We start from the raw sequence: 57,671 nt of genomic DNA, 5'->3' as shown, positions 1-57,671 counted from the left end.
GTGCTCCTTGAGTCCGAAAATTATTCCGCTGAACGACGATTTCACGTTGCCGACGGATGCATTCTGTGAGCCGAACGGCGGCGCCGTGATCCCAAATCCAAATGCACCGACCGGTCGTGGTCTGCCGATTGAATCGATCCAGCACATTTTGGAAGCAAACAAAGATCAAGTGGTCATCATTGATGAAGCCTATATTGATTTTGGCGGTACCACGGTTGTTCCGCTCATTAATGATTATCCGAACCTCCTCGTTGTTCGGACACTGTCAAAGTATTCCTCGCTTGCCGGCATTCGCGTCGGTTTTGCTCTAGGACAAAAGGATCTGATCAACGGACTTAATACTGTAAAGAATTCGTTTAACTCCTATACGATCGATCGGCTCGCGATGGCAGGTGCCATTGCTGCAATTGATGATGACACCTATTATCGCGACATGGCTCAAAAGATTATTGCAACACGTGAACACACGATCAAACGGCTGCAAGCAATCGGCTTCCGTATCGTTCCCTCACAATCCAACTTTATCTTTGCCAGCCATAAAATAGTAGCCGCGGAAGTCATCTTCCACGCAATGCGTGAACATGGCGTCCTGGTGCGCTACTTCAATCAACCGCGCATTTCCAATTATTTGCGAATCACAATCGGCACCGAAGAAGAAATGGACAAGCTTGTCGAAGCTTTAGAAGATATTTTATAAGAAAAAAGAAAAGCAAACACGGGCTGGGATATTCCAGTCCGTGTTTTTGTTTAACCAGGTGCGCATGACTCAAAATCATGTTCTGACGGGAGGGCTGTTTCCCCATGATCACCTGTGTAATAAGCCTCGTTAACTAAGAAATGTCAGTACTCTATGTGAATCATGGCCTTGGATCTTCTGTTGTACTGGGTGATATAGCTACTTTAGAAAAATAGTAAATTTCTATGATTCTACGATTCGTCCAAAAGACTGGAGCAGTAGCATGTTTTTAATAACTACATTCGCTTTCCACCAATTTTCACTTATTGCAAATTCCTTAATATAATTATTCCAGTTCCATGTTATATTCCAAATACCTTCCGCGTTTCTCGTGTTTATAATATAATCTAGTTCTTTATCTAGAATGTCTTCGTTACCCTTATAGAAAGAACTTTCAGGTGATTTGATAAACACGGAGGGGCTACAACCATAATCGTTCCAGCTATTTACGTCTTTTTTTATCAAATCGGTTATCTGTCGACTTAGCACATCGACCAAATTGGAATAGTCAAATTGATTTTCTAGATTCGCTTTGTCGATATAACGAAGCATATGGGTCACACACAAAAGTGGGTGCATTTCTAGTTGTGGGTTTTGCAAAAAAGAGTTTGACAGCTCTTGTGCAATGTTACCCCCCCTTAAATAAAGGTTGCTGCCCTTGCTCGCATATTCTAGAATAAATCCAGCAATAATAGCAGTCGGGTTATACTCTTTTCGGCTCACACGATCTGAATCCGTGTGCCACCATGGAGCGTGCGGGTAGTCGTTATTCGACAAAACGGTATTTTCCCACTTGCCGTCCTTAAAATCAGTTCCACGTTCTAAATACTTCAGTATTCCATTAATTAATGGATGATTACGATCATCAAAATTAATCTCTCTAAGAATTTCCATAGCCGTGGATGTCTGAATTGGTGTTGAATTGGGATTCCATGAATCAGCCTCCAATGCATGACCAAACCCACCATCCTGATTTTGATATACAGATAAACTATTTAGGACATCTTCTTGAGTACCATCTTCAAAATGATACTTCCATCTCGCTAGATCCAGAGGGCGAGCATTGCGGTACATCCAATTTCGAATAATAGCAAAATCAAACGTTGATAAGTTCATATTAGATTTCACACCCACTACTATTTTTATAATTACAGATTCTCTTAATTTCATTAAATAGAATAAAACTCCACGATACAAGTGAATATTTCGACATTTTATTGTCACTCCGCTTCTCATATATCGTTGGCTTTTCTTTTTCAATTTGAGGATAATTCACAAACATCCTCGCACAGGATATATGTTTCTCTTTGCACATCAATCAATTGCATTGAAAATCCTTTTTAATCGTTCCTAGTGTTTCACTTAATCGATCGTCACCACAGGAAAAATATACATTTCCATATTCAGCATAATACGGATGCAAAAACATTAAGGGTAAACCACGCTGTTACAAACTATGTTGCTCTGAGATGTAATATATTGCCTTTTAGCAAACATTTATTGATAAACGATAAAAAGAGAGGTAAAATCAAATGGCAAATAAAAGTGTGAGGTGCTTTTTATGAAACGAGAAACCCTCTTTCTCAAGTGTTCCGTTTTTCTTATGGGGTTGCCTATTCTTGCTTTATGTATCTTTGTATTGCCTAAGATCACTGCATTCTTTGCAGAATTAAATCCAAAGTTGGCTTATTTGCAATATCCCTTTTTAATCGGGTTATACGCAACAGCTATCATATTTTTCGTCGCACTGTTCCAGACGTTAAGACTTTTAAGGTATATTGACAACAACGAGGCATTTTCGGAACTGTCTGTAGCTTCGTTAAAGATTATCAAACGCTGTGCTGTGATTATTGGTGCCCTCTATGTGGTGTTTATGCCACTTATCTATCTGATGGCAGATGCAGACGATTCACCTGGGATGATCATCATCGGGCTAATCATCATTTTCGGCTGCATGGTGGTTGCAGTCTTTGCCGCTGTTCTTCAAAAGCTTTTAAAAAACGCCATCGATATAAAATCAGAAAATGACTTAACGATCTGAGGTGAATCACATGGCGATTATCATTCATTTGGATGTCATGCTGGCAAAAAGAAAAATGAGTGTCACCGAGCTCTCTGAAAAAGTCGGCGTGACCATGGCTAATCTTTCAATATTAAAGAACGGAAAGGCAAAAGCCATTCGTTTTTCAACTTTGGAAGGAATCTGTAAGGCTTTAGACTGTCAGCCCGGAGATATTTTGGAATACAAAAATGAGGACTAATAAGTTCATTCTAAAAAATAGACTTGAGATCATTGACCAGTAATGAGGCGTTTATACTTCTTGAGGTCGAAATTAAAAATACAAATAAGGCAGAAATTTTTATTTCTGCCTTATTTGTATGCATAAACGTACATGATTCACTATTTTGTTAAAGCAGCAGAAAACCTTGCAATTGCTGCTCATAAAGGTAACAAGGAGAAACATGAAAAATACCCCAATTAAAAAAATTCACATTACCCCTTGGTCACTCATCACGTTCGTTGCTGCTGTGGTAGCGTCTCGCAGAATCGCATACGCCTGATCACAGTTCTCTTTGGTTGCAATGAGTGGCGGGATCAATCGAATGACACGGTCTCCGATGAGGGTGACGAGCATTTTCCGATCAAAGCATTCGTGTTTCACATCGTGACCGATTGGTGAGTCAAATTCAATACCGATCATCAGACCCTTGCCTCTCACTTCCTTTACATGAGGGAGCGTCTTTAATTTTTCTACCAAATAACGCCCAACCGCTTCGGCGTTGCCCGCGAGATCCCGATCCAATAGTTCTTTAATTTCAGCGTAAGCCGCCGCGCAACAAACCGGGTTCCCGCCGAAGGTCGTTCCGTGCGATCCCATCGAGAAAGCCTTTGATACTTCCTCGGAAGCACAGATCGCGGAGATTGGCATGCCGCCGCCCATCGCTTTCGCCATCGAAACAATGTCTGGTTTGACGCCATAGTCCATATAGGCCATCGTTTTCCCGCTCCGACACCATCCGCACTGCACTTCATCAAACAAAAGCAGCAGTCCTTTTTCCTTGCATAACGCAACGATTCCGTCCATGAATTCTTGAGTCGCAGGTGTCACACCGCCTTCACCCTGAATAGGTTCAAGCATAATCGCAATGGTATCCTTCGTAACTTTTGCTCGAAAATCATCAACATTATTAAATTCGGCATAACTGAAACCGGGAACGACCGGCTTGAATCCGATCTGGCAGGCATTATCCGGCTGACCGGTCGCGGACATCGCCCCGTAGGTTCTGCCATGGAAGCTTCCTATTGCTGTAATGATGTGATACTTGTTTGGGCCATAGTTTTCGACACCGTATTTGCGCGCCATCTTGATCATCGCTTCATTTGCTTCGGTCCCTGTACTCTGAAAGAAAATCTTATCCATCTGCAAGGTTTGACAAACTAATTCGGCGAGCAGAGCTTGAGGAACAGTATAAGGATAGTTGAATGTATGCATGATATCGCCAACCTGATCACGAACAGCAGCGACGACTTTCTCATTGCAGTTTCCCGCGCTGTTGACCGCAATACCGCCGTAGAAATCCAAATAAGCTTCGCCGTTTTCATCATACAGGTACATCCCTTTGGCACTCTGCGCGATGAAATCATACCGCTCATAGGTTTCGATCATATATTTTTTTGTCAGTGCCTTAATTTCTTCAGGCGTCTTTTGCACATCGGATAGTTTCATGATACCTCTCCTTCTTTCTCCAAATTAAACTCAATTGTTTTCATACATTCTGTCGGTATTCATAAGGCAAGGTTTTCATTTGCCCAAATGTCGTCATTTCCTCGACCTGAACCAATGTATCTTTTAAAATAGCAGTTTGCATCGCGATATTATTAGGTTCTCCGGCATTGGATCCAATCGGAACATGGGGAGCAGTGATACGCGGTGCCCCTTGCTGCTTGGCAATCGGCGGAAGCGCCGCGATGATGATTGTCGAGATACCAACTGCTTCGACCGCGCGTTGCACTATCGTTGCAGAACGATGACAGGTGCCGCAGCCTCCCGTAAACACCGCGATGTCCACGCCTTCTCTTTTTAAAATTTGGGCAATAGCAGGACCGGTTTCCTCTTTAAATTTATTCACATTGCCGCCTCCGCCCATAAATCCAAACAGAACCGGTGCAACTTTGCCGATAAAGCCCTCACGTTCGAGTTCATGGAGCCGGTCGATGGGAAACATCGAATTGATATCCTTATTCACATCGCTGTTATCAAATCCGCCATGACTGACCATCAATTCGGAAGCAGGCGTATCGGATGGGATTTCGCGAAACGAGTAATCACCGGAGAGAATGAATCGTTTCTGTGATTTCAAATGCACACCGCCTGCCGTGCAAAAGGCAACCGTGCATTCACTCAAAGGTTTGTCTAACGACGACCACACCGGTGAAGGCGTAATCGGAACATAGATTTCAGATTTAAGCCCTCTTACTGTTGTCAATGACATTGTTATGTCCCCCTTAAAAATTGATTTCGTTGTTGACAAGATTGCCTTAGATACTCAGACAACCTGAATATAACTGAGGTAAACTTGGATCGTTTGGCCCACTTGCAACGCATGATCCGAGATGACCGATCTTAAGGGCACTTGAATAATTCCCATGCGCCCTTTCAAGGTGACTTTGACATCACGTTCAGTGACTTCGAGAATGGTTCCCGGTAAAAGCTTAGGTGTCAATTCATAATCCATGCTGCTCGCACATCCTTGTCCGTTTATGGAATCAATTGCTCGTTTGCGTCGATAACTTCCTGAGACCATTTGCGGTTTGCCGATTCAATCGGAATACCGGCCATTTTCGTTTTCAACATAACCAACGCTCGCTCAGCGTCCGATGGGCAAATGGTACTGTCGGCAAGAATTTCATTTTCAAAGCCTTCCGGGTCCTTATTGAGTTCAACCATTGCATCCATGTATTTATTGCCAACAACCAATTGTCCTTGATAAGCACAGAAGGAGACACCGACAACATGGATACCGCGACGGCCAATTTGTTCAATATTCTCCGCAAAGTCAATGTGGTTATTGCCGAAGCCTTCTGTCGTGACGATGGCACCCTCGACGTCGAGGGCTTCAGCAAGTGCGCCGAGACGAGCGGAGACATAGGATTTTTCGTCATTCACTTGCGGACTGCCAATAAAGACAACGCCTGCTAGATCAATCTCATCATCTTCAGCCATCAGATTGACGAGTGGTTCACGGAAATAGTGACGAGTGACTTCTTTGGTCGCCGGTCCGATGCAGGTCAACGCATGAATACCGCCGTCACGGACCTCATTCGGTGAAAGCACAACAGGTACATTTCCAAGATCAACATTGCGCCGTCCGCCGATGACTCCTGCAGGTTCGTTAGGCAGAAGCACATTATCGTGCATCGCGCCCTGCCCCATAATTTCCTTAACAAGAATGACACGTGGCTTGCCGGACTTTTTCCAATCACGGAATATTTTCTGATCGGCTGAAGCATCAGCCGAAACTTCTTTTAAGACATCACGAATTTCTTGAATAATGTAGTCACAAGCTTTGTGTGCCGCATATGGCCCCCGACGTTCCATTCCGGTATTTTCTTGAACCGTCACATTGACGCGAATCATAATATCTTCAAGATCCGGGCTGCCCGGACGACCAAAACGGATTTTTTCATCCAGATAGCCTTCGCAGGAACCGAATTCATGCACCTGGATACCTTTTTCATCAACACCGGTCAGAACAACGACAACACCGTTCATCACATTGGTTATGCCCTCGCCAAGAATTCCCTCAACCTTTGTTCCAATCGGAATGACGTCCATAATCGTATTGGAGTAGACATGACGATCTTCAGGGCGAATAATGTCCAATTCGACATTTTTGACTAAAGGATCTGCTTTTAGGGATTCCTTACATAACGCTTCACGAATGGTCAGAACCTTATCTTTAAATGTAGTTTCTTCTCCCACGCACACCTGTTCAACCGGATATGCTCTCTGTGTTAAAGTACGGATGACTTTATCCTCCGCCTTTTTACTAGGGGCTGTTGCAAAGGGCAAGGCGTTAACGTTGAGTCCTGTGGGCAATTCAATTTGTCCGACAAGTTTATCGATGTTGAATCGGATGACCTGTGTTTCACGAGTTGGATCTTCATCTGTGAATGTGGACGTCGTTATTTTTTGCGATTCCGATTCATTTTTTGGATTTTCCAAAAAATGACTGACCAATTCTGGAGTGAGCGGTGTCATGGAATCCGCATCCTGCTCCAGAGTCGCACCCAATACCTGACCAATCGTGAGGGCATGCTCCGGAAACGTCAGAAGGCCGGATTCTTCCAGATCAGGAAAAATAGATGGATCTTCCAAATCGGAAGCGGAGATCACCGTACCTTTTGTTCTTAAACAACAGAGGACTGCGGGATCATTCTGATGCTGTTTGGCTGTTTCAAAAGTAATAGACATGTGCATTCTCCTTTATAGATAAAATGAACTTCATTTTTGCAATTTGCGAATCAGATGTAAATTCATGGCACGCATCGCATTGTCCGTGACATGATGCACCGGGATGTGTAACTTCGGTGCTAGTGACATCACCGTATTGCTGCAATCGCTGCAGTTACCGATGAGCAGCGCTCCGGCACCGGCTTTTCTCAGTCGAAGCACACGATCTGCCTGGCCGGGACAGACACCCGGATTCCGGCATTTCAGCGATCCGCGCGCATAAACGGCATGCTTGCATGTCTCGACTCCGGCAACCTCTGCGCCCATTTTTTTCGCCAACTCCCGCATGCGTGCTTCACTAGCACCGCATGCGCAAACTAATAAGCCGAGGGGAGCTTTTGCCTGAAGAAAGGGCATCGTCACGATAATGCCTCCGGTCGTTTTCGTGACCACATCGTCCGGTGTGACACTATGTCCCATGAATGGACCGTCCATAATGATTTCGCCGTAGTCGCCGTCGATACCGCCGGCAGCTTCAATCAGATCACCGACACACGTGCCAATCGGTACATCCATGAAAACTTGAGCCTTTGGTCCGCCGCGCAGCCTGCCGGCAACTGTAATATTTTTTGAGAGAGCAGGACGTCCGAGTTCCACAGCCTGGGTAACGCGCGACAGGGTTTCCGTATTGATGATGATTGTATTCACCGTGATCGCGCGCGCTTCAGGAGGAAGAAGAACGCCAAGAGTGTCACGAATTAATGCACGTTCTTCGCCAATCGGATACAGATCACGCAACGGGAACACGGTAATACGCTCATCACGAATCACCTTTTCTATTTGAGCTATGGCTTGTCGGTGTTTCGCTTTAATCGCAATGATGCCGCTTGCCGCGCCGACCGCTTCCATGGCGTAGAGCAGCCCACGGTAAACCTCATCAGGATTTGCCTCAATTTGCTTAACATTGTGGTTCAGAATCGGTTCGCATTCCGCAGCGTTCGCAATCACTGTCCCGCCGTTAATCTCCTGATTTAGCTTAATTCCGGTAGGAAATCCTGCACCGCCCATACCGACAATCCCGGCAGAACGGATGCGTTCCCTAAGATCTCCGGGTGGAAGCGGCTTAAATACATCATGCTCCGGCTTTTCCCCACGGATAACGATATTCTCTGAATCGACTTTAATCACCGTGCCTGAAACACTTGCATGCAGATCAGCTCCTCTGCCGTCAACAAGCGCGATGCGTTCACCTCGCTCGACCCAATCTCCCTCTTGCACGCAGGGAATATCTGGTTTTCCAATGTGTTGTTTTAGAAGAAGCTTATAGTCCCGATTCAACGCGGTCGCTCCTTCCCTGTGTCTCTTGCAAACTAAAACCAAATTCAAAGGGATCTTCATGATCAAAAAGGAGTTTATTTTCACCCGTCAAATAAGCCCTACCGGTGATTTCCGGAATAATCGCTGCATAGCTTCCGACCATTGTGCTTCTCACTGCCCGACCAATAAATTTTGTGCCTGTGATACTCTCGCTGACAAAGGATTCACCGAGCCTCAATTTTTCCCTTGCGCAGAGCGAGGCAATTTTGGCACTTGTTCCCGTGCCGCATGGTGAACGATCCACCTGATTGTCACCGAAAACAACAATATTTCTCATTGTCTTCGTTTCCTGATCCGTTTGAAAAAATTCAACCAGGTCAACAGAATGGATATCCTCAAGGATTGGATGGACAGCTTGAACCTGACGATTAACTGCTGCACGGACAGCAGCCCCGGTCTCTATAAATTGACTTAAACAGCTCTGATCCATTGGAATGCCAATCTTTTGCGTATCAACGAGAGCAAAAAAATTACCACCAAATGCAATGTCCAACTTGATCGTTCCCCATCCAGGTATCGTAATTTCCGCATCTTTTTGAAACAGGAAAGAGGGAACATTGACAATTGTCGTCTCCTTCACTTTGCCGCGCTCCACCTTAACTTTCGTGTGAATCAGGCCTGCCGGTGACTCAAGCACAACATGTGTATAGGGTTCAGTGACGGGAACAAGTCCTCGAGCGACTGCAACGGTTGCGACACCGATCGAACCATGTCCGCACATATTAAGATAGCCGCCGCTGTCCATGAACACGACTCCAAGATCCGCTTCTTTGCGCGTTGGTTTCATGAGAATAGCTCCGAACATATTACGATGCCCACGGGGTTCATCAATGATGGCTCGGCGAAGATGATCAAAGTTTTTCTGCAAATTTCTTTTCTTTTCCATCATGGATTCACCGTCCACCTCGGGAAAACCGCTCACAATAATTCGGGTCGGTTCGCCCAAAGTGTGAGAATCAATAGCGAACAGGCTTTTGCAGCACTCCATCTGATCGGCTCCTTTCCTGTTAGAATCACAAGTTGCCAAGTGTTAAAAAAACATGGTTATATTACTCTAAGCAAGAAACGTGCCAAATGAAAAAGCCCAGAAAGTGAACTGAATTGTATAAATAATAGGAAAATAACGTTCCGATTTTGATACATGTTTCAAAATCGGAACACTTTTTTGTAATGTTTTATAACATAAAACTATAAAAGAACAAATAAGGAAGAACTTTTCGTAAGAAAAAATGACAGTGAACATTTATAAATACAAAAAGGGCACAAATAACCTGACATCAGGTTCCTTGTGCCTTTACTTCTAAAAAATAATCCTATGATCCAATGATTATGAAATTCCAAGCTGATGCATTTTATTATAAAGCGTTGTTCTTGAGATTCCTAGAATCTCTGCAGCTTTGTTTTTATTTTCATGGGTATGTTCCAATGCCTTCATGATCGCTTTTTGCTGACATTCCTTCATCGTGTGATCCAGTGAACGAATCGGCTGATCCTCAAATAGCAGACTTTGTTTGCTCGACCTAATTCCTTGTCCAGATTCACGAAAAGATGCAGGAAGATCGTTGACGTTCAACGTCTCACCTCTTGAAAAAACAACGAGCCGCTCGATAATATTTCGCAATTCTCTAATGTTGCCTGGCCAAGAATAATCGATCAGTGCCATCATGGTTTCTTTAGGAATTCGAGTGCACGGACGTCGATATTTCTCCGCAAATTCATAGAGAAACTGATGACTTAATTCAATGATATCCTCGTTCCTCTCTCTTAACGGAGGAATGGTAATGGTGATAATATTCAATCGGTAATACAGATCTTCTCTGAATTTACCTCGATGAACAAGTTCTTTTAAGTTTTTATTAGTTGCCGCAATAATGGAACAATCCGCATGTTTGAGCTTGGTTCCGCCTACTGAATAATAGGTTCCTTCCTGAAGAACCCTAAGAAGCTTTACCTGCATCTCAAGCGGAAGCTCGGCAATTTCATCTAAAAAAAGTGTTCCATCCTTCGCGAGTTCAAATTTCCCCTTACTTCCAAGAGGATTTGCACCGGAAAACGCGCCTTTCTCGTATCCGAAAAGCTCACTCTCAAACAAAGCTTCCGGAATCGCGCCGCAGTTAATCGGAATAAAAGGAGCTGCTCCGAATGTTCGCAAATCATGAAGCGCATTTGCGAATAATTCCTTCCCAACCCCTGATTCGCCAAGAAGCAGCACTTTTGCCTTCGCTGCACCTACTTGTTTGATCTTATCAATCGTATTTTGTATCGCTCCGCTCGAACCCTTAATACATCGAAACGGATCCACAGAACGATCCATCTGCGAGACTTGTTTCTGCAAATGATTGATGGTCTCTTCTGCATTCGTCAATTTTTTATTCAGCTGAGCCTGATAGGTCACATCTTGTTCACAGGAAACAGCACCAATGATTTCACCATTTAATTTCACCGGATTGGAATTAATGAGCACAAACAAATCTTCTCTTGGTTGATGCTGTTTATGATAAAACCGTTTGCCTGTATTAAGAATTTTAAGATTATCAAGCCGATTTTCAGGAAAAAACTGAGTCATCGGTTTGCCCAGAATTTCTCCCTTTTTAATCGAATACAATCGCTCCGCGCCGCTTGTCCAAACCACCGTATCCATATTTCTGTCAATCACTGAAATCGTACTGTCAGTAGTCTCCAGAATCGTATCATAATAGGCTTTAAGATATGTATAGGCTAGTAAAAATTGAGAGGCCAGTTCACTTGTTTTCAAATAACCGATCACTGCATCATTCTGCATTACGACCAGATAATCGCAGTACTTTATTTTCTCCCCAAGAGTCGTCCACGAATCATCCATATGAATACAGTCAGCATGGCATTCCGTTAGCTCATTGATAGGAATACGATATTTTTGAGCCATTGAATAATTGCGGTGAGACAACACGAGAAACTGTGACGATTGTTGGTGTACAATAACAGCACTGAATTGTTGACTGTGTGCAGACTCATTCCACCGTTCCTCTGTTGTCACGACAAAATCCGTACGAAGCAAATCGTTCAAATCGGGCAGCAGATGTTTCACTGATCTTCCTCCTCATATCCTCCCAAGCAGCGGTTCAATACGAATACTTTACCACAAATTTAAGCATAAAAATTCGTTATTGTCTAATTATTCCGAACCAAATGCAGCAAAGCAAGCTAGTGCCCTGATTTAATCAAAGCGCAAATCGTTCTAAGTTACTATTCGATTTGGATACCAGCCGCCAGGCTCAGACATAATGAGAATGAGAAATACCACCACCGTCTTATCCTAGTAAGACAGCTGTCAATCGAAAACGAATGCGGAAGTATGCATTATAAATGATGTGAAATCCAATTGTGAATCAAATTACTGTTGAAGATAAGTTAATGAAGAAAGATAAAATACGAGGTATAGAGATGCATTCACAAGATTGAAAGGATTTGTTCACTTGCAGAAGGAAAAATGCTGTATTATATGCCGATTTTCTTTTTGATCTTCTGAACTTCTTTACGGGTTTCCCAATATTCGTCATGAACCATTTTAATCTGGTCGGACAAATCCTCACCCATCTCATCAATTCGCCGATTCGTTTTTTTCAGTTCACGTTTAATATCTGTGATGTCTTGCTTCATCTCAACAATATCTTGTTTTATTTCAACAATATCTTGCTTCATCTCAACGATGTCTTGTTTCATCTCGTTCATTTCAACGCGCATGCCTTTGACGTTCGCGTCAACTTCTTTAATCGCCTGCATGATCATGCTCAATTCCTCAGCCATAATTCAGCACCTCCTTTAGCACTATCATAACAGCTGCTAAACGAATCCTGCAAGAACGTAGTCAGACCTTCTTACAAGATTTTAAAAGAGGCTCTGCCACGTCTATTTGAAGAACATAGCTCTATACAAAAAGAAGAGGCAAACCAATTGGGGCGCCTCACAAATCATATCAATTCAATTTTCTTCTTACCGTTTTAATAAATTTGTTCGTATACAATGTATAGTTGCATGCTTTTGGGTTTAAATCAGAGTTCATTCGAATAATCCTCGGTTTGGTCTTGTCACTGCTGAGTCCATGTGATTTAGCTACACAAATCCGGCCGTCAACCGAGCTAATGGTCATGTAAAACGGATTGTGTTCGCGAACCTTATGAAGATAATGATCAACCGCCTCATCCACATCTGTTGTCACAAAGTAAATATGCTCGGTATGGCCGAAGTTCCGGTCTGTTTGCAATTCAATAAAATTAAAGCGTGGAATTTCCGTCACTTGCAAGTTGCAACACCTCTCCCTTACCTTATTCTTCAGAAAGAGAAATGATTCCTGCATATGACTTCATAGACGAAAAATCCCCAACCTGAACCGCGAAATACTTCATTTTTTTCCTCACCGCTTGCACCAATGCTGACAGATCTGTAAGATTGCATGCTGGAACTGTCAGATGCCTCCGCACGAGACCTTGTATACTAAATGCATCAGGAAAAATAATCAGTGAGGAGCAATCATGATGTTGTTACAAGTCAATCACTTACAAAAGATATTCCAAACACGGTTTAGTAAAGAAAAGACCATCGCCTTACAAGACGTGACCTTTAGTGTCGAGGACGGTGAGTACATCGCCATTATGGGTGAGAGCGGTTCGGGGAAAACAACGCTTTTGAACACTTTGGCTACACTAGATAAACCGACATCAGGTTCCGTTATTCTGAATGGTCAGGATGTAACCAAAATTAAAGAAAACAAGCTGGCAGAATTTCGCCGCGCGCATTTGGGCTTTATTTTTCAGGATTTCAACTTGCTTGACACGCTGTCGGTTCGCGACAACATTTTCTTACCACTTGTCCTTGGCCGCCAAAGAGTTCGCGTGATGGAGCAACGTTTAGAAAAGCTGGCACCTAAATTAAACATTACTGATCTGCTGAACAAACAGCCTTTTGAATTATCCGGCGGTCAGAAACAGCGCGTCGCAATCGCCCGCGCCTTGATCACCGAGCCGGAACTTGTTCTGGCCGATGAACCGACTGCGGCGCTTGACTTCAAGAACAGTGAAGGTCTGCTCGCTCTGCTTGAAGAGATCAATGATACAGGACAAACGATTCTGATGGTTACGCACTCTGCGATTGCGGCAAGTCATGCAAAACGCGTGTTGTTTATTAAAGACGGCCGCATTTTTCATCAGCTCTACCGCGCAAATCGAGAAGCATCTAAATTCATGCAAGAAATCAGCATGACGATGACGAATCTTCTTGGGACCGAGGTGAGATAAATTGTTTTACCTGAAATTAGCCAGTCGCAATATTCGTCAATCCATGAGCAATTTCCTTCCCTTTGGTCTTTCAAGTGTTGTGATGTTTCTCATGAATCTGATGATCGCAACGATTTTGTTCAGTCCGAGTTTGAAAAAGCTGCCAAGCTGGGGAAATTTCGCAATGCTGCTGTGTCTCGGTTTGATCGTCCTGACCATCTTTGCGACTATCTTTATGATTTACAGTTATCGATTTTTACTTAAAAGACGAACGAAGGAATTTGGCCTTTACAATATTCTTGGTCTGAAAAAACGGCAGATTGTTCGAATTTCCATTCTGGAACTCTTGATGATGTTCGTTGCGACTGTGGTTGCCGGAACCATTTTAGGCATTATTCTTGCCAAGTTTCTCTATCTTTTCCTCATTCAACTCGTTGGTGAACATTATTTTGACCTGCAGTGGAGTCCGCTTGCGGTTTTGGTCGTTACTGTGGCTTTTGCATGTATCTATCTGCTGCTGATGATCATCAGCAGCTTCTCAATCCATCGTCAATCAAGTCTGGAGCTCCTTCACAATGCGAGCAAAGGAGAAAAAGAACCGAAATCACGCGGTATTTTGGCCTTGCTTGGAATCATTTTCTTAGCGATCGGTTATTACCTTGCCGTAACCGTAACCTCTCCGCTCGATGCATTAACGAAATTCTTTATTGCCGTGCTGTTTGTCATTTTCGGTACGCTCCTATTCTACATGAGCTTTACCATCTGGCTGTTGAAACGCCAGAAAAGAAATAAAAACTATTACTATCAGCCAAAGCATTTTATCACCGTTTCAAGTATGCTTTACCGCATGAAACAGAACGCGGTGGGACTGGCGAATATAACGATTTTAGTCACGATGACGTTCGTCACCTTGGCAACAACAGTCGGTCTCTACTCCAGTATCAACGGCTTTTTGAATGACTATTTTGTTCGCAACACGATCATTAATGTCAATACAACGCAGCAGCGAAGCAACACGCTCGTTGACCAAGTCGCCGAAAAAAACGGAATAACACTGAACAATAAAATTGTCTATGAAATGTCGAACAGTATGATCGGAGCGATGAATCATGGCAAGTTTGAGAACAAACAAAAGCTTTCAAGTCTGACGGCTGTTAACTTCATGACCGCAGACACTTATGAACAGCTAACCGGGAACAAGGTCCATCTGCTCGGCAATCAAGCAATTGTTTTCCCGGCCGTCGGCAGCTTCAATGAAAATCAGGTGAAGTTCGGGGACCATACATTTAATATTAAAGAAAAAATTAGCGAAATCCGTAACTTTCCATCGATTAGCATGACGGCATCAAACTGGTTGATTCTGATTGTGAATTCGAAGGAACAAATTCAACCGGTCTTAGACGCTGCATCCAAGGCAGTTGGCGGTCATAACACATTAGGCTTTGAGACAACCATTAGTGCGGATCTGACAACAAAGGATGCGAAGAAACTCAGACTGGCATTATCTCAATACCTCGCAGATGGAGATAAGCCCATTCAACGGATTGACAAAGAAAAAGAACAGGCGATAAGCGGCACTGAACCTTCTCTACAAAGCTATGAGGACACGCATCAGCAATTTGTCTCTTTTGCCGGCGGGTTCCTGTTCATCGGTCTGATCTTAGGATTCACCTTTATCCTCGGTACCGCATTAATCATTTACTACAAACAAATTTCTGAAGGGGAACAGGATAAACGCAGCTTCGAAATCCTGCAGGAAGTCGGTTTAAGCGGCAAAGAGGTACGGCAAACGATTCGTTCACAAGTACTGCTCGTCTTTTTCATGCCGATTGGCGTAGCAGTCGTCCACTTCGGCTTTGCCTTCATCATGATTCAGAAACTGATCAGTTTATTTGGCCCGACACGCTTCGGCTTGCTGCTGCTGACGAGCATGGGAACAATCGCCGTCGTTGCAGCCGTCTACTACATCATCTACAAACAAACGAGTCGAGCCTATTATCGAATCGTTGAACGGTAACTTCAAATAGGTTGTTTCAAAAGGTTGTCGAACTTATTCTGCGCTGCGGTTGCTCGCGATCAACTAAGCACGACCGCGGGCGATCCGGGAGTCTCCTCGGCAGAATCCGTAAAGCCTGTGGGGTCTCCCCTGGATCGCTGATCCCGCAGGCGTCTCGCACCTACGTGCTTAATCACAAACTTAATCTGAATAAAAGGTGTCTCTAAGTCATTGAACAACCTTTGAGACACCTGTTTTCTATTTGTCCCGCGTCGTGAAAATCAGTAGAATGAAGATAGCCAATCACTACGGGAGAATTTTTAATGACAAAAATATTTATTGTGGAAGATGATGCAGCCATTGTGAAGCAATTGAGATCAGCGCTGACTGAGTATACCGTTGTTTCCGTACAGAATTTTCGCTGTGTCACCAAAGAAATTCAAGAAGCAATGCCGGATCTAATCTTAATGGATATCACCCTGCCCTATTTTAACGGCTTTTATTGGACGACCGAAATCCGCAAGGACTCAACGACACCAATCCTCTTTCTCAGTTCAGCTGATGATGAAATGAATCAGGTCATGGCAATGAACATGGGCGCAGACGATTATGTCACAAAGCCGTTTTCAGTAGAGTTATTGAAGGCAAAAATCAATGCACTGCTGCGCCGAACCTACAGCTTTTCTCAAACGCAATTGACCTTCAATGGGTTCATTTTGGAAGGAACAGAGTTAAAAAAAGGGCAGGAAAAGGCGGATTTAACACCGACTGAGGCTAAATTGCTGCGCACATTATTCGAACAGCCCAACCAAACCGTCTCTAAAGATGTGCTGCTTGCCAAGCTCTGGGAATCCGATGACTACATCGATGCCAACGCTCTGCAAGTCAATATCGCAAGGATGCGTAAGAAGCTGAACACGATTGGTTTTGACTACATCGGAACGGTGCGAGGTGTCGGCTATGTATTGGCGTGAGCGGAAGCACTATCTTTTCGCTGTCCTTTTCTTCGTTCTCGTTATCAGCCTTACCTTCTATCTTCGTGATTTGCCCATGCGCACCTTCTGGTCAAGTCTATTGTTTGGTACTACCTTTCTCATCATATTCGGCAGTTTTGATTATTACCGATTTCAACGCCGCCATAAGGAACGCCTCAATCAAGTCGTTCCCCAGGTTGATTTAAAACCAGAGTCTCAAGCTGAAAAAGATCTGCTGCAATTGCTTAATGAGCAAAAAGAATACTACGAAAATAAAATAACTCGGATCAAGCAATTTGATGAGGACTTAACCGACGTGGTGCGCATGTGGAGCCACCAAATGAAGGTACCGCTGTCTGCCCTTGATTTAATGGGTCAAACGCGCGATTTTACGGTTGAGGAATTAAACGAGCAAACCTTTCAGTTAGAAAACTATCTAGAGATGCTGCTGAATTATCTGCGCTTGAACCATGAAAAGACAGATTACCGCTTTACAAAAGTGCAAATAAAGTCGCTTGTTCAGGCCATTGTTCGCAAGTTTGCTCCGCTGTTTATTCGAAAAGGATTGAGCGTAACCGTCGAGGGCGACGCAACCTGGACCACAGACGAAAAGTGGCTCTCCTTTGCCCTCGAACAAATCATCAGCAATGGCGTCAAATACACCGAAAAAGGGAAGGTCAGTGTCCATATTGCTCCGGACACCATACAAATCAACGACACCGGCATCGGCATTTTAAAAGAAGACCTGCCGCGCCTGTTTGAACACGGCTTTACCGGCTACAACGGTCGCCGCGACAAAAAAGCAACCGGCCTCGGCTTCTTTCTAGCAAAAGAAGTCGCCGACCGGCTTTCACTACGCATTGATGTTGCTTCCGAAATTGATAAAGGAACAACAGTGACGATGAAACAAGGTGTGAAGGACGAAGCGGTGACTGAGGTTAAGTCATGAGGTCAAAGTTCCTTCCCCAGTGTCTGACACTTCATCAAAAAAGGTTCCGTCGATGAGACGGAACCTTTTATTCGTTAGTTTTCTTTGTTGTTTTGTTCTTTTACATTTTCTTGGTTTTCTTGATTTTCTTCACCAAGTGTTTTTGAAAACTCTACATTTAATGAGTTCGCTTTTTCTTGCTGTTTTTCTTCTCGTAATTCTTCGATCTTTTTGCTTTTTTCGTTAAAATTAGCCATCGTTCCATTCACCTCTTTTGTTCCTTATACTTGGATTAATACATCAATCCATGGATCTATTATGGTTGAATTCCTTTAAACTATGTACATTAGAAAAAATCAGAAAAACAAACCAAGCGATATTATTTAAAATCCAATCATCTGAATAAGACTTTATTCCATTGACATAATAAACAAGAAATTGATGAGAAAGGGTGAAGTCATGTATTACTATAAAGAAGAATTAATTAACCCTATTGTCCCTGATCAGCCTGATCCCGGTGCTGCAAAGGTGCTGCAAGAAACGCTAGGCGGGCATTTTGGTGAGATGCGTACGATGATGCAGTACTTTTTTCAAAGTTCAAATTTTAGGGGCAAGGATACGCAGTATCGTGACTTGCTCCGTGGCATTTTCCTAGAAGAAATTTCACATGTTGAGTTAGTTCAAAACACCATCAATCAGCTTTTGACCGGTTCTGGTCATACAAGCGTTCCTGGAAATGCCGGCCAAGATCACGCGCCACTTGATGAAGCAATCAAGCATGCGAATCCTCATCACTATATTGCCGGGGCCGAGGCGTCACTGCCGGTCGATGCAGTAGGAAATCCATGGAGTGGTTCTTGGGTTTACAGTCATGGAAATTTGATTAGTGATCTGCTTGACGATATCGTTCTTGAATCCACTGGTGTATTGGAAAAGTCGAGAATTTATGAAATGAGTAACAATAAAACCTTCCGTGAAACGCTGGCTTTTCTCATTGTTCGCGATAATGCTCATCAGAATGCTTTTGCAAAAGCACTGGAAACGCTAGGTGTAAACTGGGGCAAAATTTTCCCGATTCCAAATTATGATATCAACAAGTATCCGGAATGCAGAAAATATGTAGACATGGGTTATCACAATGCACTGTTTAATTTCAGGATAGATAACACCCAAATTCAAAAGATCTTTCAAGGTGAGACGCCGAGCCGAAACGGCGGCGAATTACATGTCGTTGATCCTCCAGAAGGATTCCCCGTTCCTACAATGCCGGAAATTCCTATAGAACACAGTCCCGGGCTTGCTGACCTACACGCGTAAGTAGATTGACATGGTTATAAACACCAGCTTTTATCTTCGAAAATCATGCTGGTGTTTTCTGTTTTCATGTAGCTCGACATTATTTTACATTATTTAACAGTTTATTCAAGGCATCAGTACCAACTTGACAAAAGTACAGTGATTGATACATGATCCGTTCTTATCATTTTTAAATGATTATCTAAAATTTTCCCCATTGACAGTTACGCAAAAAGAGTATAAATTAAAAACACTTTCAAAATTCGTGAACAAATAAATGCAATGATGGGGAGAGTAACTTTTATTCAGCCTTTCAGCGAGCTTCGTCCGGTGCAAAGGAAGCAGGCTTAAATAAAAGTGAAAGTAGCCCTTGAGCGGTGAATGCGACATTCGAGGAATGAAGTGTTCAACGGCAGCACCCGTTACAGTGCCAGCGTCTTGCCGAAGCGAATGCTCGGCAGTACGTGGTGAGGCGGCAGCCAGTGATGGCACCGCAAATAAAGGTGGTAACGCGTATTCAACGTCCTTTAAAAGCATGATGATGCTTTTAGAGGGCGTTTTTATTTTTTTATATTTTCAAGGAGGAGTTTACACATGAAAACAGAGAATCAGCAACCTAAGCTGACATTCATTCATTATCTAACCATCGGATCACTGCTTTTCGGTATGTTTTTTGGTGCCGGCAATTTAATTTTCCCTCTACACCTCGGACAACTGGCAGGCAGCAATTGGCTTCCAGCGGCCATTGGTTTCCTGCTTTCCGGCACACTGCTGCCGCTGCTTTCGATCATTGCCATCAGCATCACCCAGAGTAACGGCATTTATGATGTCGCGCGGCCAATTGGTCATTTTTACGCACTCATTTTTCTCATTCTAGTCCACGCTACACTTGGGCCGATGTTCGCCACGCCGCGTACGGCCACGGTACCCTTTGAACTTGGCTTTGCTCCTTATGTTTCGGCAGATCACAAATGGCTCTGGCTGCTCGTCTACTCAGCCATCTTTTTCACACTGACCTATTTCTTGTCACGCAGCGAGTCGCATATTCTCGATGTCATCGGAAAACTGCTTAATCCGCTGTTCTTAATCCTGTTATTTATTATTTTCTTATTCGCTTTTCTCAGACCAATGGGGGATGCAGGGCAAGTTGCGGTCAACGTTGACTATGTTCATGCCGCACTTACAAACGGTTTTCTTGAGGGCTATAACACGATGGATGCGCTGGCCGGCCTTGCTTTCGGTGTTACCATTGTTACCTCCATTAAGCTGATGGGCGTGCGCAACCCCAAATCCATCGCGGCGGCAACAGCAAAATCAGGAATGATCGGCATCGGTTTTGAAGCGCTCATTTATCTTGGCCTGATTGTGATCGGAGCCATGAGTCTGACAAACTTCAAGCTTTCGGAAAACGGCGGAATCGTTTTCGGCCAAATTGCCAATCATTACATGGGCGCAGTAGGCAGCGCTATCTTGGCCACCTTGGCAACGATCACCTGCCTCTCTACCGCGATGGGGCTAGTCACCGCCTTTGCTCAAGATTTCCATAAGCAGTTCCCGCGAATCAGTTACTTAACGTTCCTGCGTTTTACCTGTGCCATTTCGTTCATCATTGCTAATGTCGGCTTAACACAAATTATCTCTTGGTCGTTGCCGATCCTAATGCTCCTGTACCCGCTCGCGATCACGGTAATTTTCTTATCAATCCTTTCACCATTGTTCAAAAAATCGCCGATCGTTTACCGAGTAACCACGGCATTTACCTTGATTCCCGCATTATTTGACACAATCAATGCACTGCCTCCGATTTTGAGACAGACAGCGCCGATTCAATCGCTGATTCACTTTGCAGGCAGCTATCTGCCACTCTTTAATCTCGGCTTCGCTTGGGTACCGTTCGCACTCATCGGCTTTGTCCTTGGCATTGCCGCCTATGCTCTGTTCCGCCGCGTCCCAGCACTACGGCTGAATCCGGAGCCAAGCGGAGAACAAAAATAAATCAATGGAACGAAGGACAGCCGCTGATAAGGGCTGTCCTTTTTGTGTTTATTGGAACTGTTTATGCGAGCCATCACAGTTGGGATATCTTTTCGAGTGCCCACATATGCAATCCGTCAATCCTTTACCTTGGAGAATTCTCGGCACATTTTTCTCGATCCGGGCCGTCCGTGTGGCCGATCGTTTCGCTTGCGCAAAGAAGAAAATGTAAGCTTTTTGCCGTCCCGGTGTCAGCCCTTCAAACGTAGTCTTCAGCTCGGGAAGCTCCGCAAATTTACTTTGCAACTCTTCCGGAACGCTGACGTCCTCCCGTTTCTTCATCACTACTTTTCGACCCGCTTTTTCAATAGCAATGGCCTCACGGATATAAGCCTTGATCACGTCTTCCTGATCGACAATTTCTTGCACGGTCGTAAAGCGAATCTGGCGCGCCGCCTGAACATTTTCCGTTTGCTGAATGAGAATCTTCTGCGCGTCCTTAAGCAATGCACCCTTTTGAAACAACACCGCACAATAATCTTTAAAGCCATGGATCAACAGGACATTCTTTCCGTCAACTGTGTAACACGGATGCATCCACTTAAAATCTTCCGTCAGCCCGCAATCAAGAGCGATCGCTCTGAGCCGCGCGTAGCATTCCGTCCACTTGCTCGGCTTCTGTAAAAATTCATCCACCTTAGGATTCAATCTGTTTTCTGCCATCAAGAAACACCTTTCATGTTGATTATCTGAATGACTAGACGTTCTTGTCCCACATTCTCTACTCTTAGAATAAACGAAATTCTTATTCCCATCCAGATAAGTGCCTTAGATGTCAGAACCTAATGATCTAGAAAAGTTAAGCCTATATTAAGCAGATCTGCTTGTTCAACGATATTGCCGTTTTTGCGCCGCCATCAATAATTCTCGTTTTTCCGCCCCTATATCAACGTTCATAATCTCAACATCAAATGCTTTAAAACAAGCCGATCCCCATGATTTCCCTGTGATCGCTCTTAATACCTCATCATCACAGATCACGATTATTTTTCGATATGTTCGGTTCGTTAACTTTTCTAAAAGAAGCATTTTTAAAATATCCGCCAACATTTTCTTCTTTTGCGGCGGTTTCAACGAACCAATATGCGCATAGACTTCCCCAATAATTCCATGCTTTTCAGAATAAAAATCCGGCTGAATCGTTGCATCCCCGCATGGAACGACCGGATTAGCTGCAAGATCAATCCCAAGTTCATCGCAAATGATTTGAAAGATATACTTCTCGATATTCTGTTGTTCAAGAGATGAAGATGCGTGCATTTTTATTAATCTCCCATTCAACTAGAATCATAGAAACTAAGCTTGATACTGACCTCACATAAAATGAAAAGTCACATTTAATCGTCTCTAGGCATCAAGGTTCAGTTTCAACGGATTTTAAAGTTTGTCCATCTTTGTTTTTCCATTCTGTTCTGCCATTTGCATTGCGACCCATTACAATCGTCGCTGCTAATGAAGGGCTGGAAAAAATTCTATCCTCTGTAAATCGATAATTTTCATCAATAGCACCTTCAGATATGAGCTTATTACGCAGCTTTTTTAAAGAAGAAGGCATGGAACTCACTACATGAACCGCAACTGTCGATCCTTTTGTTACAGCAAATCCATCTGCAACAGGTTTTCCCTTTGCGTCTGCACCACGGGCAGCACGAATAGAATAATAGTCATTATTCTCTTGAATATTATGATTGCTAATGGCTGGTTCAAGAACTTTATGCCCTAAAACGCTCATTAGTAATTTTGCATTTTCAATGAACTCCTCCATCTCTGCACCATCCGATTCCGACAATGAAGATTGTGTTGGGGTATTCGCATTAACCAATCGATATCTATTTGCATCTTTAGCTAAAGAATATATTCGATTCTCCAAATATTTTATATGGGCTTTATTCAGATTGTTATCCTTACTAATAAAAACGATGCACTCAGTCCAGAATTCTTTACTTAAAAGATGTTGATTTAATCGTTCAAGAACGTTTTCTGCCTCCCCAATGTAAACTTGATTCGTACCGTCTTCATCCTTTTTTCCAAATAAAAAATATATGCCTGTATTTGAGAGCTCTTGTCGGTCAGAACTGCTTTTGACCAGTGTGCGAGGTATTTTATAAGCCTTGCCGGTCCAATTCGAAAGCTCACAAACCCATCTGCCGTTGGGATCTCCTTCGATTAGAAAAATACGAATTGATTTACCGAAATTCATTTTCTATGCTCCTATGCAGTTTCCATATTCCAATAAAATGTTATTATTAAAATTAAAAGTACATATTAACTAATCCAATTGTTGATCTATAGTAGTATCTCTAGCTTAGAATTATCTGGATAGGAATGAATATAAGCTTCTCTAGGTTCTTTTCGATATTTATTAACAATGTCAAATGTTTCTTTAGAATATTGTATATCAGTAGTGGACCACTTAAATCTTCTTAATTCATCCATAAATCTCATCTCAAAATAATGTGATTCTTCTCTTTTTCTAGTGTATGAACCCTTCTGAAAGTAACTCTCTGAAATCAATATTTCATTTGCTATTTGTCTAATCGCATTATATGCTGGATTATTGTTAACAGGCCGTCCAAAACTATCTGACCAGCCGATCGAATTATATTTTGTTAATTTCGCGTACTTCTCATTCAAAATAGGATCTACATGCGCTCCTCCATCTTGGTTAGAAACAAAACATACTATGTCCTTTCTTGTAAATACACTTTCTTTGTCGTCAAAGATAATCTCATTCCACCAGTCTTCGTACCTTAGAAAAAATGTTCTTTGAGATATCTTATCATTCAATGGTCTATAATAGAGACCACTCTTTGATGATTCTAACTGCAATAAAACCCAAGAACTTACTAAATTCGACGGAGTATATAGACTACCTGAAGAATAAAGATAGAGGTTTCTTTCTCTATTAAGTTGATTTAATAGAGAATTTGAATTTCTAGTATGATGAAATAGTATTCTTAAACTTGTAGCTAATCTTTTTGCCTCGCTCTCATTCCCCATATCAAATAATTTTGCAGATGATAAAACAAACTGTAGTTGATCACTCCATTGACTCATAAGTTCATGTAATGTTTGTCTGTAACCAGACATCTCATCAACCCCATTAACAAATCTTATTCGAATCTACTTATTAAATCTTGAGCAAATAGTAAACCAAACTACTTTACACCAATTTTCTCCAAAAAATCATCATAGTTCTTAGCCTGCTTGAATTCTACATCATTAGCAACAGCTTTAAAGTGGAGTTTTCCACACTTTATCTTTGCTTTTTCAACATCGGTCAAATCTTTTTCATCCTTATCAATCTTGGTTTCTACAATGAAGAAGAGTCTAGCGATGTTTTCGTTCCCTTTTCGAATGACTGCCCAATCAGGAGAGTACTCTCCGTATGGAGTGTTAATCACAAATCCGCCTTTTTTGAGTTTAGTATATAGAAGAACATCCTCATCGATATCAAGTCGTTTTGCAAATTCTAATTCGCCTTTGCTGTCGAATTTATAATACATATTGATTGCTCTACGATTATCAACATTGGTTTTGAATACTAGACTTGTTGCATCATCAAGCATAACCCGATCGATCTGTTCCATTTCAAAAATGGTTGATTCTTCAAAAACATACCCATCAATCACTTCGTACTTAATATTGCCAGTAGCCATAAAATCTGTAAGAGTCTTTTTTATTTCTTGAGTCACCTGATCAAGTATATCCTGGTTTCTCAGCAAGTCTTCTTTCTCAAGACCTTTGATTATTTTATAAATAGCAAGACGAGGCAGCATGGTGTGATACATAATGTAATTGATTATCTCAAATTCACTTTTTTGGGTATCCATGCCTGTTAGTTCTTCAAACATTTTCTGAGGCGTGGCCTCTGACATTTTAAATTTTCTCAAGTCATCAAAATCTGCGTTGCCTGATTCAATGACATACTCAAATTTTATATTCTTGTATTTGAGTTTTTCATTTAATTCAAAGACACAAGCATTAATGAATTCATCACTATTAATATCCACCTGATACAACGTTCTTTTGGACATTCTTTCACTTAATTCTCTTAAGAGCTTTTTAAAGTAATCTTCTGAAACATAACTGTTTTTACTGTTTATAATAGGGGATTCATCCCCATTATTAATATGAATCTTTTTGGTACCCTTCTTAAGCATTTCCTCAACAAATTTCTTCTTAATCATCACAGTATGTTCTTTTAGTATCTCATTATTAAAATCTATACTTTCGATGTGTTTGGCTTCTTTTGTCAAAACTCCAGCTTCGTTTATTATTCGACGTTGAATAAGCTCTGCCTTGAAAATCTCAGCAACTTCCATTATCTTGCTATCAGGAATTCCAGCTTCCTTAAGCGTATTATATATGACATCATATGTAACTTCGTCTTTATTAAAGCCTGAATTCTCATTGAAGTCCTGCTGCAAGGTCTCTGCAAAATGATCATAATAGTCATTGGCAACCACAGTTAATTCATTAACATCACTGTTTTTAATACGATTGCCATTACTATCAACTGGAAGTCTTAATCCTCTTCCGATTTCTTGCTTTTTAGCGATATCGGAACCACTTTTTTTCAAGGTACATAAAGTAAACACATTCGGATTATCCCAACCTTCACGAAGAGCAGAGTGTGAAAAGATGAAAGCTAGTGGCTCATCAAAAGAGATCAGCTCGTCTTTTTTATCCAGTATTAGGTCGATTCCTCTGTCGATGTCCTCTTGTGATTTTGCTTTGAGTTTCTGTTCGTCCATGATGGTATCCCAGTTTTCAATTTCAACGGCATTTTTATGCTTGTCAATAGCGAAATAACCTTCACGAACTTTTTGAATATCTGTGTATTGTTTAAATAATTCACGATATTCTTTAAAGACCTTGCCCCATTTGGGATCCGTAATAAGTTGGGTATATTCCTCATCAAAAATCCGCAGATATTGTCCTCTTCCATCAGCAGCATTATTATCTCTAAACTTATTTACCGCATCAATAAAAAAAAGAGTTAACACCTTTAAGCTATATCCAGCCTTCAAAAGTTCATATTGTTTCTCTAAGTGATTTTTGATGGCTAGACGGATTTGGATTCTTATCGTCTCTTCTTCACCAAAATTCATATTGCTCTCACCAATGGCAAGCTCTAAGCGTTCGTCCCATTTACTGATCTTAAGTTTTTTTAATTTGTGCGGATCTTCCAGAACAAACATATTCTTATATTGTTTGAGATTACCTGAACATTCGTATAAAGAATCACCGCCACGGACTTTAAACTGCTTAAAGCGTATAACGCCGCCTTGTTCAACTGAAAATATCTCAATCTTAGCATATAAATCCTTTGTAAATTCGACATACCTCACGTAAGGATAGTCTTTAGGTATCGTGCCATGAACCGTTTTTACTCGAATTTTCTTTACCAAGTCATTTTTATAAGCATCATAAGAATCCAACTTATAAACTTGATTAAAAAGCCGTTTATGAGTCGCCGAATAACGTAAGGTAAATAATGGATGGAGCATTTCGATGGCTTCTAAGGAAGCACTTTTTTTCTTTACACTACCCTCAATTTTTTGCGGTTCATCTATAATTATAATAGGATTTATATACTTTATATCTTCCCAAATAATTTGGCCGTATTCATCTGATTGGCGAATTTTGTTCGTGCTTTTATTAAAAGCTTGAATATTCATAACCACAACACTTAGATCCCTGGTTCCGACAAAGCTGCTGCTTAATTTTTGCAAGTTTTTAGAATCATAGACAAAAAAATTATTTTTTATGTCCCGTCCATCATAAATATCTTTAAAATGCTCCCGTAACATATCAATACTTTTTTCAATACCTTTACGGATGGCAATGCTTGGGACAACAATCATAAATTTAGTAAATCCATAAATTTTGTTTAATTCAAGTATGGTTCGTAAATATACATACGTTTTTCCTGTACCTGTTTCCATTTCAATTGTAAAGTTCTTATCTTTCAACTCATTGTCCATCATAAGCTTATTTCTAAGCTGCATTTCACGAAGATTTTTTAAAAGTCTAGCTTCCCTTACAATCTGGGGATTACGAACAGGATCTCCCTCACCAATTTTTCTCACTCGGTTGATATTTCGATAGATAACCCCATCATTCTGACGGCTTACTCCAGAAAAAAGATCGACTACCGATTTTATGGCCTCCGTTTGGTAATCTAAATTATCGTCAAATTGAAAGGTAATATGATTCGGCATAGCTTCATCCCCTTAAATAAACTCAACTCTGTATGCTTTTTTTTCAATCCCACTGTTCTTTTTCATCTGTGCTTCAAGACGCAGCATACTGTTCGTCTTGAGGGATATATTGTCTTCAAATGCACTATCGCGGAAGATTACTTTCATCGGCATTGGCTCAATCGCCGCAATATTATCAATAATCGTTTCTGTTACGTTTTCTTCAAGACAAACGACTACTGCATCCGCAAACATGTAGGTTCGATTGCCAATTGATGATAATTTCTCTACATTTGTAGAAAGAGGAATATCTCTGTGCCGTAGAAGTATTTCGTATACAACATCAAGATCTGAATACCATGGATTGAAGTCAAGTTTATCTTTATCAGACATCATGCTTGCCTTAATGGTAAAATCATCAGACCTACCTACTTCATTAAACCAGCGAATGTTAGTGTCAGCTGTTTTGAAAACTTTAAAACCTATATCAAGGTTTCCAATATCTTCTTTATCTTTATTATCCTCTTTTATTTTCTCACCAGCCCTGCGAATTCGCTCTTTCCCTATTTCACAAATATTTTTAAATCCCGCTTTAAAAGCATCACTTTTTTCATTGTAAAGTTCAGGAAGTTGAATCAATATAAATTTTCGCTTTTCACTATCCAAAGCGTTCATCTGCATTACTGCATCAGCAGTTGATGCTGAACCAGAGAAGAAATCCAATACAATATCTTCCTCACTCACTCTGCTTATTTCTAATAAATATTTTATTAACGAAGACGGTTTCGCAAAATCAAATGGTATATCCAACTTTTTTAATTCATGGGAAGCAATTTGATTTATATGCTTCTCAATAAAATTATTTGGGGTAGCGGATGATTTACTTATAACATCTTTTAAATAGGTTTTTGTAAAAACATTCCATAATGTTTTCCCACCTTTTTCATTTACTAAGTTAGAGGACGAGACCTTTTTAACCACAATTTTATCTTTGTTTTCAAGGTATGTTTTTTGAGACCATCTCCATACTTTATCCTTTCCACTCTTAGGAGTAACCATAGCCCCATCTTCAAAATCATCAGGAAATACCTCACCCGGTGGAATTACAAAGCTTCCATCAGGACATTCTATGTAGTATCTTTGATTTGAGCAACCTCTCATTGGGTCTAAACTTGTCATATACAATCTTACAAGCTGATACTTTTCCCCTTCTCTATCCCCATACTCTTCTACAAGTTTATATGCATCATAATTTACCCCCCCAAAAAATGGGGCTAAGAATTCTCTGTTTTTTGCATAAGTTAAAATATAATCAAAATTAGGTGCCCAATAATCTCCTTGATTATTAGCCTTCTTGGAAATTCTTCCAGCACATCCGATAAAGTTTACTTCGCCAAAAATTTCGTTGCACATATTTCGAAGGTTATGTACTTCCTGTTCACCTATCGAAATAAAAATTGTCCCATCTTCAGTAAGCAAATCTTTTGCAACTTTTAATCTTGGATAAATCATGTTTAACCAATTAGCATGAAATCTATTAGATGATTTTTGATTTAGTATCAACCTTTCACCGTCTTCACTGATATCGCCTTCTAATTTATCACTATCATTTTTATTTTCTGTAAAATAATCATTATAAACAAAATCGTTTCCAGTGTTGTAAGGAGGATCAATATAAATCATTTTTACTTTGTTATAGTAGCTATTTCTAAGAAGCTTTAATACTTCAAGATTGTCACCCTCAATGTAGAGATTCTCTGTAGTATCAGGGTTTTTGCTATCTTCTGGGACATATTTTAATGTTCTACCGACTACATCTGTTGCGGAATTTTTCTTGGCAGCTTCCTTTCCTGCCCATCCTAATTCATAGCGTTCAGATAGATTGTCACTAACTGGCTCAAATTGTCCTAATTCACTTTTCAATGCTTTAAAATCGACTTGACCATCCTTTACTGCATCTGGAAATAGTTCCGCGAGTTTTTTAATATTCTCGTTAATCGGATCAAATATACCCTTATGTATTTTTTCAAAGTTCATTATTATGCCCCCTTTAAACTCTCCCAATGTATCTGTTAAGTTCACTATACAGTCGTTTCAATTCTCCATTTATCCTTGAATGTTGTACCACTGTCAGTGCAGATTTTTGTTCTTTTTTTAACTGCTCTATTCTCATAAATTGAGAATAAAGTTCTATCATATCAGGCCGATTATACCATACCTTAGACATAAGAATTTGTTTTGTCCCGGACCACAGTTGGAGATTAGATATAATAAATGTTTTTATCATCATTTCAAGATAGAAATCCAATTTGTTGCTTTTATTTTGTATCTTGTCAAACCCAACATTTTCATTCATCAATAAATTAAACTTGTCTTCAAATTGTGTGGATGCTAATGAGGAATATACCATGTGTTCTATAACTATTTGAGTTCGATCTTGGCTGTTTAACCTCTTGTAACAAAAACAATAAATTTCTTTATTAGAATAGTCATAAAATCTGATTACGCAAAAAGGCTTTACAAGCTTTTGTATCACATTTCCAACAAAGCTAGCCTTTTTAAGATTGGTTATTTTGATACTAAAAAATAAAATCACCTGACAGTTAAATTCTTCGTCTATTAAAGATGGAATACCTTCACCAGTGATTTGATAGGAAAGTTCTACCTCTTCCACTACTTCTCTGAATTGCTTTTTTTCCTTCGGAGTCAGTTTATTGCTGAGAAAAGTTTTTAAAGCAAATTTCTTATTGATTTGGTATTCATCGGGTATTGATAACATCGTATCACCTTTTATTCCACAACAAGGAAAGATATTAGTTCGAAGTCATCTGTACTGGAATTTGCAAATTCATTGTTATAACCGCCAAAATCGAACACCGAAGTTTCTGCTTTCTTGTCTTCGTTTCCTTGAATGGAGAGTATCGCTTTATTCAAGAGTTGCGAATAGAAGGACATATCTTCGGCATTCCTAGTTTTTTTACCAAAATTTTTAAACAGTTCCAGAACAGGCTTTGACTTTCCATATGCTATCTTTCTAAATTCTTTAAGTGCTTCACGAGCGTTGATACTACCATAATAAATTTCCCCATCATTACTAATATACATAATATAGTAAGGATAAAGTGAGCTTTCACTGTTTGGTTTGGCATTGGCGTTTTGGTGTTTAAAACTGAAAATACACCCTTTCTTTTCGCCGTATGTAACTGAATGAACGCCTGTTGGAATCCGCATTATTTCTGGATTTTCTTTAATATAAGTGGATAATTCATAAATATAATCATTCATATTCAAATCTGTTAACGAAATACTATCATTCAATTCCTCAATTTCAATAACTTCTTTTTGCAACCGTTCAAGCTGCTTCTTACGAAACAAAAAGTCATTCATTTCAGGTGAAAGGAAATCTTCTTCACCAGTCGCTGTTAAGTTGACTGCTGTCATTTTACCTTTCACCCTTTGCTCAAGTTGCAAATAATTATTCAATGCCATATTAGGGAAAAAGTTAATCATAGCAATTCGTTTATTTTTACTACCAATACGATCAATTCTTCCAAAACGTTGGATGAGAACAACAGGGTTCCACTGTATGTCGTAATTAATTACCGTGTCACAATCCTGTAAGTTCTGCCCTTCCGAGATACAATCTGTGGCAATCAAGACATCAATTTGATCCTGCCTAGGAAGAACTTTCCCTGTTTTTGAAAGAGGAGAAAAATGTCGCAGCACAGTATTAAATTCACAGCGAACTTTTTTCATCGTGGATCTTGGATCACTGGATCCCGTGATACACGCTACATTAATTCCGTGATGAGACAATTCTGTCGCAATACTGTCATATAGATAGTTCGCTGTGTCAGCAAATGCAGAAAAAATGAGCATTTTTCGATTTCCCTCATTATAGGGAGTCTTAATAATTTTTTTTATAATAATTTCTTCTAACTGTTTGAGTTTAGCATCTCTGGTTCCATGTAGAACCTCTTCAATATCTTTGTATAAGTTATCTAAGATTCCTTTGTCGTAATACAGGTCTTCCAAAAAATCACCAACTAACAAATGCTCAACTTTGATTTCGTATTTGTAATCCAAAGTCATATCATCTTCAGTGATTTTTTCACCCTCCAGTTCTACCTTTCCAGTTTTACTTTCTGATAGAGTTGCTATATAACTATCGATACGAGCAATTAATCTACGAATTGTTTCTTTAAAGGCAAACGTCGAGCTTTCCAATCGTTTGAACAAATTAAAACGATGAAGCCGGGCTGCAATTAATTCACGATTTTCATGGTAAAATACGACCCTGTCTCCGTAAACGGTCTGAAATTTCTCACGGTAATACGCCCTACACTCCGACTTAATGTATTTCATAGGGGAGTATACAGCAAGCTTTACATATTCAAGTATTTCATTTGTTTCATCAAAGTTTAACAGATAACCCTCAGTGTCTATTTCCGGGTGATATGTCTCTGGAGACATTTTTTCTGGAAACTTACCCATCTTATTATCACGATAATAATCAGTTATGTGTTTCCTACTTCGAGAAATAGTCAGCATTTCTAGCAATTTATAAAAATCTGCAGGAAGTTTGTCCAAAAGCTCATTTTTATTCCGATCTTTTGTCTCTACCCATGTATTTAATTCCTTTTGCGTTTTTCTTAATAAATTTGAAATGCTCGGTATTTTCGATTCTTCAAATGCATCGTCTTGGTCAGCCGTAATGATACTGATTTGGTTTTTCAGATCCGTTAACGAATTGTTTACAGGAGTTGCCGAGAGCATTAATACTTTTGTTCCGTGACCCTTTTTGATAATATCATTCATTAATTTTGTATAACGACTTATATGATCCAAGTCGTCATTCCGGTTCCGAAAATTATGGGATTCGTCAATTACCACAAGATCAAAGTTGCCCCAGTTTACGCGAGTTAAGTCAATTCCGCTCCGAGAATACCCCTTGATCCTAGTTAAATCCGTATGACAGAGAATTTTATAATTGAAGTTATCCTTAACAAAAGTATTATCAACATAAGGATTTTTAAAGGAATCCCAGTTGTCATAAAGCTTTGCCGGACAAAGGACTAATACATTATCTTCTCGTAGTTCAAAATATTTAACAACACCTAATGCTTCAAAGGTCTTGCCCAGACCCACGCTATCAGCAATAATACATCCGTTATATTTATTGATTTTCTGAATTGCAGATACGACAGCGTCTTTCTGAAATTCGTAAAGACTATTCCAAATTACAGATTTTTTAAAGCCCGTTCGATCTTTTTCAAAACGCTCAATCCCGCTATCCAGCTGATTGCTGAAAATCTCTTTCAAAGTAAAATAATATAGAAATTCAGGCGAGTAATTTTTATAAACATAGTTAAGGCTTTCTAACAATTGTTCCTTATAATCCACGGTATAATCGTTATTATTCCAAACAGTATTGAACAAACGATTAAAGTACTCTAACTGTGCTTTTTCGGTAACAGAGGAATTAAAGTCGATTGGTGCAAGTTCACCCACTTTGGTCTTTCTCGACACTTCTAGAGAGGATGTTCCATGAATGGCAATAGCATCATCGATCATAATGATATTGCCTTTAACCATATCTGGTTTTCTTACCTTTCTCACATTAACGTGATGTTTAATAAAATCATGCATGGACTTGGCTCTTGAAAAATGTTTCAGTTTGTTTTTCTGAACAATATCATAAGAGTTGAAAAGAAGATCGTTGGTCAGATTGTTTTCAATCTCAAATTCGCGGGGAAGCTCATGCACAGCAGGTATATAAGTCGTGTTACGAATAGCAAAATTAATTTGATTAACATTCTTAAGACTTTTAGATAACTCTGCAAACATTGATAGGGTTAATTTATCGTTTATAATGTTAATGGTTCTTCCACTTTTTTCTCTTAGAACCTCAATTATTTTTCTAATGAGCTGTTCATTTGAGCTTATAACCTCACTCATTTATTTAATCCCCCTATTACATCTACTTGTATAGCAAGTCCTTACTTTCTATACAATCATCCATACTTGTATAAATATTTTTCATGTTCGCCATTTGATACCCCAATAACTTAACGAAGCCATTTTTATTAATTCATTAATTTTACATGCAACTTATTTATTTTATTTAAAAAGGCTTTCAATTGTTGTTACAATAGTTTTCCAAAATGAAAAAAGTAAAATAACCCCAGTGATTATTGAAATGAAAAAGGAAATTACAATTGGATGTTTTTCAGCAAATTTTTTATTCTCAACTGGTTCATTGCTTTTTTCAGTCACAACATTAAATTGATTACCTATTGTTGAGTTTTTGATTTTGTTTTTGTTCCCGATCCTAATGCTCACTTTTGCCCACCACCGAATAGATTACCAAGTCTTGATTTGCTTATTTTATTTTTATTTCCAACCCGTAGTGAATCATCGAATATTATTTTCTCTATGTTATATACTACTTGTTCTTTTTTGGCGTTGTCTTTGGCAACTTGTGTTTCTATATCTAACTCATCTAGATCTACAAACTTATTCTCAAGCTCCATTATTATATCAAGTAATTTAGCTTTCACATTAAATACAATGTTTTCTAATTGATTGGATGAAAATCGTATTCTCATACTTGCAATTTGAAGTTCTTCAGTTGAAATAGAATGGCAAAATATGGTTGGAATCAATTTCCCAAAATTTTCTCGGTTTTCCCCTGACAAAATATCTTGTATAGCGACAATACTTTCCCTTACATTTAATGTTCTGAGTTTATCAATACTTGCTTGTGAGATTAACGGCTCTAATGGAACCTGAGCATTAGTATATTTCACGTTGTAATTTAGAATATATGTACCCATTGGATTTCCTCGAAGTTTCCTATATGCTGGTATATCCTCGTTTTCTTTATAGCCCCGTAGCTCCCCATTAACCCAATTGATGATTGATTCATTTTCTAAATCAGTTAATATGACTTTTAACCTTAATAAAACATTTTCAATATTTTCTTTTCCACTTACGACATCTTTTAAAAGTTGACTTCGAGCCATATATTATCAAACCCTTCATTAGTTAGATTACTTTAGTATTATTATACCTTGATAAGAGTTTAATGATATATTTCCTTGTTGACCTTTCAACATTTCTAGATGAAGATCATTCATCTGTTTTTAATGCAATGCTGTATGTACTTACTACCCCAAATACACATTCCCATTATGCCACTCTAAGTAATGCCGATCCGGCAGCTGGTCGCCGCGTTCAGGCACAACGGCCAATTTACTGCCATTAAAAGCATAATATTCTTTGCCATTACCGAAGTCTTCTTTAATATGATGGCTGACTTCTACATTAAGTGTCTGATCAATAGTGATATAACCACGGTCAAATAAAGTGTGAAAGTCGCTTCTAAGCAGCAAGCCATTTTTTATCTCATGAGGACCGTTCATACTGTACGGTTTAATATGTGCTGCCTCGAGTACCGGCAGAGTTTTTTCGCCAGTTATAGCGCACCTTCTATGATAGGCATCCGCAATCAGCACTTTAAAGGCACCTTGACCGACACGTGGTTTGATTAATCGCTCTTTACCGTACCGATTAGTTAAAGGATCCTCCTTAACGATAAACGACTGAATGGCATCTCTATTTTTTAACCGATCCTGAACTTGCTCGAACAGTGATCGACCAATCGACTCAGTTGTTTGATAGGTTTTTCCTTGTACGATACTGTTGCTCCAGTTTTCGGGTTGGGGAATCCAATCCTTTTCATCAAAATAGAAGGGCATTGAAAGAATGATACAGCCAATTTGCGGATCAGGATCAGATAAGCGGTTCGTTCTTTTGTATTTATAGATCCGTTCATTAAGTGCCATTAAACTTGTCGTACCATTTGCAATGCCAAACGCAACCCACGCGAGTGAGGCTGGCAGAATGGAGAATTTTAAAAAGAAGCCGCCACCAACGATATAATTCCTCGGACTATGCGCCTTGAATAAAAACAAATCCCCTTCATTTAAAGCTTTAAAATTTGTACGACCGCCAGGCTTCCAAAAGTTTACCTCATCACAGTTTGCCTGTTTTAGCGTTTGAAACCAATCAAAGTCCGTAATCCCAACGTACATTTTCATTGGTATCATCGCCTTTATAAGGAGCTAAAAATATGAACTTTTTCCATTAATTTTATCAATGGTTTCTCAGGTAGTGTCTGAACTCAATGTAATAGTTAATTGTTCTTTCATACTCATTTGTTTTATCTGCGTATAGATCATTGATCTGCTCCACCGTAGATTCAGTCAATCGCTCTTCTCCGTTATATATGCCTTTCCTTTTTAAATTTTCAAGACGATTATTGTATTGCTTGGCAGATACTTCTCCTATTTTCTTGCCTTTGTTTAATAATGATTGTCTATTAATCAGGTATTGCTTAAAATCCATCTTCTCTCCCCTTCTTCCTCTATTTTTCAGGATCTTATTAAGCCACTTAAATCTAGAAATCTTCATTGAACAAAGTTCTGGAATCTTTTATCCCAGATAGGTTCTCATTCCTTGAATAAACTGTTGTTTTCCGCCATGGGAGGGATGGCGGACTTCATGACAATTAATTCCTATTGTACGAAGCGTATCCTCAGCTTTTCTTCCGATAGCAATGACTGTTTCGATTTCAAAAAGCTCAATCAGTTCTTCAAGAAACACCTGACCTGATTTTAATTCTTCAATCGTAGGTTTTCTATTCTTCGTCGGATCATTTGATTGATAAGGATGAAAAGGATAGGCATTCCACATAAGTGGATAAAGATTAAGCTCATTTAACGTTTCCCAGATTATTGATGCTGTTTGTTCAGCATGAACATGCGAAGATACGTAGAAGCCTTGTTTAGAAATAAATAACGGTGCTCGACGTTCTTCAATGATTCGTTCACTTGTAAACGGAATACCCGACCATCTGCAACCATGATAACCCGGTGCCTCTCCAACGAGAAGTGTATGATAGCCAATATTTCGCATTTCTTCAAGATAGATGAGTAGATTACGACGAATGGACCCGCCAAGCTCATAATCGTAACTATACTGATTGAATGAACGATTATTTGTTTGATAAGAGGCTAATTTTTCAACAAAATTCTTTACACTCATTCCGCCCACCACCTCATTAAAAAACTAAAAAACATATTCACTCGCTTATTAGACTAATAAGTGGGTGCTTTAGATTTTTATTATTGTATTTCCCATGTATTAATTTGGAAAATGAACATCTTTAAATCCTTCAAAAATCTTTTCTTTAATGTCTTCCGATGATGAGATGGATAGGAGCGGTATCACTTTTGAGACAGAGCGCTTTAGATATGAATAATTAGATATATATTTTTCTTTGGTTTCACTGGAATAGAACAATTCCTTCTCGTCTGTGTTGATGTTAAAATGAACATCATCTCTAAAAGGATCCCAATAAAGATTATAATCAGATACTGAAGGATGAGTTGTCCAATTCGATAAATCAAAATTATAAATATTTAAACCAATCGTTGGATAGTCTTCTGAATCCAAATCAACTTCAACCCCATAAATCAATCCATCCTTCATACTTTTTAAATGAGGCAATTCTGGATCATCTTCCCACTGATAAAGTTTGATGAAATCACTTGTTAACCAACCATTGAAGTTAGCGTCTGACCGCTTTCTTAAAAACCTAGGCGTAATTGACATGTATCCGGATCTTTTGCTAACGCGATCAAGCTCGTCGAGTAACAGGTTTATACTTTTATAAGTCTCCTTTAGCACCATCACTGCATTGGTAATATTTTTTCCCTTTTCAATGATTGAAGACATAATACTTTCCCTCCGTTATTTGTTGATCTGGCCATAGCCACTTTCCACTAAATGAATAACTACTGCTGCTGATTATTGGGGATAAAGCTGATTGAAAGCCATGAAAGTGAACAAGTTCCTTTGCTTTTAGTAGGTTTCTAAGATCAGTTAGAATCAACTGTGCACTCTTATTAACAGAATCCAAGTGCAGGGACTCTAACCGTTGATGAATGTCCTGCCAATTCATGAAGCCAAGCTGAACATCAGGAGAAATGATTGATCCGCTTTGCATACGCGCTTTTACCGAGCTCATTGTTTGATATGGCGCAACAAAGAGTAAATACTTATCTTTCTTACTTTGAAAATTTTTCTCCATCATCGCGGAATAACGTGCTAATTGGTTTTTGCTCGTTTCGTAGTCAATTTTCGGATCTATCTCCTCATCTTCAGAGGACAGTCCGCTATATAATTTAACTTCGATACCGATCACGAGATCGTCACCGATCAAAAGCAAGTCAATTTCATCCGATCCAATTTTATGCCAAAAACGATAGCGAAATGGATAGCCTTGAAATGATTGAACCCTGTTTGACCAGTTCACCATCAACTGATGATCATCAAATTCTGCAGTCAGCAGCACTTCCCGCATCCCTTGTTCAAAAGGCAGATAGCGAATCGCACCAAAAAAGTCACTTGTTAAATTGTCTTCAAGGCGTTCGGATAGATTGCTTCCGTCTTTGGCAATTTTATGATGAATTTCTGCAAGCATAGCTTGGCCCCTTTTTTATGTACTCATCTTTTTTGCAACAAATTTACCAAATATCCTGCACTTTAGTGAAATCTACTAATCACAAGATTGTTATATGGAAATAAGGTAAGTCTGTTCAGCATCATTAGTAGATATTCTATTTTTCACTTTTATCGAACAATCTGCCAAATACCTATTCATTGCCTTTCATCACCGATTTTCTTAAAAACGAAATCGTTTGTATCGCCGCTAATCATTTGTATTTGACCTCTGCCCTTCAAGCTCAGTAAGAGTACGAGTAATTCTGTGTATACCCTTGGCTTGCCGGAAGAGAAGTAGCCATAGCTTTTCGTACATTTTCTTTCAATTTCAAAAGAAGTCTCTACCGCGCTTATTGCACTGTTAAAAGGAAGTTGGTCATAGGTCGACTTCATCTTCATTTGAAAATCGTTATCTTTGGCAATCATTGAAATCGGAGCAATTGAGGTTTGTTGATTTTCAGGTTTATCCTGCTTGTCTATTCCCTCTGCAAATTTTTGCAGATCGCTCCAAGAGTGATCTGGTTGATCAAGAGGATCCACGACCGGAGTTTCTTTTTTCATTTGTTTTTTTAAATAGTCCTGATGTATCGCATCTAACGCTCTCATCTGATCTTTCATTAAAGGTATGCCTTGATTGTCCATTAATTCAGCTTCAGCCGGTATCTCTGCGTGTACCGCGCGGAGAGCTTTAATTAAACTTCTTTGTGCTTGAAGTGCTTTCTTTAACTCTTCATCATCGGTGTATTTTTGAGCTAAATGGCGTATATGTTGAACGGATTTTGTTAGTTTTTCTGATTTGCCCTCTGATAGGCCTAAAATCTTATGTCCAAAACAGGTTTCACCGAAATAAATTAGATTTCCATTTTTCGCAATCTCTTTTTTTTCATCACTTGAGATAAAATGTGACAGATCGTCAAGTGATCCCTCATACTTTAAAGTATAACGATATTTTAATGTTCTTCCGCATTGACAGTGAAATTTGCCACTCTTTTTCCATTCTTCACCGGCATCTTCAAAAGTAACAAACGACCATTGTTTAGAAAAGGTATTATTGAATGTAGAAGCGTGTTTAAAATAACTTTGAGCCATTAAATCTGTCTGCAAGGTGCTCCCCCTTTTTATATTGCGTCTATTGCTGATCAACATTCGACAATAAATGGTAAATTTCCTTCAATAATTACAGAAAATGAAGAACCGAAAAAATTTTTGAATTCCATTCGTATTATCGCAACAAAACTATTAAACTAGAAAAAGAATTAAAATTTAGTTGGGGAAAGCAAATCAGAGAATGAGGTGAACTCATGTTTCATTTTTTCCATAAGAAAAAGGAACAAAATGAGGAAACATCCGGCGACAAATTTAAACCGATCGAATATTTAACCACCGATGAAAAAGAAATGTTCCGCTCAATATCATCTCTCACAGAAAAATCTACCACTTCTAAAGAGCTGAAAGTCATTAAATTTGTTATGGCTAGATTTTTAGAGTTATCGCTAAAGCGATATAAGACTTGTTCTAACGATGACAAGATCATTACCGACGTTCTCCCACTTAAGGATGCCCGCCTTTTACTTATCTTTAATTACCGCGAATGCAGGATCATTGATCTAAAAACCTTTTTAAATGGTTCGAAAGGAATCGTTAATGAGATTTTAACGGATCCAAAACTTTTTCAAAGCGTGAAAATCGACAACGAAGCGCGTACCATTGCATTTGAAAACCAAGTTGACTTTGACCCCGGAATTTTATATGTGGAAAGTGTTGCACTGTAAATCAATGTTATAGTCATAAATAGATGGCACATGACATAATTATCATCCAATAAACGAATAGACAGCCTGTGTTATAAAGGATTATGGCGGAAATAGAAATTAATTGATTAATAACAGAACCCCTACCTGCTATAACAGGTGGATACTGGCATAAACGAACTATTTACGAATAAGCATTAGATCACTGTATTTTTTGAAAGGTGAAACACCGAGACAAAGCAGTGGTGAATGACATATAGTCGATCCGCCAGAAGGATTCCTCGTCCCTACGATGCTGGAAATTCCAATTGAACACCGGCCTGGATTAATGGTGTTATGAGAAGATAAAATGCATTGCATTAAATCGCACAAACTGTGTATAATAATATTAAATCAAGGCAAAATAAATCCGCCAGTGCTTCGAACACTGACGGCATGGCAATATCCGCGTAGAGCGGATGCAGTGCCTATAACTGAATTACTTATTTACGGTAATCCGTCTCAGCTTCTGTCAGAGCATATGAGGCGGATTATTTTTTTCTGTCTGACAGCATCAAGATAAGCACGCCAAAACTAATCATAAGTGTTATCGCTTCAAATACTGTCATTGGCCGCACCCCCTTTCACAAGGGTGTCACCGCATCCGCTCATATGCATCATCTATTGCCTGTCTAAAATCATATCATAGTATGTATGTTCGACTCCTCAAGTGGTCAGTTATTGTGCCAATCTTTTTTAGGTACTTGCTTCCGTCTTTGGTAATTTTATGATGAATGTCTGCAAGCATAAAAATACCCATCTACTATAATGGATGGATATTTTCTATATGTCGGTCTCCAAATGAATATCTCGGCAAATAGATCCGTCAAATACAAACAAATGATTATAATATCACATCTAATTTTGAGACATCAACATCCTCGCCAAACCATTTTTTCAGCGCTTCTTTTGCTTTGTTTTTTGAGTCATCATCGATTAAATAAGCAACTTTACCAATTATGAAAATCAAAACAGCCAAATCGTCCGAATATCCTGCAACCGGGATAAAATCAGGAACAACATCAATTGGAGTTATTAAATAGGCTAGGCCGGCGATAATCATTGCCTTGTCTTTAGTAGGCACATTGGGACTTTTTGTCATGAAAAATAAGACAAGTGCAAAGTATACAACATTAAGTCCTGCCTTTTTAGCATGTCCAGCTAGTTTTCGCCAAAATTTTTCCTTTGAATAAATCTTTTTCGTTTTTTCTTCATCCATAATCTCTAAATATTGTTTTGCACTGTTGTCATCCATAGTCTTGCCCTCCAAGTTATTAAATTCAGTTATCACAGTTTGCCTTTTTTAATGTCTTAAACCAATCAAAGTCCGTAATTCCAACGTACATTTTCATTGGTATCAACGCCTCAATAAGTGTTCGGAAATAAGCTGAATTGTTATGTATCTTTAGAACCAAATTTCGACAATAAATGGTAAAATTCCTTCAATAAATTGAATTATTTGCAAAAACACCAATAGACATAATGAAAAGGCAACAGCAATTCCCGATCTGAATCACTGTTGCCTTTTATTCTTTTTTCTTTTATTTCCATCCTTTTATCTCAAGAAAGGATTGTCATGATCGTATGAAATATCATTTCTAATGTAGTAGGCAACAAATGTAAATGCTCTTTCTAAAGATCGAACAGTACAATTCTCTCTTCTAAGTCGTCTGTTATCTTTACAGTAATGGCAATGGTGTGGTTCGGTTTTTGTTATTAAAGAAGGATCGGTATTAGGAGCATTATGCGGGTCGTTTCCCCAACTAATGATGTGGCTTTGTTGAATACCTTGTATTGGATAAAAGCATTTACACTCGTAATTATATCTTCTTACATACCCAGCATGATCATATTTTTCTACAAAATGAATTCTAGTTATTCCATAAGTACTATGCTCTTTTAACGGAAGCCATCCTTCAAGTCCGCTTGTTTTATACTTAACCACTTGTGTATGGCATTGTGGGTACATCGGATATTCTTGAAATAGATCACTGTATTTTTTGAGTATGTCATAGATGTTTGCCGGACTTAACAATGACTGATTTATGTTAGGAATATCCATGTTATTTTTCTTTAATATTCCTTAGTATTTGTGATCGCTCTTCCTCCAGGTCCTGCCAGTTCCAATAATCAGTTGGATCGTCCATCTCATCGCCATCGTAGTCCTTAAAAGCATCCAAATAATGCTCGCAGTGATACTTCCTTTGCAAGGCAACTATTTCTTCATCTAGTTCTGTTAATCGTTCTTCCGGAGCCTGAATTATTGATTTCTTTTTTTGATAGATCATTTGCATCTTAAAACAATAACTAGGATCATTCCAAAGCTCAACAACAAATTTTGGAACTTTTTTGTGATGTGTTGTATCTGCTATCTCCAGACCGTTCCCAACATATTTACTAAACGTTACATTAGATATGTTTAATTCTTTTTCTGCTTCTTTTGGTGTTAAGAGATAAGCTTCTTTGTATTCAAAACTTATTTGTTTACCACCGAATTCCAGAAACAAAAATTCCAGGTCAATTTTAAGTTTGCCAAATTCGACATCAGAGCTATTGGAATTGGATGCAGCAAAATGATTCCTCCATTCAACCAGCATCTCCAGTTTTTGTGCTTGTAGAGGTAGACGATAAGTTTTAAATGTATCAATCATTTCTTGGGTATCTACAATGATACTTAAAATTCGTTTGCTATATATGCGTTGAAATTTAAGTATTAAAGTAGAAAATACCCCTTCCAAGGCTTCATACACAGTATCAGCATCTTGACCATGAACTCCGCGCTCAATTTCTTCTTTCGTTTTATCCAAAATAGCTGATGGCAATTGTATCATCTCCTTTACCTCCATTTTAAGCTCGATTAACGATTTGTCAATTTCGTTAATCATTGTATTCAGTTAAAAGGTTTTTATACTCCTCAATTAACCATATTCCTAACTAAACAGAGGATAAGTTAATAAGTGCAATAAACTCAACGAAAAGCTTTCCATTCAACGCTAATTCAGTGGAAACCTGCATTCTTCGGGAGTTTAGTCGGTCCTTTAGGTTGCCTGATGCTTTTTCAACGATATCTTTACTGCAAGATCCTGATAGAGCATTGATGTTGTCGCGGCTGTAAAACCCTCTGTTATAAGACGTAAGCGACAAATAGTCCACACCTGGTTAAAGATGTGGACTACACTCAAGATTGTTTGATAACATTTTGTTGTTGTCTGAACTACTGGACAACCATGAAAGCCATTCATCGATCTTTTCATTTGTTGCCCAAGGTCACGGAGTTACAGATGCCGCCTTATCTTTCACATTCTTAATAAGTTGGGCGCAAACTTCATCAACGCTAGTACTCTACTTCTTCTGTTGATGGTAATAATCATTGATTCCCAGGATATAGGAACCTGATCCGAATCCGCCCATCGGAACGGATCCGGCATAATCCTGCGTGTTGTAGTCTAGCAATTCCGGAATCAGATTATAATTGTTTGTTGCTTGGCTGGTCATCCAGTTAAGGAGTGTCTTTGCCTCACTATTTCTGCCCATTTTCGATAAGGCACCTGCAATTCTTAAATCAATAAATCCCCATTCTCTGGAATCATAGAGGTCACCATCTTGATCCCGCTTATACCCAGGAGTGCTCCCCGTTAGAATACGCAGGTTCTGGTTGTACGCTTTGATCATGCCTGATGCCAGATTTGATTTCGGGTTGACCATGCCGAAGTTGATCGCTTCAACCGTTGACGCGTCATTTTGATATACTGAATCGCCTTTTCTCTCAAGTGACGATGCGATTGTACGGTACCCGTTCTCAGGGACAACAAGCTGTTTCTTGACAGCATCTTTAATAGAAGAAGCCGCTTTACTGTATTTCTTTTCAAGCTGATCCTTGCCCATTAATTTTGCCAGGTTGGCTGCTGACTTCAACCCTTGGTATGCTGTAATATTCGTATAAGCGAATTGTTGACGCGATGGTGCTGTTTTTAAGACGTTGAACGGGGTCCAGTGTTCCTCCCAGATTGAGGAGTCCGGCTGAATCAGACCATTTTCCGGTTGAATTAATTCAATCAGCAAGTCTGCGTCCTGCTTCGTCAGTTTGTTCCAGTTCGAGAGATGATTGCTTTTCAGGAATTGTGTATCACCCGTTGCACGGACATATTGATCAACACTCCATAAGAACAAGCCCCAGCCGTCAAATTCAATATTCGGCCCGTTATTGTTCCAGTCTGATTCTTCCGTGCCGTTGCCAAAATAGCGGCATACAGAAATCAGATAATTATTACTTAGTTTGACACCAAGTCCATAAGTTGGGGCGCCCTTATCTGTACTTTCTATGAAATTTTTTTGATAATAATTCTCTCCCGAAGCATCCTCTGTCTTCTTCATCTGCGCATCAAAGAAGAACTGAAGTGCTGCACGGGCCTCCTGATAATGTCCGGACGCGATTAGTGCCTGGATCGAGTAATTTCCGTCGCGGGCCCAGGCAATACTCCATTCCCCTGGTATCAAGCTTGCTAATACCTGTCCATTAGATGCTCCTGTCTCGCGACTTTGAGACATCTTCAAAACTGCCGTAGACTGCCGGTATACCTGTTGTTCCTGTGCTGAAAGACCCGCCGGCATTTTCTCGGTTCTGTGCCACTTGGTCCACCAGTCTTCTTCCTGCTTCAGCAAAGCCTCAGGGGTACTGCTTAAAGCAATCTGTGCATTAGCAAGAACATCACTGCTTAAATGACTTTCATTACCATCTTCATTCAACCCGATAATCACACCGTACCATTTCGACTTTCCAACGCTCAGCTGATTCGTCCGGTTTTCAAATCCTGTGGTGATATCGTTTCCCTGGCTGACAATCTGATCATTCAGTTTGCCGTTATTTGTGGCATCAGCCCAGGGATTGCTCTCCGATCCGCTTAAACCGGTTTCGTAATGTTCCCCCGCCAGATTCAGGTTTTTATAGATCGCAAGACTACCATTCTTACTATTAAATTCTTTAATGTAATTGCCTTTTTGATTGTGTGTGGTTTGTTCGTTTGCCGTTCCATAGTCTGTCCCCAGATGCATATTTTGGTTAGAGAAGACAGAAACATTTTTATCCGTTTTCGAATTATTGGTCACGCGCACCAACATCACTAATAGAGAAGACTGATATTGATTTTTTCCGGAAAAAGGAGTGAAGTAATAACTGTCAAATTTCAGACCGTCATTATGTTGCGTCGATTTAACAATATTGGTACCGTTTACATATTTGGCCGTATCAACAGGCACACTGTTCAACCAAGTGGCTTTGCCTCCGTTCACCCCATAACCGAAATAAGAATCCCACATGAAATTCGGTGTCGTACTGTTTTCATCTACATGGCTGTAAATATGCCGCTGATAACGAGTCATTTTTCCCTGACCAACCGAGTAAATAGCAGCTGCCAGACCGTTGGAGGTTGTCAGCTGGTTCCAAGAATTATGCCCTTTATAATTAGAATCACTCTTCACACCACTTGCATGAGCTATTGGTACTTGAAAGGCCCAAAGAGACATTGAAAGAATCACCGTCATTAGAATAGCAAAGATACGTTTTACCGATCGCTTTTTAGACTGCAATTGAATTCCCCCTTTTCCCAACTAATATTTAAAAGAAGTAGAATATCATAATCGTTTTGTCTTGGCGGCACTTTCATATCAATCTTTTCCTAGTCAAAAATCAAATCATCATAAACTCGACATGCTGGATCGATTTGCTGTGCTGAAACCTTCTCACCTACTTTCATGTTTAAGGAGATGCACGGGATGGCTTTTGCCCAATTCGTACTCACTTGCCCATGTAACAAACGACTGTCAATACGTAATAAACGAACATCCATCGCCATGATCATTCACCATCATTTCTTGTGTGACCAAACACCCCATATCCCCCTTCACTTTTGCCGAATAAGTAATCCTTGTGTGTATCGAGCGTTCGCATTTTCCGAGTGCACAGCAGCGTTTTGATGATTTGGGTTTCAAACCTCGAAAAGACTGAAACTCCTCAGAGAATACCTACACTACATTACAAGGCAAGCAAACTACATGCCAATTTTTGTGTATCGTATAAAAGAGCTGAAATAACAGGATTTTTCCACTAATAAAAAAAACACATGAAACACTTAGATGTGTATCATGTATTTTGTGCATCGTTTTTTCTCTTCGTGTATTAACTATTTGGGCGATATAATACACTTCAACATCTGAAGGATCTATATTAGTCATGTCATGCAGAACCTTATTCGCCTGCTTCAAATCGGATACATTTCTCCGATCTAACGCTAGATAGTCCAGCTTGTCCTAAATAGTTCTGACTTTTTCTTTCATTAATAACTCCGAGTATTCCGGAATTTCCGCAAATAGATCCGTCACATTCAAAGATACGATTATAATAGCGCATCTAATTTTGAGACATCCACATCCTCGCCAAACCATTTCTTCAGCGCTTCTTTTGCTTTGTTTTTTGAGTCTTCATCTATTGAATAGGCAACTTTACCAATGATGAAAATCAAAACAGCTAAATCATCCGAATAACCTGCAACCGGGATAAAATCAGGAACTACATCAATCGGAAGTATAAAATAGGCTAGACCGGCGATAATCATTGCCTTGTCTTTAGCAGGAACATTTGGACTTTTTGCCATGAAAAATAAGACAAGTGCAAAATATACAACATTAAGTCCTGCTTTTTTAGCATGTCTACCTAGTTTTTGCCAAAATTTTTCTTTTGAATAAATCTTATTTGCTTTTTCTTCATCAATAATCTCTAAGTAGTTTCTTGCACCGTTATCTTCCGTGCTTCACCGTCCCTATTGGCTTCCCGTTCCTTCCGTTGTGCTAAAGCTCGCGCTTGACCGAAAAAGCACGATGATTCTTGACGGTCAGCACGTCCTCCCTCAGGTGCTAACCAAAGCAGGTTTCACATTCACCTTTCCAACCCTAAAGCCAGCACTGGAAAATCTATTAAATAATGCGCGATGCGCCTTTTAATCACTCTCCAAACTAACAAACGAATGATTGCATTAAATTCTCCAAACTGTGTATAATAATAGTAGATCAAGGTAAAATAAATCCGCCAGTGCTTCGAACACTGACGGAATAGCAATATCCGCGTAGAGCGGAGCGATGCTGAAATTTCACAACCACAACGGGATAATCCGTCTCAACTCCGGCTAGAGCATATGAGGCGGATTATTTTTTTCTGTCTGACAGCATCAAGATAAGCACTCCAAAACTAATCATAAGTGTTATCGCTTCAAATACTGTCATTGGCTGCACCCCCTTTCACAAGGGTGTCACCGCATCCGCTCATATGCATCATCTATTGCCTGTTTGTAATTATATCATAGAATGTACGTTCGGTTCTTCAAGCGGTCAGTTATTGTGCCAATCTTTTTAGGAGTGTATCCGTTTAATTCTGCTCGCTGCCGCTTCATTCTACTCCAATTGAACAAGGTCCTGATCAACTGATATACTTGCTTCATGATGCGATGAGAAGAAACGTGCATTGCATTAAATCCGGCGAACTGTGTATAATGATAGTAGATTAAGGCAAAATAAATCCGTCAGTGCTGCGAGCACTGACGGTATGGCAATATCCGCGTAGAGCGGATGCTGTGCTTCATCAACATAGCGTATTTTCACAACGATCCGTCTCAGCTCCTGCAAGAGCATATGAGGCGGATTATTTCTTTCTGTCTGACAGCATCAAAATAAGCACTCCAAAACTAATCATAAGTGTCATCGCTTGAAATACTGTCATTGGCGCCACCCCCTTTCTGAGGGTGTCACCGCATCCGCTCATATGCATCATCTATTGCCTGTCTATAATTATATCATGGAATGTATGTTCGGTTTTAAAGTGGTCAGTTATTGTACCAATCTTTTTTGGACTGTATCGTTTTTTTCTGCTCGCTGCTGCTTCGTCCATCTTCACATGCATGCGTATTGAATGATTTTCAGGATCAAAAAATGCTTGAAAATCATTGATATAACAACGATTTTCAAGCATCATCCTTCAAAATTTTTGAGACGTATTCTAACCCTGCTCAGATACTCAGAATCTCTTTAATTTCTTGTTCGGACATCCGTGACAGGGATTGATCACCGGATTCTACCACCGTTTCAATGAGATCCTTTTTCTTTTGTTGCAGTTCATGTATTTTTTCTTCAATTGTACCTTGAGTGAGCATACGGACAACCTGTACGACGTTGCGCTGGCCGATACGGTGCGCTCTGCCGATTGCCTGATCCTCAACCGCCGGGTTCCACCACAAGTCATAAAGAATCACGGTATCGGCGCCGGTCAGATTCAGTCCTGTGTTGCCCGCTTTGAGCGAGAGCAGGAATACAGCGTTCTCCCCTCGGTTGAATTGTTCCACCATATTGACGCGTTCTTTTGCCGGGGTCTGCCCGTCTAGGTAAAAAAAGGACAAGCCTTTTTCCTCTAAAGCTGTACGGATAATGGCCAGCATGCTGGTAAATTGTGAAAAAATTAAAATTCTGCGGCCGTTCTCAAGATAATCGGAGATCATTTCAAGGAGCTGCTCCAGCTTGCCGGATTCTCCATGATAGTCTTCCACAAAGAGGGCAGGATGGCAGCAAATTTGCCGCAGCCGAGTGAGTCCGGCAAGGATCTTGATTCGGCTCTTCTGAAATCCTTCCTTTTCAAGGGAATCCTTTGTTTCCTTCTGAATTTTTTCAAGGTAGGCCAGATAAAGCCCCTTCTGATCCTTTGTCAGTTCGGAGCTTTGAATGGTTTCGATTTTGTCAGGAAGCTCCGATAAAACATCCTTCTTCACGCGGCGAAGCAGGAATGGCCGGATCATTCGTGCAATTTTTTCCTGATCCATCTTTTTAAACTCTGAAAGCTTCGGGAAGAATCCGGGTAGAAGCGTCTGGAAAATCGACCAAAGCTCATCAATCGAATTCTCAATCGGTGTTCCGCTCAATGCGAAGCGGTTCCTTGCCTTAATTTTGCGAACGGCTTGGGCTGTCTTCGTATTGAAATTTTTGATTGTCTGCGCTTCGTCAAGGATCAACGTACTGAATTTTTCATTCTCATAAGTGTCAATGTCCTGCCGCAGCGTTTGGTATGAAGTGATCCAGATATCAGGTTTCTGCTCTTGCTGAAGCAAGGCCTGCCGTTCCAGCACTGTCCCTGATGCAACGACAGCATTTAGGTCAGGTGCGAATTTTGTCAGTTCATTTTTCCAGTTGTAAATCAATGATGCCGGCGTAACAATCAATACCGGTTGAACATCGGACTTCGTTTCTTTTTCCGATAAAAGAAACGCAACACTTTGTACTGTCTTGCCCAGCCCCATCTCGTCGGCCAAAATGCCGCCAAGTCCGTAATTTCCCAGTGTTTTCAACCATTGATAGCCGTAATATTGATAGTCTCTGAGATCGGCATGGAGCGAATCGGGCAAATCAAATTCAATCAGTTCCGGGTTTTTCAGTCGGTTCAAAAAGCGTCGAAATCCCTTGCCAAAGCCAACGGATGCATGCTGGTCACCGAGGATTGAGTCAATTTGCCCGCCGCGATAAATCGGCACGTTCAGTTGATTATCCTGAAGCTCTTTCCTTGATATGTTCAGTTCGTCCAGCATCTGTTTGACGGACGCGAACGTCTCATCCTCTAATGGGACAAAGGTGCCGTTCGGGAGACGATAGTAGCGTTTCTTTTCAACAAGTGATTGAAGGATGTTCTGAATCTCATCTTCTTCAATCCCATCAAGCTGGAAGTGGACATCGAGCCAATTTTCGCTGTCATCCATATCAATTTTCGCAAACGGGGTCTTTTGGTCTGGCATCAAAAGCGTTCTGACTGAACTGGTCAGAAGAATTTCCGCAACATTTTCCAGTTGCGGGAGGTCCTCGTATAGAAAATCGTAGATGGCTTCCTCTCCCTCGGCATACAGCTGATTCCCGCTGATTTTTAGCGAAGAGGAGTCAATAATATCCATAATCACTTGTTCTTTTTCCGCATCGCGAATAAAGATCTGATCATCCGCCCCGGCGCCTTCATCTTGTTCGAAGGGCTTCACGACCGCATGTCCATAATGGTATTCAAGCTGAACAGTCAATTGGTCATCTTCACGATCAACCAGCAGTTTCGCATGCAGCGGATGCCATGCGATGCGCTCTGAAACCGTATCCGCAATCTTCAGTTCGCTGATTTTCTTCAAACCGGGTGCCGCGTGAGAAAGAAACGATTCAATCTGATCTTTTCTAATCGGCAGCGTAGTGATTCCGGAGCGGCTGACAATCGAGAAGAGTTCGCCAACCAACCCTTGTTGATCGGAAGAAAGATGATATAATTCTCCATTTTTTAAAAGATAACCATATTGATCGAGATACTCAGCATCGTCCAGATCGGACAGGTCCACCTCATAATCGCCTTGCGAACGCTCATCCAAACGAAGTTCAAATGGACGTTCATTTTCATGTACAGTGATCTGATTCCCGCCTAACAAGCCATTATCAAAATTAATGGAGCAGGATTGGAGTTTGTCCAGGAGCTTCGGAAACAGCATTGGAGGAATAATGAATTGACGGTCATCGGCACCCGAGTAACTTCCGGTATACGCGTTCTGCATCATCCTGTAATTTCTATAGCTCATCTGCTGACCAAGCATATCAATAACCGCCTGATCTTCAGGCGTGTACCCATGCTCCGAGGGACTATATGAAAACTTTTTCGTAAATGTATACGAATCTTGGTTAAGTACGGCAGTGATAAAGTCCCTGATATTCTTGACAACATACAGTCTTTTGGTGCCGGTCTTCATCTGCAAGGTGATCCATGATGAATGAAGGCCAATCGTCCATTCAGTTTGCATCACCTGTTTCCGATCAGCATGCTGCCGATCATATTCTTTCTGTTGAACGCGCGAAAACGTATCGATTAATTGGCCCGTTAAATCCTTGTTGAGACGAGCGATCATATGATATCCCGATACGCGCATCCCCTCTTCTTGCTCTTCTTTTATTTCCAGAAGAACAGCCGCCACATGCTTACAAGGGGTTGAAAATTGCTCAGCGGCCGGACAGTCGCAGTCATAGATAAGCGATCGCCCTTCAAAGCACACATCGACCACATATTGCTCTGTCCCTTCAATTTCCGCTTCCCAAGAATCGGTGTTCGAGTCATAATAGAGGCTTTCCACACGTCCTTCAAGGTAATAGTTATAGCCGCGTTGATAGATGGTCGGGGAAAAATAGTCTTTAATTATTTTTTCTGTTAGTTGAATCATGATTACACTACACACCTGTTCGCTTCATTTATCGTGCGACGTTTTCGTCATTTCGACTGAATCAAATTAAAAAAAGGACTAATTACCGCAACTATAACACAGATTGAAGGCGCAGCAATAGAAGGACACTTTCTAAAAATATGGCATTTGCTAGGTGTTGATCATACAAAAAAGTCGATACTGAAGAACCCGTAAACTAGAGATACTTCGGAACTCGTTGCAGCAAAAAAGTCAGCGCTTTGACTGATGCAAAGCACTGACTTTTTACAGTAGTTGATATGTTTTCACTCGATCCGGATCAGCTGCTCGCATACTGTCTTGGGCGATGGTGCATCAGAAAGTTCGTAAATTGTTTCCATACCAGCATGACTATAATAGGGATTAATAAGCCCATCAGACATTTTAACAGCCAGTGGTCAGGGAGCCCCATGATTTCCGGCAAGTCAAACAGTGCTCGATGCCAAAACATAATCAGCACCGTATGACGCCCCCAGAGAACAAGCCAATGAAAATATTTAAGTTCACTCAGTATTTGCGAGATGAGTATAATCCCTAAGCATAAAATGAGCGGTGTAATCAACGCCAGCCCCGTATGATTTAGATTATCCGATTTCAGATATAATGTGAAATTGATTTTCTTGGTGAATTGATCGTGAATAAGAAATAAATAAAAGATACCAATGGCCAAAAGGGTTATATATTTATGAGACATAGTCTGAAGCAATTTGAACCCGTAATAGCCGGCCAGCATATATGTGGTGGTAATTAATACGACTTGGACATCCCATGGGAAATAAGGGTGTCCTAGGAACTCTGGTTGCTGATGAACTGTTCCAATGGCAAACAGAGTCAGACTGATGATCCATTGTAAGACCACAGGACGCACCCAAGTGATCAAAACGATAACCACGATCAGTGTGAGAATATAGACATTAATGAACCAAAAAATGCTTAAATAATTATTAAGCGTCCTTCCACCGTAAACCAGGCGGACAAAATAGAAAGCGGTGTACGACCAGTCCTGATTACGGACAAAATGGCTAAGCATAATTAAAATGCTTCCCATTAGGAAGTAGGAAACAACTAATGGTTTGCAGCGACGAGACCAAAAGTGGCGAATTGCTTCCCAATTATGAGAAAGCGGTTTTAAAAAGAAGCCTCCGATAATAAAAAAGAGCGGCATATGCCACCAATAAATGGCATCATAAACAAGATCAAAAGAACGAATATCGCGCTCAGAATCAATGGCATGCCCGAATACAACCGCAATGATTCCCAGTGCCTTTGCTATATCTACCCATGTAATCCGCCGCTTAGTAGTTGACACCATATCAACAATCACCTTTCATCCCTTAAGCATTTCTATCTTTACTTGAGATCAACCTAAACTGGAATATTTTCCTTTAAAATGGCCTCACAAATGCTTAGTTTAGCACGATTCATTTATTTTGAAAGGTCTATTCACAAGTTTAATCTAAATGTAAAAATTGAGTTTTCTGCCCCAATATAGCGCATAATTAAACTGAAATTTCGTGAATTTTATGGAGGCTTGAAGTTCGAAAATTAAGGGTCAAGCAGGGGTAAAAGGAATGAGCAGTTGGAAATCTTTTTACAAGAAGTTTAGTTGGTTTCTCAATGAAACAAAAAGGCATCTCAGAAATTTCTGAGATGCCTTTTTCGTCAAAAACACTGATACCGGTGGTCGGGGTCGAACCGACACTCCCGAAGGAACATGATTTTGAGTCATGCGCGTCTGCCAATTCCGCCACACCGGCACAATAAAAAATAATGGCAGTAAAAGTAAGTAAATGGAGGCGACACCCGGAATCGAACCGGGGATAAGGGTTTTGCAGACCCGTGCCTTACCGCTTGGCTATGCCGCCATAATAATGGAGCGGAAGACGGGATTCAAACCCGCGACCCCCACCATGGCAAGGTGATGTTCTATCACTGAACTACTTCCGCATTAAATTGGCCCAGCTGGATTCGAACCAGCGCATCACGGCACCAAAAGCCGTTGCCTTACCGCTTGGCCATGGGCCAAAATTTATGGGGCGATTAGTGGGGATCGAACCCACGCGTGCCGGAACCACAATCCGGTGTGTTAACCACTTCACCATAACCGCCATAATGATTAAAAACAGGGGTAGTAGGAATTGAACCCACACTGGAGGTTTTGGAGACCTCTGTTCTACCTTTAAACTATACCCCTATAATATGTAAATGGAGGGAGAAGGATTCGAACCTTCGAACCCGTAGGGAACGGATTTACAGTCCGTCGCGTTTAGCCTCTTCGCTATCCCTCCACAATAATAAATAAAATATAAGGAATAGATATTGGCATCTATTGTATAAAATATAATGGTGCCGATCAGAGGACTTGAACCCCCAACCTACTGATTACAAGTCAGTTGCTCTACCAATTGAGCTAGATCGGCACGAACAAATGGTGGCTCGAGGCGGAATCGAACCACCGACACGAGGATTTTCAGTCCTCTGCTCTACCGACTGAGCTACCGAGCCATTATGTAAAAAACAAATGCTGACAATATTAAGTGAACAGCCTATGTTGTAAAAAAACAAAATAAAATGGCGGATCCGAGCGGATTTGAACCGCCGATCTCCTGCGTGACAGGCAGGCATGTTAACCCCTACACCACGGATCCACAATTGCGGGGGCAGGATTTGAACCTACGACCTTCGGGTTATGAGCCCGACGAGCTACCAGACTGCTCCACCCCGCGATGATATGGTGGAGGATATAGGGCTCGAACCTATGACCCTCTGCTTGTAAGGCAGACGCTCTCCCAGCTGAGCTAATCCTCCATATAATTTTGAACAAGCCATTAAAAACACCATTACATTCTAATACATGGCTCATAAAAAATCAAGTAAAACAATGACCCGTACGGGATTCGAACCCATGAACCCACCGTGAAAGGGTGGTGTCTTAACCACTTGACGAACGGGCCAGAAAAGCAATTGTCGTAACATCTTGCCGCCGACTTTTAAAATGTTACCATCATTCATACCAAATTGCAAGTGTTTTTATAATTAATTTTTAAAAATCAACTATTCCAGTATAACCGATATATGCCAATTAATACAACAACAAATAGGCAGCACATTTTTATCATGCTGCACTGCTGCCCCTCTCTTGATTATCTCATCATGCTGCTGCATAAAAAGAGCCCACCCACAATGGATGCCCTTCTACGCCCCTCTCAGTACTCTCAAAGCAGTTTGTTGCCTGAATGGGAATCACTGTTCATAACCTTCTCAAGGTCACTGGAAGATAACGGACGATAATAATAATAGCCCTGAACTAAATCGCAGCTCCATGTTCTTAGAAACTCAAGTTGAACTTGGTTTTCAACACCTTCAGCAATCAACTGAAGGTCTAAGTACTTCGCTAAATTGATAATTGCTTTGGTAATGCCGGTTCCCTTGGCACTATAACCAATATCTTGAATAAATTGCATATCCATCTTCAGACGATCAACAGGCAATTTTTTTAAACGTCCTAATGAGGAGTACTTTGTTCCAAAATCGTCAATTGACAGCGACACGCCAAGTGCTTTTAAATCGTTAAGCACACGCACGATGTACTCGAAATCCTTTGTTGTTGCACTTTCAGTTATTTCAAGTTCAAGAAGCTCAGGATCAATGCCTGTCTCATCAAGTACTTTTTTTACCTGGTTGACAAGCAGCGGGTTGCGAAGCTGAACAACTGATAAATTGACAGCGACACGAACAGCGGGTATACCTTTATCAAGCCATTTTTTCAGCTGAGTGCACGCCGATTTTAATACCCACTCGCCTATTGGGTTAATTAAACCGGTCTGTTCCGCCAGCTCGATGAAGACACCAGGCGATATGTTCCCGAGTTCCGTATGTTTCCATCTGAGCAGTGCCTCAACACCAACGACCTGTTCCGTTTTTAGACAAACCTGGGGCTGATAGACAATGCTCAATTCATTTCTTGGGAGTGCATGAAAGAGACTGCTCATTAATCTCAGCCTCATCTGCAGCCTGTCTTTCATCTCTTTGGTACATAGAGCATATTGGTTCTTCCCCTTGCTCTTCGCCTCATACATAGCCGTATCAGCGCTTTTAACCAATGTTTCGGTATCATCTCCATCATCGGGATATAGAGCAACACCTGCACTGGCTGTAACAAATACTTCTTGTTCACGAAGCATGAAAGATGTGTGAAACAATTTCATGATTTTATCAATAGTGCGGATTGCCTCTTCAGGTTCTGAAATGTGATTAAGCATGATCAGAAATTCATCACCGCCAAATCGCGAAACGGTATCCGCCGGGCTGATGCAATGCGATAATTGGCCGGTTACCTTCTTAATCAGCAGATCTCCGGCTTCATGTCCTAGTGTGTCATTCACATCTTTAAATGAATCTAGATCTAAGAAAACGATCGCAATCTTGTTGCCCGTTGATTCTGCATGGCTCATTGCTCGTTTTACACGCTCGCCAAATAACAAGCGGTTAGGAAGACCTGTGAGTTCATCAAAATAGGCCATAAAATGAATCCTTTTCTCTGCAGTTACTTTGACCAGCGCATCCGCAAAAATGTTTGCTACAATTTCAAGCAGACTCATCCAGTTAATGTTCCAATCGTTCGATGTTTTTGTCGATTCCAGCTTTAAATGTCCAATCGCAACGTTATGAACGGTAATGGGAACAGACAGTACGGATTGAATTCCTTTCTTTTCAAGTTCTTGCCGAATAACCTCAGCCTCGCGAGGCAGCTTTTCACGATTCGAAATGTGAATGATGCTGTTTTCTCCAAATTGTTTTACCCATTCTTGTGAATAGGTCGCGAAACCATGAACAATCTGATTTGGATTTTTCTTATTCCAAAAAGAGCTGTTTTCCGGATCCATAAAATTATATTCTGCTACACTTAGGTTGAGCGAGACATGATCAATATCAAAGAATTCTCCGATCGCTTTAAGGATATTATCCATCTTTTCTTCGACATTAAGACGACTTACCGTCACAAAGTTTGCTGAGATCTTTGATGCGAATTTTTGCACACGCATCTGCTCCGAATTCTGCTTCAATCTGAGAATATAAATTCGATTCACATAAAAGGCAAAGATAACGCCCGCGGCTAAGATTGTAAGTCTGCTTATATAGACATCACTTCTCAACGTAAGATGCAAACTTTGGGCTGAAATCCACACATAGATCTGCGTGAGAAAAGAAGATAAGGATATTGCTGTAAGCATCATTCGCTGATTGAACACCAATGAGCCAATAATTGTTACAAATGGGATTGCAAAGATTACAGAACTCGTGTTTCCTGCTAATTTTATGATGAATATGGGTATAATTAAAGAAGCGATAATGGTGTAAATTGCTTCCATATCACTTCGATTCGTATGTCGTCTATTACAAATGAATAGGGAAACACCTAATCCAATAAGTAACAATCCTGTTTCAAAACTCGAGACAAAGCTTTCATTTTTTGAAAGTAAAAATTGACAGACAAAATAGACGATTCCGCACAGTACAAGAACCATCGACGACAGATCATACATTTTTGTGCGATTTTCTTCATTAAGAATTATTTCTGCTTCATCTATGGTTGGATTACTCATCAATCTGTATTTCCTGATACAGTAACAGATGGACGCAATGAAGAGCATGAAGAGGATTGGCGCCATTTGTGGCACAGGCAGAAAGTCAAATGAATTATTGATCAAGTCGGTAAATGTGCCCAATATACTAACGACAACATATCCCCCAAAAATAACCTTTGCCTGATGCTGTTCATCTTTTGTTGTTGCATGTTTTCTCCAGTGCCAAAGCATCAATAGACCCGCTACTAAAAATACCGTGAAATAGCTATAGAAAAAAAAGTCCCAGCCATTGTTTACTGCGAGATTCACCCATAGACCGTCACGCTTAATAAATTGATACTGCGCAGCGGCCATGGGGGCCGAAAGACCAAATACATAAACCGTAAGCGCAGCAGGCAGATAAAGTGCCGGATACATCCACACTTTTTTAAGAATCCGTTGATTTCCTGTCAATATAAAACAAAAGTGCAAAAGCGCTCCGTAAAAAGTGCCCCAGCCAATGGCTGAAAATCTTCTCCAAAACAAACAGATTGTACTGCTCGGTGCAATCACAGAAATTGAAAATCCAAATGACCAGATGCACAAACAAATACAAACAGTAAAGAAAATACGATTTAATTGATCCTTCGCATTTTTCAAAATCACATAAGTACCTAATAGCACACTGATTATGCAAACAATCATAAATAAGAGTGAGAAAAAATGCAGATTTGACGTTTCCATTTACTAACCTTCTTTCACAGTCACCAAAACATTAAGTTCGTATGTATTCAAGTCAACCGGGCGTCATTATTTTAATTATTCATTTCACTAAAAATCACGCGTCAACTATTCTTTTTCGCTCTACCTTAAGTTTATTATGAACTTGGTCTACATAATACTGCATTAAGGACAAATAGTCTATGCCATTAGTATCGGTACAAATAGCCAATTGGTGAACCTATATTCACTAAAAAGCATAAAAACCGTAAAAAAGAAAACCATACACAGATTGAACAGATCTATGTATTGTCAACTTCTTTTTCGCATGTTGATTTTTATCGTCATCTATTGTAGCATGGCCGCAAATCGGAACTTCGCTTGTTGGTGTGAAAAAGCGCAAGTGAATATCATAATCATCTGGATCATCAGATGGCATCATAAAAGCTGTCTCAGAATTGTTTAACTCCTTATATAATAAAATTAATA

The 57,671-nt window shown here is 40.2% G+C and carries 51 protein-coding genes, 13 tRNA genes and 1 other annotated feature (1 of these 65 running past the window's edge); of the genes, 11 read left to right on the top strand and 53 right to left on the bottom strand.

The genetic code is table 11. The features are described from left to right. Positions 1-697, top strand: the 3' portion of a protein-coding gene (hisC, locus tag NOM01_RS14610; protein WP_255749230.1) for a histidinol-phosphate transaminase. Its footprint begins 359 nt before the window's first position; only the last 697 of its 1,056 coding nucleotides appear in the window; the start codon falls outside the window, past its left edge; it ends in the stop codon at positions 695-697. 222 nt (positions 698-919) lie between these two features. Here hisC and NOM01_RS14605 read toward each other — a convergent pair whose 3' ends face one another. Beyond that, a complete protein-coding gene (locus NOM01_RS14605; RefSeq protein WP_255749229.1) occupies positions 920-1,906 on the bottom strand; it encodes a hypothetical protein in 987 nt (328 codons plus the stop codon). A 391-nt stretch (positions 1,907-2,297) separates the two neighbouring features. Between NOM01_RS14605 and NOM01_RS14600 the strand changes: the two genes are divergently transcribed. After that, complete coding sequence (locus NOM01_RS14600) at positions 2,298-2,777, top strand: DUF2975 domain-containing protein (protein WP_255749228.1); 480 nt, start codon at positions 2,298-2,300, stop codon at positions 2,775-2,777. Between the two features lie 10 nt (positions 2,778-2,787). Then, positions 2,788-2,997, top strand: a complete 210-nt coding sequence (locus tag NOM01_RS14595) for a helix-turn-helix domain-containing protein (protein WP_255749227.1) — start codon at positions 2,788-2,790, stop codon at positions 2,995-2,997. Positions 2,998-3,225: 228 nt separating this feature from the next. Here NOM01_RS14595 and NOM01_RS14590 read toward each other — a convergent pair whose 3' ends face one another. The 9 genes from NOM01_RS14590 to NOM01_RS14550 all read right to left on the bottom strand — a co-directional run bounded on the left by NOM01_RS14590 (position 3,226) and on the right by NOM01_RS14550 (position 12,844). Next, positions 3,226-4,464, bottom strand: a complete 1,239-nt coding sequence (locus tag NOM01_RS14590) for an aspartate aminotransferase family protein (protein ID WP_255749226.1) — start codon at positions 4,462-4,464, stop codon at positions 3,226-3,228. A 40-nt stretch (positions 4,465-4,504) separates the two neighbouring features. Further along, positions 4,505-5,230 carry a D-proline reductase (dithiol) protein PrdB gene (prdB, locus tag NOM01_RS14585; protein ID WP_255749225.1) on the bottom strand — a complete coding sequence of 242 codons (726 nt, stop codon included), beginning with the start codon at positions 5,228-5,230 and terminating at the stop codon, positions 4,505-4,507. Positions 5,231-5,284: 54 nt separating this feature from the next. Further along, positions 5,285-5,473, bottom strand: coding sequence for a CBO2463/CBO2479 domain-containing protein (locus NOM01_RS14580; protein WP_093673069.1), 189 nt, complete (start codon positions 5,471-5,473; stop codon positions 5,285-5,287). 23 nt (positions 5,474-5,496) lie between these two features. After that, entirely contained in the window at positions 5,497-7,212 is a 1,716-nt protein-coding gene (prdA, locus tag NOM01_RS14575; protein ID WP_255749224.1) for a D-proline reductase (dithiol) proprotein PrdA, read from the bottom strand. A 30-nt stretch (positions 7,213-7,242) separates the two neighbouring features. Next, positions 7,243-8,529, bottom strand: coding sequence for a proline reductase-associated electron transfer protein PrdC (gene prdC / locus NOM01_RS14570; protein ID WP_255749223.1), 1,287 nt, complete (start codon positions 8,527-8,529; stop codon positions 7,243-7,245). After that, positions 8,513-9,556 (bottom strand): proline racemase family protein, encoded by a 1,044-nt coding sequence (locus NOM01_RS14565; protein ID WP_255749222.1) that lies wholly within the window; start codon positions 9,554-9,556, stop codon positions 8,513-8,515. The genes prdC and NOM01_RS14565 overlap by 17 nt, the downstream gene beginning before the upstream one ends. Positions 9,557-9,895: 339 nt before the next feature. Beyond that, entirely contained in the window at positions 9,896-11,635 is a 1,740-nt protein-coding gene (locus tag NOM01_RS14560; RefSeq protein WP_255749221.1) for a sigma-54 interaction domain-containing protein, read from the bottom strand. Between the two features lie 410 nt (positions 11,636-12,045). Continuing rightward, a complete protein-coding gene (locus NOM01_RS14555; protein ID WP_255749220.1) occupies positions 12,046-12,354 on the bottom strand; it encodes a coiled-coil domain-containing protein in 309 nt (102 codons plus the stop codon). Positions 12,355-12,523: 169 nt separating this feature from the next. Continuing rightward, a complete protein-coding gene (locus NOM01_RS14550) occupies positions 12,524-12,844 on the bottom strand; it encodes a hypothetical protein (RefSeq protein ID WP_255749233.1) in 321 nt (106 codons plus the stop codon). 238 nt (positions 12,845-13,082) lie between these two features. Here NOM01_RS14550 and NOM01_RS14545 point away from each other — a divergent pair, with 238 nt between their 5' ends. The 4 genes from NOM01_RS14545 (at position 13,083) to NOM01_RS14530 (ending at position 17,739) form a co-directional block, all read left to right on the top strand. Further along, positions 13,083-13,841 (top strand): ABC transporter ATP-binding protein, encoded by a 759-nt coding sequence (locus NOM01_RS14545; protein WP_304654917.1) that lies wholly within the window; start codon positions 13,083-13,085, stop codon positions 13,839-13,841. Position 13,842: 1 nt separating this feature from the next. Then, positions 13,843-15,837, top strand: coding sequence for an FtsX-like permease family protein (locus NOM01_RS14540; protein WP_255749218.1), 1,995 nt, complete (start codon positions 13,843-13,845; stop codon positions 15,835-15,837). Positions 15,838-16,139: 302 nt separating this feature from the next. Beyond that, on the top strand, positions 16,140-16,790 hold the full coding sequence (locus NOM01_RS14535; RefSeq protein ID WP_255749217.1) for a response regulator transcription factor: 651 nt from the start codon (positions 16,140-16,142) through the stop codon (positions 16,788-16,790). Further along, positions 16,777-17,739, top strand: coding sequence for a sensor histidine kinase (locus tag NOM01_RS14530; protein ID WP_255749216.1), 963 nt, complete (start codon positions 16,777-16,779; stop codon positions 17,737-17,739). The genes NOM01_RS14535 and NOM01_RS14530 overlap by 14 nt, the downstream gene beginning before the upstream one ends. A gap of 74 nt (positions 17,740-17,813) precedes the next feature. On the opposite strand, the gene NOM01_RS14525 is transcribed toward NOM01_RS14530, so the two are convergent. Continuing rightward, a complete protein-coding gene (locus tag NOM01_RS14525) occupies positions 17,814-17,975 on the bottom strand; it encodes a hypothetical protein (protein WP_255749215.1) in 162 nt (53 codons plus the stop codon). A 202-nt stretch (positions 17,976-18,177) separates the two neighbouring features. Between NOM01_RS14525 and NOM01_RS14520 the strand changes: the two genes are divergently transcribed. Beyond that, a complete protein-coding gene (locus NOM01_RS14520) occupies positions 18,178-19,035 on the top strand; it encodes a manganese catalase family protein (protein ID WP_255749214.1) in 858 nt (285 codons plus the stop codon). A 252-nt stretch (positions 19,036-19,287) separates the two neighbouring features. Further along, positions 19,288-19,545 (top strand) — a binding site (T-box leader). Positions 19,546-19,608: 63 nt separating this feature from the next. Then, a complete protein-coding gene (gene brnQ / locus NOM01_RS14515; RefSeq protein ID WP_255749213.1) occupies positions 19,609-21,009 on the top strand; it encodes a branched-chain amino acid transport system II carrier protein in 1,401 nt (466 codons plus the stop codon). A gap of 48 nt (positions 21,010-21,057) precedes the next feature. Here brnQ and NOM01_RS14510 read toward each other — a convergent pair whose 3' ends face one another. The 16 genes from NOM01_RS14510 to NOM01_RS14435 all read right to left on the bottom strand — a co-directional run bounded on the left by NOM01_RS14510 (position 21,058) and on the right by NOM01_RS14435 (position 38,927). Beyond that, a complete protein-coding gene (locus NOM01_RS14510) occupies positions 21,058-21,711 on the bottom strand; it encodes a DUF1801 domain-containing protein (protein WP_255749212.1) in 654 nt (217 codons plus the stop codon). A gap of 165 nt (positions 21,712-21,876) precedes the next feature. Continuing rightward, positions 21,877-22,308, bottom strand: a complete 432-nt coding sequence (locus tag NOM01_RS14505; RefSeq protein ID WP_255749211.1) for a hypothetical protein — start codon at positions 22,306-22,308, stop codon at positions 21,877-21,879. Between the two features lie 94 nt (positions 22,309-22,402). Beyond that, positions 22,403-23,248, bottom strand: a complete 846-nt coding sequence (locus tag NOM01_RS14500; protein WP_255749210.1) for a GIY-YIG nuclease family protein — start codon at positions 23,246-23,248, stop codon at positions 22,403-22,405. An 86-nt stretch (positions 23,249-23,334) separates the two neighbouring features. Then, the gene (locus NOM01_RS14495; RefSeq protein ID WP_255749209.1) at positions 23,335-24,138 is read right to left on the bottom strand and encodes a hypothetical protein; all 804 of its coding nucleotides are present in this window, start codon (positions 24,136-24,138) and stop codon (positions 23,335-23,337) included. Positions 24,139-24,206: 68 nt separating this feature from the next. Continuing rightward, positions 24,207-27,275, bottom strand: coding sequence for a restriction endonuclease (locus NOM01_RS14490; protein ID WP_255749208.1), 3,069 nt, complete (start codon positions 27,273-27,275; stop codon positions 24,207-24,209). A gap of 12 nt (positions 27,276-27,287) precedes the next feature. After that, on the bottom strand, positions 27,288-29,291 hold the full coding sequence (locus NOM01_RS14485; protein ID WP_255749207.1) for a site-specific DNA-methyltransferase: 2,004 nt from the start codon (positions 29,289-29,291) through the stop codon (positions 27,288-27,290). A gap of 13 nt (positions 29,292-29,304) precedes the next feature. Continuing rightward, positions 29,305-30,033: a DUF4391 domain-containing protein gene (locus tag NOM01_RS14480; RefSeq protein ID WP_255749206.1), complete on the bottom strand. Its 729-nt coding sequence runs from the start codon at positions 30,031-30,033 to the stop codon at positions 29,305-29,307. An 11-nt stretch (positions 30,034-30,044) separates the two neighbouring features. Further along, positions 30,045-33,212, bottom strand: coding sequence for a helicase-related protein (locus NOM01_RS14475; protein ID WP_255749205.1), 3,168 nt, complete (start codon positions 33,210-33,212; stop codon positions 30,045-30,047). A 162-nt stretch (positions 33,213-33,374) separates the two neighbouring features. Continuing rightward, complete coding sequence (locus tag NOM01_RS14470; RefSeq protein WP_255749204.1) at positions 33,375-33,596, bottom strand: hypothetical protein; 222 nt, start codon at positions 33,594-33,596, stop codon at positions 33,375-33,377. Further along, positions 33,593-34,279 (bottom strand): AbiTii domain-containing protein, encoded by a 687-nt coding sequence (locus NOM01_RS14465; protein ID WP_255749203.1) that lies wholly within the window; start codon positions 34,277-34,279, stop codon positions 33,593-33,595. The genes NOM01_RS14470 and NOM01_RS14465 overlap by 4 nt, the downstream gene beginning before the upstream one ends. Before the next feature lie 144 nt (positions 34,280-34,423). Further along, a complete protein-coding gene (locus tag NOM01_RS14460; RefSeq protein ID WP_255749202.1) occupies positions 34,424-35,356 on the bottom strand; it encodes an HNH endonuclease in 933 nt (310 codons plus the stop codon). 55 nt (positions 35,357-35,411) lie between these two features. Next, on the bottom strand, positions 35,412-35,663 hold the full coding sequence (locus NOM01_RS14455; RefSeq protein ID WP_255749201.1) for a hypothetical protein: 252 nt from the start codon (positions 35,661-35,663) through the stop codon (positions 35,412-35,414). 87 nt (positions 35,664-35,750) lie between these two features. Next, positions 35,751-36,362, bottom strand: coding sequence for a uracil-DNA glycosylase (locus NOM01_RS14450; RefSeq protein ID WP_255749200.1), 612 nt, complete (start codon positions 36,360-36,362; stop codon positions 35,751-35,753). A 99-nt stretch (positions 36,363-36,461) separates the two neighbouring features. After that, positions 36,462-37,055, bottom strand: coding sequence for a hypothetical protein (locus tag NOM01_RS14445; protein ID WP_255749199.1), 594 nt, complete (start codon positions 37,053-37,055; stop codon positions 36,462-36,464). Continuing rightward, on the bottom strand, positions 37,039-37,803 hold the full coding sequence (locus NOM01_RS14440) for a PDDEXK-like family protein (RefSeq protein WP_255749198.1): 765 nt from the start codon (positions 37,801-37,803) through the stop codon (positions 37,039-37,041). Before NOM01_RS14440 ends, NOM01_RS14445 begins: the two co-directional genes overlap by 17 nt. A gap of 176 nt (positions 37,804-37,979) precedes the next feature. Continuing rightward, complete coding sequence (locus NOM01_RS14435) at positions 37,980-38,927, bottom strand: hypothetical protein (RefSeq protein ID WP_255749197.1); 948 nt, start codon at positions 38,925-38,927, stop codon at positions 37,980-37,982. 197 nt (positions 38,928-39,124) lie between these two features. On the opposite strand from NOM01_RS14435, the gene NOM01_RS14430 reads away from it, so the two are divergent. After that, positions 39,125-39,595: a DUF2442 domain-containing protein gene (locus tag NOM01_RS14430; protein ID WP_255749196.1), complete on the top strand. Its 471-nt coding sequence runs from the start codon at positions 39,125-39,127 to the stop codon at positions 39,593-39,595. A 509-nt stretch (positions 39,596-40,104) separates the two neighbouring features. Here the strand turns inward: NOM01_RS14430 and NOM01_RS17305 are convergent. The 6 genes from NOM01_RS17305 to NOM01_RS14405 all read right to left on the bottom strand — a co-directional run bounded on the left by NOM01_RS17305 (position 40,105) and on the right by NOM01_RS14405 (position 46,263). After that, on the bottom strand, positions 40,105-40,182 hold the full coding sequence (locus NOM01_RS17305) for a putative holin-like toxin (protein ID WP_370646141.1): 78 nt from the start codon (positions 40,180-40,182) through the stop codon (positions 40,105-40,107). 275 nt (positions 40,183-40,457) lie between these two features. Then, positions 40,458-40,868, bottom strand: coding sequence for a YkvA family protein (locus NOM01_RS14425; RefSeq protein ID WP_255749195.1), 411 nt, complete (start codon positions 40,866-40,868; stop codon positions 40,458-40,460). 808 nt (positions 40,869-41,676) lie between these two features. After that, complete coding sequence (locus tag NOM01_RS14420; RefSeq protein WP_255749194.1) at positions 41,677-42,444, bottom strand: DNA-binding protein; 768 nt, start codon at positions 42,442-42,444, stop codon at positions 41,677-41,679. Between the two features lie 511 nt (positions 42,445-42,955). Continuing rightward, the gene (locus NOM01_RS14415; protein ID WP_255749193.1) at positions 42,956-45,199 is read right to left on the bottom strand and encodes a glycoside hydrolase family 15 protein; all 2,244 of its coding nucleotides are present in this window, start codon (positions 45,197-45,199) and stop codon (positions 42,956-42,958) included. 89 nt (positions 45,200-45,288) lie between these two features. Further along, positions 45,289-45,459, bottom strand: a complete 171-nt coding sequence (locus tag NOM01_RS14410; RefSeq protein ID WP_255749232.1) for a PTS sugar transporter subunit IIB — start codon at positions 45,457-45,459, stop codon at positions 45,289-45,291. Between the two features lie 546 nt (positions 45,460-46,005). Next, positions 46,006-46,263, bottom strand: a complete 258-nt coding sequence (locus tag NOM01_RS14405) for a YkvA family protein (RefSeq protein ID WP_255749192.1) — start codon at positions 46,261-46,263, stop codon at positions 46,006-46,008. Between the two features lie 151 nt (positions 46,264-46,414). On the opposite strand from NOM01_RS14405, the gene NOM01_RS14400 reads away from it, so the two are divergent. Next, the gene (locus tag NOM01_RS14400) at positions 46,415-46,609 is read left to right on the top strand and encodes a DUF1731 domain-containing protein (protein WP_370646140.1); all 195 of its coding nucleotides are present in this window, start codon (positions 46,415-46,417) and stop codon (positions 46,607-46,609) included. A 201-nt stretch (positions 46,610-46,810) separates the two neighbouring features. Here the strand turns inward: NOM01_RS14400 and NOM01_RS17295 are convergent, their stop codons facing one another. The 20 genes from NOM01_RS17295 to NOM01_RS14310 all read right to left on the bottom strand — a co-directional run. Beyond that, on the bottom strand, positions 46,811-46,888 hold the full coding sequence (locus tag NOM01_RS17295) for a putative holin-like toxin (RefSeq protein ID WP_370646141.1): 78 nt from the start codon (positions 46,886-46,888) through the stop codon (positions 46,811-46,813). Positions 46,889-47,131: 243 nt separating this feature from the next. Then, the gene (locus NOM01_RS14395) at positions 47,132-47,263 is read right to left on the bottom strand and encodes a hypothetical protein (protein WP_255749190.1); all 132 of its coding nucleotides are present in this window, start codon (positions 47,261-47,263) and stop codon (positions 47,132-47,134) included. A 40-nt stretch (positions 47,264-47,303) separates the two neighbouring features. Further along, positions 47,304-47,381: a putative holin-like toxin gene (locus NOM01_RS17290; RefSeq protein ID WP_353949365.1), complete on the bottom strand. Its 78-nt coding sequence runs from the start codon at positions 47,379-47,381 to the stop codon at positions 47,304-47,306. Positions 47,382-47,667: 286 nt separating this feature from the next. Next, positions 47,668-50,877 carry a DEAD/DEAH box helicase gene (locus tag NOM01_RS14390; protein WP_255749189.1) on the bottom strand — a complete coding sequence of 1,070 codons (3,210 nt, stop codon included), beginning with the start codon at positions 50,875-50,877 and terminating at the stop codon, positions 47,668-47,670. 298 nt (positions 50,878-51,175) lie between these two features. Further along, positions 51,176-52,207, bottom strand: coding sequence for an acyltransferase family protein (locus tag NOM01_RS14385; RefSeq protein ID WP_255749188.1), 1,032 nt, complete (start codon positions 52,205-52,207; stop codon positions 51,176-51,178). 363 nt (positions 52,208-52,570) lie between these two features. Next, positions 52,571-52,652 (bottom strand) — tRNA-Leu (locus NOM01_RS14380). Positions 52,653-52,686: 34 nt separating this feature from the next. Continuing rightward, a tRNA-Cys gene (locus NOM01_RS14375) sits at positions 52,687-52,760 on the bottom strand. Positions 52,761-52,767: 7 nt separating this feature from the next. Then, positions 52,768-52,842 (bottom strand) — tRNA-Gly (locus NOM01_RS14370). Between the two features lie 6 nt (positions 52,843-52,848). Beyond that, positions 52,849-52,920 (bottom strand) — tRNA-Gln (locus NOM01_RS14365). Between the two features lie 7 nt (positions 52,921-52,927). Next, positions 52,928-53,003 (bottom strand) — tRNA-His (locus NOM01_RS14360). A 15-nt stretch (positions 53,004-53,018) separates the two neighbouring features. Further along, positions 53,019-53,089, bottom strand: a tRNA-Trp gene (locus tag NOM01_RS14355). 12 nt (positions 53,090-53,101) lie between these two features. Then, positions 53,102-53,183 (bottom strand) — tRNA-Tyr (locus tag NOM01_RS14350). 56 nt (positions 53,184-53,239) lie between these two features. After that, positions 53,240-53,315: transfer RNA gene (locus NOM01_RS14345), tRNA-Thr, on the bottom strand. A 9-nt stretch (positions 53,316-53,324) separates the two neighbouring features. Then, positions 53,325-53,400 (bottom strand) — tRNA-Phe (locus NOM01_RS14340). A 67-nt stretch (positions 53,401-53,467) separates the two neighbouring features. Beyond that, positions 53,468-53,543 (bottom strand) — tRNA-Asp (locus tag NOM01_RS14335). Between the two features lie 4 nt (positions 53,544-53,547). Continuing rightward, a tRNA-Met gene (locus NOM01_RS14330) sits at positions 53,548-53,621 on the bottom strand. 6 nt (positions 53,622-53,627) lie between these two features. After that, positions 53,628-53,703, bottom strand: a tRNA-Val gene (locus NOM01_RS14325). 74 nt (positions 53,704-53,777) lie between these two features. Beyond that, positions 53,778-53,849 (bottom strand) — tRNA-Glu (locus tag NOM01_RS14320). Between the two features lie 261 nt (positions 53,850-54,110). Beyond that, a complete protein-coding gene (locus tag NOM01_RS14315; protein ID WP_255749187.1) occupies positions 54,111-57,206 on the bottom strand; it encodes an EAL domain-containing protein in 3,096 nt (1,031 codons plus the stop codon). 226 nt (positions 57,207-57,432) lie between these two features. Beyond that, positions 57,433-57,671, bottom strand: a 239-nt coding sequence (locus NOM01_RS14310; protein ID WP_255749186.1) for a PhzF family phenazine biosynthesis protein, incomplete at its 5' end; no start/stop codon positions are given.

Origin of the sequence: Sporolactobacillus sp. STSJ-5 (assembly GCF_024385605.1) — a bacterium.
Lineage (GTDB): Bacteria > Bacillota > Bacilli > Bacillales > Sporolactobacillaceae > Sporolactobacillus.
The sequence above is the reverse complement of the archived record's forward strand: the minus strand, read 5'-3'. Positions and strand labels throughout refer to the sequence as shown.

What these genes read in the sequence shown, in the direction of transcription:
- NOM01_RS14530 (WP_255749216.1), top strand. Translation starts at nt 16,777, where the DNA reads ATGTATTGGCGTGAGCGGAAGCACTATCTTTTCGCTGTCCTTTTCTTC.
- NOM01_RS14565 (WP_255749222.1), bottom strand. Translation starts at nt 9,556, where the DNA reads ATGGAGTGCTGCAAAAGCCTGTTCGCTATTGATTCTCACACTTTGGGC.
- NOM01_RS14425 (WP_255749195.1), bottom strand. Translation starts at nt 40,868, where the DNA reads ATGGATGACAACAGTGCAAAACAATATTTAGAGATTATGGATGAAGAA.
- NOM01_RS14460 (WP_255749202.1), bottom strand. Translation starts at nt 35,356, where the DNA reads ATGAAAATGTACGTTGGGATTACGGACTTTGATTGGTTTCAAACGCTA.
- NOM01_RS14430 (WP_255749196.1), top strand. Translation starts at nt 39,125, where the DNA reads ATGTTTCATTTTTTCCATAAGAAAAAGGAACAAAATGAGGAAACATCC.
- NOM01_RS14495 (WP_255749209.1), bottom strand. Translation starts at nt 24,138, where the DNA reads ATGTCTGGTTACAGACAAACATTACATGAACTTATGAGTCAATGGAGT.
- NOM01_RS14485 (WP_255749207.1), bottom strand. Translation starts at nt 29,291, where the DNA reads ATGAACTTTGAAAAAATACATAAGGGTATATTTGATCCGATTAACGAG.
- NOM01_RS14510 (WP_255749212.1), bottom strand. Translation starts at nt 21,711, where the DNA reads ATGGCAGAAAACAGATTGAATCCTAAGGTGGATGAATTTTTACAGAAG.
- NOM01_RS14385 (WP_255749188.1), bottom strand. Translation starts at nt 52,207, where the DNA reads ATGGTGTCAACTACTAAGCGGCGGATTACATGGGTAGATATAGCAAAG.
- NOM01_RS17305 (WP_370646141.1), bottom strand. Translation starts at nt 40,182, where the DNA reads ATGACAGTATTTGAAGCGATAACACTTATGATTAGTTTTGGCGTGCTT.
- NOM01_RS14450 (WP_255749200.1), bottom strand. Translation starts at nt 36,362, where the DNA reads ATGAGTGTAAAGAATTTTGTTGAAAAATTAGCCTCTTATCAAACAAAT.
- NOM01_RS14580 (WP_093673069.1), bottom strand. Translation starts at nt 5,473, where the DNA reads ATGGATTATGAATTGACACCTAAGCTTTTACCGGGAACCATTCTCGAA.
- NOM01_RS14390 (WP_255749189.1), bottom strand. Translation starts at nt 50,877, where the DNA reads ATGATTCAACTAACAGAAAAAATAATTAAAGACTATTTTTCCCCGACC.
- NOM01_RS14490 (WP_255749208.1), bottom strand. Translation starts at nt 27,275, where the DNA reads ATGCCGAATCATATTACCTTTCAATTTGACGATAATTTAGATTACCAA.
- NOM01_RS14605 (WP_255749229.1), bottom strand. Translation starts at nt 1,906, where the DNA reads ATGAAATTAAGAGAATCTGTAATTATAAAAATAGTAGTGGGTGTGAAA.
- NOM01_RS14545 (WP_304654917.1), top strand. Translation starts at nt 13,083, where the DNA reads ATGTTGTTACAAGTCAATCACTTACAAAAGATATTCCAAACACGGTTT.
- NOM01_RS14440 (WP_255749198.1), bottom strand. Translation starts at nt 37,803, where the DNA reads ATGCTTGCAGAAATTCATCATAAAATTGCCAAAGACGGAAGCAATCTA.
- NOM01_RS14535 (WP_255749217.1), top strand. Translation starts at nt 16,140, where the DNA reads ATGACAAAAATATTTATTGTGGAAGATGATGCAGCCATTGTGAAGCAA.
- NOM01_RS14590 (WP_255749226.1), bottom strand. Translation starts at nt 4,464, where the DNA reads ATGAAACTATCCGATGTGCAAAAGACGCCTGAAGAAATTAAGGCACTG.
- NOM01_RS14420 (WP_255749194.1), bottom strand. Translation starts at nt 42,444, where the DNA reads ATGATACAATTGCCATCAGCTATTTTGGATAAAACGAAAGAAGAAATT.
- NOM01_RS14555 (WP_255749220.1), bottom strand. Translation starts at nt 12,354, where the DNA reads ATGGCTGAGGAATTGAGCATGATCATGCAGGCGATTAAAGAAGTTGAC.
- NOM01_RS14480 (WP_255749206.1), bottom strand. Translation starts at nt 30,033, where the DNA reads ATGTTATCAATACCCGATGAATACCAAATCAATAAGAAATTTGCTTTA.
- NOM01_RS17290 (WP_353949365.1), bottom strand. Translation starts at nt 47,381, where the DNA reads ATGACAGTATTTCAAGCGATGACACTTATGATTAGTTTTGGAGTGCTT.
- NOM01_RS14475 (WP_255749205.1), bottom strand. Translation starts at nt 33,212, where the DNA reads ATGAGTGAGGTTATAAGCTCAAATGAACAGCTCATTAGAAAAATAATT.
- NOM01_RS14525 (WP_255749215.1), bottom strand. Translation starts at nt 17,975, where the DNA reads ATGGCTAATTTTAACGAAAAAAGCAAAAAGATCGAAGAATTACGAGAA.
- prdA (WP_255749224.1), bottom strand. Translation starts at nt 7,212, where the DNA reads ATGTCTATTACTTTTGAAACAGCCAAACAGCATCAGAATGATCCCGCA.
- NOM01_RS14410 (WP_255749232.1), bottom strand. Translation starts at nt 45,459, where the DNA reads ATGGATGTTCGTTTATTACGTATTGACAGTCGTTTGTTACATGGGCAA.
- NOM01_RS14595 (WP_255749227.1), top strand. Translation starts at nt 2,788, where the DNA reads ATGGCGATTATCATTCATTTGGATGTCATGCTGGCAAAAAGAAAAATG.
- NOM01_RS14455 (WP_255749201.1), bottom strand. Translation starts at nt 35,663, where the DNA reads ATGGATTTTAAGCAATACCTGATTAATAGACAATCATTATTAAACAAA.
- NOM01_RS14405 (WP_255749192.1), bottom strand. Translation starts at nt 46,263, where the DNA reads ATGGCAAAAAGTCCAAATGTTCCTGCTAAAGACAAGGCAATGATTATC.
- NOM01_RS17295 (WP_370646141.1), bottom strand. Translation starts at nt 46,888, where the DNA reads ATGACAGTATTTGAAGCGATAACACTTATGATTAGTTTTGGAGTGCTT.
- NOM01_RS14600 (WP_255749228.1), top strand. Translation starts at nt 2,298, where the DNA reads ATGAAACGAGAAACCCTCTTTCTCAAGTGTTCCGTTTTTCTTATGGGG.
- NOM01_RS14315 (WP_255749187.1), bottom strand. Translation starts at nt 57,206, where the DNA reads ATGGAAACGTCAAATCTGCATTTTTTCTCACTCTTATTTATGATTGTT.
- NOM01_RS14520 (WP_255749214.1), top strand. Translation starts at nt 18,178, where the DNA reads ATGTATTACTATAAAGAAGAATTAATTAACCCTATTGTCCCTGATCAG.
- NOM01_RS14505 (WP_255749211.1), bottom strand. Translation starts at nt 22,308, where the DNA reads ATGCACGCATCTTCATCTCTTGAACAACAGAATATCGAGAAGTATATC.
- NOM01_RS14500 (WP_255749210.1), bottom strand. Translation starts at nt 23,248, where the DNA reads ATGAATTTCGGTAAATCAATTCGTATTTTTCTAATCGAAGGAGATCCC.
- NOM01_RS14445 (WP_255749199.1), bottom strand. Translation starts at nt 37,055, where the DNA reads ATGTCTTCAATCATTGAAAAGGGAAAAAATATTACCAATGCAGTGATG.
- NOM01_RS14465 (WP_255749203.1), bottom strand. Translation starts at nt 34,279, where the DNA reads ATGGCTCGAAGTCAACTTTTAAAAGATGTCGTAAGTGGAAAAGAAAAT.
- prdB (WP_255749225.1), bottom strand. Translation starts at nt 5,230, where the DNA reads ATGTCATTGACAACAGTAAGAGGGCTTAAATCTGAAATCTATGTTCCG.
- brnQ (WP_255749213.1), top strand. Translation starts at nt 19,609, where the DNA reads ATGAAAACAGAGAATCAGCAACCTAAGCTGACATTCATTCATTATCTA.